General features: G+C 42.1%; 63 protein-coding genes and 1 tRNA gene (2 of these 64 cut by a window edge). 48 read left to right on the top strand and 16 right to left on the bottom strand.

Going from position 1 to position 57,671, the window contains the following annotated elements; all coding sequences use genetic code 11:
- On the bottom strand, positions 1–5 hold the beginning of the coding sequence (locus tag ABCM67_RS06725; RefSeq protein ID WP_342992671.1) for an ABC transporter ATP-binding protein. Its footprint begins 1,753 nt before the window's first position; only the first 5 of its 1,758 coding nucleotides appear in the window; its start codon is at positions 3–5; the stop codon falls past the left edge of the window.
- Positions 2–1,768 carry an ABC transporter ATP-binding protein gene (locus ABCM67_RS06720; RefSeq protein ID WP_227589137.1) on the bottom strand — a complete coding sequence of 589 codons (1,767 nt, stop codon included), beginning with the start codon at positions 1,766–1,768 and terminating at the stop codon, positions 2–4. The genes ABCM67_RS06725 and ABCM67_RS06720 overlap by 4 nt, the downstream gene beginning before the upstream one ends.
- 320 nt (positions 1,769–2,088) lie before the next feature.
- On the opposite strand from ABCM67_RS06720, the gene ABCM67_RS06715 reads away from it, so the two are divergent.
- Positions 2,089–2,964 carry a LysR family transcriptional regulator gene (locus ABCM67_RS06715; RefSeq protein WP_227589136.1) on the top strand — a complete coding sequence of 292 codons (876 nt, stop codon included), beginning with the start codon at positions 2,089–2,091 and terminating at the stop codon, positions 2,962–2,964.
- A gap of 32 nt (positions 2,965–2,996) precedes the next feature.
- Here ABCM67_RS06715 and ABCM67_RS06710 read toward each other — a convergent pair whose 3' ends face one another.
- On the bottom strand, positions 2,997–5,156 hold the full coding sequence (locus tag ABCM67_RS06710; RefSeq protein WP_227589135.1) for a SulP family inorganic anion transporter: 2,160 nt from the start codon (positions 5,154–5,156) through the stop codon (positions 2,997–2,999).
- Between the two features lie 205 nt (positions 5,157–5,361).
- Between ABCM67_RS06710 and mnmA the strand changes: the two genes are divergently transcribed.
- Together mnmA and ABCM67_RS06700 are read left to right on the top strand one after the other, a co-directional pair.
- Positions 5,362–6,450 carry a tRNA 2-thiouridine(34) synthase MnmA gene (gene mnmA, locus ABCM67_RS06705; RefSeq protein ID WP_147603924.1) on the top strand — a complete coding sequence of 363 codons (1,089 nt, stop codon included), beginning with the start codon at positions 5,362–5,364 and terminating at the stop codon, positions 6,448–6,450.
- Between the two features lie 261 nt (positions 6,451–6,711).
- Positions 6,712–8,019, top strand: coding sequence for an O-acetylhomoserine aminocarboxypropyltransferase/cysteine synthase family protein (locus ABCM67_RS06700; RefSeq protein ID WP_015526804.1), 1,308 nt, complete (start codon positions 6,712–6,714; stop codon positions 8,017–8,019).
- Between the two features lie 178 nt (positions 8,020–8,197).
- Here ABCM67_RS06700 and ABCM67_RS06695 read toward each other — a convergent pair whose 3' ends face one another.
- The 4 genes from ABCM67_RS06695 to ABCM67_RS06680 all read right to left on the bottom strand — a co-directional run bounded on the left by ABCM67_RS06695 (position 8,198) and on the right by ABCM67_RS06680 (position 12,076).
- Positions 8,198–9,055 (bottom strand): polysaccharide deacetylase family protein, encoded by an 858-nt coding sequence (locus ABCM67_RS06695; RefSeq protein ID WP_147603927.1) that lies wholly within the window; start codon positions 9,053–9,055, stop codon positions 8,198–8,200.
- Positions 9,056–9,603: 548 nt separating this feature from the next.
- A complete protein-coding gene (locus ABCM67_RS06690) occupies positions 9,604–10,422 on the bottom strand; it encodes an ATP-binding protein (protein WP_147603929.1) in 819 nt (272 codons plus the stop codon).
- Positions 10,419–11,351 carry a hypothetical protein gene (locus ABCM67_RS06685; protein ID WP_147603931.1) on the bottom strand — a complete coding sequence of 311 codons (933 nt, stop codon included), beginning with the start codon at positions 11,349–11,351 and terminating at the stop codon, positions 10,419–10,421. The genes ABCM67_RS06690 and ABCM67_RS06685 overlap by 4 nt, the downstream gene beginning before the upstream one ends.
- On the bottom strand, positions 11,351–12,076 hold the full coding sequence (locus ABCM67_RS06680) for a LytTR family DNA-binding domain-containing protein (RefSeq protein WP_147603933.1): 726 nt from the start codon (positions 12,074–12,076) through the stop codon (positions 11,351–11,353). Before ABCM67_RS06680 ends, ABCM67_RS06685 begins: the two co-directional genes overlap by 1 nt.
- A 345-nt stretch (positions 12,077–12,421) precedes the next feature.
- On the opposite strand from ABCM67_RS06680, the gene ABCM67_RS06675 reads away from it, so the two are divergent.
- The 3 genes from ABCM67_RS06675 to ABCM67_RS06665 all read left to right on the top strand — a co-directional run bounded on the left by ABCM67_RS06675 (position 12,422) and on the right by ABCM67_RS06665 (position 15,034).
- Positions 12,422–13,177, top strand: a complete 756-nt coding sequence (locus ABCM67_RS06675) for a hypothetical protein (RefSeq protein WP_147603935.1) — start codon at positions 12,422–12,424, stop codon at positions 13,175–13,177.
- A gap of 186 nt (positions 13,178–13,363) precedes the next feature.
- The gene (locus ABCM67_RS06670; RefSeq protein ID WP_147603938.1) at positions 13,364–14,191 is read left to right on the top strand and encodes a leucine-rich repeat domain-containing protein; all 828 of its coding nucleotides are present in this window, start codon (positions 13,364–13,366) and stop codon (positions 14,189–14,191) included.
- 216 nt (positions 14,192–14,407) lie between these two features.
- On the top strand, positions 14,408–15,034 hold the full coding sequence (locus ABCM67_RS06665) for a hypothetical protein (protein WP_147603941.1): 627 nt from the start codon (positions 14,408–14,410) through the stop codon (positions 15,032–15,034).
- Positions 15,035–15,152: 118 nt separating this feature from the next.
- On the opposite strand, the gene ABCM67_RS06660 is transcribed toward ABCM67_RS06665, so the two are convergent.
- Complete coding sequence (locus tag ABCM67_RS06660; RefSeq protein WP_342992678.1) at positions 15,153–15,539, bottom strand: ATP-binding protein; 387 nt, start codon at positions 15,537–15,539, stop codon at positions 15,153–15,155.
- Between the two features lie 604 nt (positions 15,540–16,143).
- Here ABCM67_RS06660 and ABCM67_RS06655 point away from each other — a divergent pair.
- The 18 genes from ABCM67_RS06655 to ABCM67_RS06570 all read left to right on the top strand — a co-directional run bounded on the left by ABCM67_RS06655 (position 16,144) and on the right by ABCM67_RS06570 (position 34,522).
- Positions 16,144–17,457: a hypothetical protein gene (locus ABCM67_RS06655; RefSeq protein ID WP_147603948.1), complete on the top strand. Its 1,314-nt coding sequence runs from the start codon at positions 16,144–16,146 to the stop codon at positions 17,455–17,457.
- Positions 17,458–17,492: 35 nt separating this feature from the next.
- On the top strand, positions 17,493–18,866 hold the full coding sequence (locus ABCM67_RS06650; RefSeq protein WP_147603951.1) for a hypothetical protein: 1,374 nt from the start codon (positions 17,493–17,495) through the stop codon (positions 18,864–18,866).
- Position 18,867: 1 nt separating this feature from the next.
- Entirely contained in the window at positions 18,868–19,224 is a 357-nt protein-coding gene (locus ABCM67_RS06645; protein WP_147603953.1) for a hypothetical protein, read from the top strand.
- A 15-nt stretch (positions 19,225–19,239) separates the two neighbouring features.
- A complete protein-coding gene (locus ABCM67_RS06640; RefSeq protein WP_147603955.1) occupies positions 19,240–20,841 on the top strand; it encodes a WG repeat-containing protein in 1,602 nt (533 codons plus the stop codon).
- 350 nt (positions 20,842–21,191) lie between these two features.
- The gene (gene eno, locus ABCM67_RS06635; RefSeq protein ID WP_118753201.1) at positions 21,192–22,541 is read left to right on the top strand and encodes a phosphopyruvate hydratase; all 1,350 of its coding nucleotides are present in this window, start codon (positions 21,192–21,194) and stop codon (positions 22,539–22,541) included.
- 70 nt (positions 22,542–22,611) lie between these two features.
- Positions 22,612–22,845 carry a preprotein translocase subunit SecG gene (gene secG / locus ABCM67_RS06630; RefSeq protein ID WP_021652956.1) on the top strand — a complete coding sequence of 78 codons (234 nt, stop codon included), beginning with the start codon at positions 22,612–22,614 and terminating at the stop codon, positions 22,843–22,845.
- A 154-nt stretch (positions 22,846–22,999) separates the two neighbouring features.
- On the top strand, positions 23,000–25,291 hold the full coding sequence (gene rnr, locus ABCM67_RS06625) for a ribonuclease R (protein WP_129975349.1): 2,292 nt from the start codon (positions 23,000–23,002) through the stop codon (positions 25,289–25,291).
- 11 nt (positions 25,292–25,302) lie between these two features.
- Positions 25,303–25,773, top strand: a complete 471-nt coding sequence (gene smpB, locus ABCM67_RS06620) for an SsrA-binding protein SmpB (protein WP_021652954.1) — start codon at positions 25,303–25,305, stop codon at positions 25,771–25,773.
- A 54-nt stretch (positions 25,774–25,827) separates the two neighbouring features.
- The gene (locus ABCM67_RS06615) at positions 25,828–26,319 is read left to right on the top strand and encodes an acyl-CoA thioesterase (protein WP_342992666.1); all 492 of its coding nucleotides are present in this window, start codon (positions 25,828–25,830) and stop codon (positions 26,317–26,319) included.
- A 150-nt stretch (positions 26,320–26,469) separates the two neighbouring features.
- Complete coding sequence (locus tag ABCM67_RS06610) at positions 26,470–27,498, top strand: hypothetical protein (protein ID WP_147603958.1); 1,029 nt, start codon at positions 26,470–26,472, stop codon at positions 27,496–27,498.
- A 14-nt stretch (positions 27,499–27,512) separates the two neighbouring features.
- Complete coding sequence (gene pyrH, locus ABCM67_RS06605) at positions 27,513–28,208, top strand: UMP kinase (RefSeq protein ID WP_021976283.1); 696 nt, start codon at positions 27,513–27,515, stop codon at positions 28,206–28,208.
- A gap of 44 nt (positions 28,209–28,252) precedes the next feature.
- Positions 28,253–28,804 (top strand): ribosome recycling factor, encoded by a 552-nt coding sequence (gene frr / locus ABCM67_RS06600; RefSeq protein ID WP_015526785.1) that lies wholly within the window; start codon positions 28,253–28,255, stop codon positions 28,802–28,804.
- Positions 28,805–28,870: 66 nt separating this feature from the next.
- Positions 28,871–29,578, top strand: coding sequence for an isoprenyl transferase (locus ABCM67_RS06595; RefSeq protein ID WP_015526784.1), 708 nt, complete (start codon positions 28,871–28,873; stop codon positions 29,576–29,578).
- A 3-nt stretch (positions 29,579–29,581) separates the two neighbouring features.
- Complete coding sequence (locus tag ABCM67_RS06590; protein ID WP_015526783.1) at positions 29,582–30,376, top strand: phosphatidate cytidylyltransferase; 795 nt, start codon at positions 29,582–29,584, stop codon at positions 30,374–30,376.
- A gap of 11 nt (positions 30,377–30,387) precedes the next feature.
- Positions 30,388–31,530: a 1-deoxy-D-xylulose-5-phosphate reductoisomerase gene (dxr, locus tag ABCM67_RS06585; RefSeq protein ID WP_015526782.1), complete on the top strand. Its 1,143-nt coding sequence runs from the start codon at positions 30,388–30,390 to the stop codon at positions 31,528–31,530.
- A 10-nt stretch (positions 31,531–31,540) separates the two neighbouring features.
- Positions 31,541–32,818 (top strand): RIP metalloprotease RseP, encoded by a 1,278-nt coding sequence (gene rseP, locus ABCM67_RS06580; RefSeq protein WP_021652947.1) that lies wholly within the window; start codon positions 31,541–31,543, stop codon positions 32,816–32,818.
- Positions 32,819–32,975: 157 nt separating this feature from the next.
- Positions 32,976–33,800 carry a hypothetical protein gene (locus tag ABCM67_RS06575; RefSeq protein ID WP_147603962.1) on the top strand — a complete coding sequence of 275 codons (825 nt, stop codon included), beginning with the start codon at positions 32,976–32,978 and terminating at the stop codon, positions 33,798–33,800.
- A gap of 80 nt (positions 33,801–33,880) precedes the next feature.
- Positions 33,881–34,522 (top strand): carboxypeptidase-like regulatory domain-containing protein, encoded by a 642-nt coding sequence (locus ABCM67_RS06570; protein ID WP_330605146.1) that lies wholly within the window; start codon positions 33,881–33,883, stop codon positions 34,520–34,522.
- A gap of 21 nt (positions 34,523–34,543) precedes the next feature.
- On the opposite strand, the gene ABCM67_RS06565 is transcribed toward ABCM67_RS06570, so the two are convergent.
- The 5 genes from ABCM67_RS06565 to ABCM67_RS06545 form a co-directional block, all read right to left on the bottom strand.
- A complete protein-coding gene (locus ABCM67_RS06565) occupies positions 34,544–36,112 on the bottom strand; it encodes a recombinase family protein (protein WP_342992656.1) in 1,569 nt (522 codons plus the stop codon).
- A gap of 171 nt (positions 36,113–36,283) precedes the next feature.
- Positions 36,284–37,243: an Ig-like domain-containing protein gene (locus ABCM67_RS06560; RefSeq protein WP_278655278.1), complete on the bottom strand. Its 960-nt coding sequence runs from the start codon at positions 37,241–37,243 to the stop codon at positions 36,284–36,286.
- A 243-nt stretch (positions 37,244–37,486) separates the two neighbouring features.
- Positions 37,487–37,954: an ImmA/IrrE family metallo-endopeptidase gene (locus tag ABCM67_RS06555; protein WP_278655277.1), complete on the bottom strand. Its 468-nt coding sequence runs from the start codon at positions 37,952–37,954 to the stop codon at positions 37,487–37,489.
- A 19-nt stretch (positions 37,955–37,973) separates the two neighbouring features.
- Positions 37,974–38,246 carry a DUF2442 domain-containing protein gene (locus tag ABCM67_RS06550; RefSeq protein WP_227588761.1) on the bottom strand — a complete coding sequence of 91 codons (273 nt, stop codon included), beginning with the start codon at positions 38,244–38,246 and terminating at the stop codon, positions 37,974–37,976.
- Positions 38,247–38,610: 364 nt separating this feature from the next.
- Complete coding sequence (locus tag ABCM67_RS06545; protein WP_227588762.1) at positions 38,611–39,078, bottom strand: helix-turn-helix domain-containing protein; 468 nt, start codon at positions 39,076–39,078, stop codon at positions 38,611–38,613.
- Positions 39,079–39,253: 175 nt separating this feature from the next.
- Here ABCM67_RS06545 and ABCM67_RS06540 point away from each other — a divergent pair, with 175 nt between their 5' ends.
- Entirely contained in the window at positions 39,254–39,487 is a 234-nt protein-coding gene (locus ABCM67_RS06540) for a DUF739 family protein (protein WP_092070867.1), read from the top strand.
- A 233-nt stretch (positions 39,488–39,720) separates the two neighbouring features.
- Here the strand turns inward: ABCM67_RS06540 and ABCM67_RS06535 are convergent, their stop codons facing one another.
- Positions 39,721–40,410, bottom strand: coding sequence for a hypothetical protein (locus tag ABCM67_RS06535; RefSeq protein WP_278655275.1), 690 nt, complete (start codon positions 40,408–40,410; stop codon positions 39,721–39,723).
- 640 nt (positions 40,411–41,050) lie between these two features.
- Complete coding sequence (locus ABCM67_RS06530) at positions 41,051–41,434, bottom strand: DUF2513 domain-containing protein (protein ID WP_144092863.1); 384 nt, start codon at positions 41,432–41,434, stop codon at positions 41,051–41,053.
- A 110-nt stretch (positions 41,435–41,544) separates the two neighbouring features.
- Here ABCM67_RS06530 and ABCM67_RS06525 point away from each other — a divergent pair, with 110 nt between their 5' ends.
- The gene (locus tag ABCM67_RS06525; protein WP_342992653.1) at positions 41,545–41,874 is read left to right on the top strand and encodes a hypothetical protein; all 330 of its coding nucleotides are present in this window, start codon (positions 41,545–41,547) and stop codon (positions 41,872–41,874) included.
- Here ABCM67_RS06525 and ABCM67_RS06520 read toward each other — a convergent pair.
- A complete protein-coding gene (locus ABCM67_RS06520; protein ID WP_173739687.1) occupies positions 41,860–42,045 on the bottom strand; it encodes a hypothetical protein in 186 nt (61 codons plus the stop codon). The two genes, ABCM67_RS06525 and ABCM67_RS06520, sit on opposite strands and share 15 nt — an antisense overlap.
- A 126-nt stretch (positions 42,046–42,171) precedes the next feature.
- On the opposite strand from ABCM67_RS06520, the gene ABCM67_RS06515 reads away from it, so the two are divergent.
- From ABCM67_RS06515 to ABCM67_RS06410, 22 genes are all read left to right on the top strand, one after another.
- Positions 42,172–42,369: a hypothetical protein gene (locus tag ABCM67_RS06515; RefSeq protein ID WP_342992652.1), complete on the top strand. Its 198-nt coding sequence runs from the start codon at positions 42,172–42,174 to the stop codon at positions 42,367–42,369.
- 369 nt (positions 42,370–42,738) lie between these two features.
- Positions 42,739–42,894, top strand: a complete 156-nt coding sequence (locus ABCM67_RS06510) for a hypothetical protein (protein WP_173739689.1) — start codon at positions 42,739–42,741, stop codon at positions 42,892–42,894.
- Positions 42,895–42,953: 59 nt separating this feature from the next.
- Positions 42,954–43,115 carry a hypothetical protein gene (locus ABCM67_RS06505; RefSeq protein ID WP_342992651.1) on the top strand — a complete coding sequence of 54 codons (162 nt, stop codon included), beginning with the start codon at positions 42,954–42,956 and terminating at the stop codon, positions 43,113–43,115.
- A 185-nt stretch (positions 43,116–43,300) separates the two neighbouring features.
- On the top strand, positions 43,301–44,059 hold the full coding sequence (locus tag ABCM67_RS06500; RefSeq protein ID WP_342992650.1) for a hypothetical protein: 759 nt from the start codon (positions 43,301–43,303) through the stop codon (positions 44,057–44,059).
- 1 nt (position 44,060) lies between these two features.
- Positions 44,061–44,504: a hypothetical protein gene (locus ABCM67_RS06495; protein ID WP_342992649.1), complete on the top strand. Its 444-nt coding sequence runs from the start codon at positions 44,061–44,063 to the stop codon at positions 44,502–44,504.
- The gene (locus ABCM67_RS06490; RefSeq protein ID WP_342992648.1) at positions 44,497–44,991 is read left to right on the top strand and encodes a hypothetical protein; all 495 of its coding nucleotides are present in this window, start codon (positions 44,497–44,499) and stop codon (positions 44,989–44,991) included. The genes ABCM67_RS06495 and ABCM67_RS06490 overlap by 8 nt, the downstream gene beginning before the upstream one ends.
- Entirely contained in the window at positions 44,988–47,060 is a 2,073-nt protein-coding gene (locus ABCM67_RS06485; protein WP_342992647.1) for a PcfJ domain-containing protein, read from the top strand. The genes ABCM67_RS06490 and ABCM67_RS06485 overlap by 4 nt, the downstream gene beginning before the upstream one ends.
- Positions 47,061–47,070: 10 nt before the next feature.
- The gene (locus tag ABCM67_RS06480; RefSeq protein WP_342992646.1) at positions 47,071–48,330 is read left to right on the top strand and encodes a hypothetical protein; all 1,260 of its coding nucleotides are present in this window, start codon (positions 47,071–47,073) and stop codon (positions 48,328–48,330) included.
- A gap of 87 nt (positions 48,331–48,417) precedes the next feature.
- On the top strand, positions 48,418–48,819 hold the full coding sequence (locus ABCM67_RS06475) for a hypothetical protein (protein WP_342992645.1): 402 nt from the start codon (positions 48,418–48,420) through the stop codon (positions 48,817–48,819).
- A gap of 216 nt (positions 48,820–49,035) precedes the next feature.
- Entirely contained in the window at positions 49,036–49,455 is a 420-nt protein-coding gene (locus ABCM67_RS06470; protein ID WP_342992644.1) for a hypothetical protein, read from the top strand.
- Positions 49,448–49,786: a hypothetical protein gene (locus ABCM67_RS06465; protein ID WP_342992643.1), complete on the top strand. Its 339-nt coding sequence runs from the start codon at positions 49,448–49,450 to the stop codon at positions 49,784–49,786. Before ABCM67_RS06470 ends, ABCM67_RS06465 begins: the two co-directional genes overlap by 8 nt.
- Entirely contained in the window at positions 49,776–49,964 is a 189-nt protein-coding gene (locus ABCM67_RS06460; protein WP_342992642.1) for a hypothetical protein, read from the top strand. Before ABCM67_RS06465 ends, ABCM67_RS06460 begins: the two co-directional genes overlap by 11 nt.
- 5 nt (positions 49,965–49,969) lie before the next feature.
- On the top strand, positions 49,970–50,152 hold the full coding sequence (locus tag ABCM67_RS06455) for a hypothetical protein (protein ID WP_059085975.1): 183 nt from the start codon (positions 49,970–49,972) through the stop codon (positions 50,150–50,152).
- Positions 50,142–51,065: an SPFH domain-containing protein gene (locus tag ABCM67_RS06450; RefSeq protein WP_342992641.1), complete on the top strand. Its 924-nt coding sequence runs from the start codon at positions 50,142–50,144 to the stop codon at positions 51,063–51,065. Before ABCM67_RS06455 ends, ABCM67_RS06450 begins: the two co-directional genes overlap by 11 nt.
- Positions 51,066–51,132: 67 nt before the next feature.
- Positions 51,133–51,549, top strand: a complete 417-nt coding sequence (locus ABCM67_RS06445) for a hypothetical protein (protein ID WP_342992640.1) — start codon at positions 51,133–51,135, stop codon at positions 51,547–51,549.
- A 120-nt stretch (positions 51,550–51,669) separates the two neighbouring features.
- Positions 51,670–51,742, top strand: a tRNA-Met gene (locus ABCM67_RS06440).
- 96 nt (positions 51,743–51,838) lie between these two features.
- Entirely contained in the window at positions 51,839–52,141 is a 303-nt protein-coding gene (locus ABCM67_RS06435) for a hypothetical protein (RefSeq protein ID WP_342992639.1), read from the top strand.
- Positions 52,142–52,144: 3 nt separating this feature from the next.
- Positions 52,145–52,693, top strand: a complete 549-nt coding sequence (locus ABCM67_RS06430; RefSeq protein WP_342992638.1) for a hypothetical protein — start codon at positions 52,145–52,147, stop codon at positions 52,691–52,693.
- Between the two features lie 221 nt (positions 52,694–52,914).
- The gene (terS, locus tag ABCM67_RS06425; RefSeq protein WP_342992637.1) at positions 52,915–53,688 is read left to right on the top strand and encodes a phage terminase small subunit; all 774 of its coding nucleotides are present in this window, start codon (positions 52,915–52,917) and stop codon (positions 53,686–53,688) included.
- The gene (locus ABCM67_RS06420) at positions 53,675–55,096 is read left to right on the top strand and encodes a PBSX family phage terminase large subunit (RefSeq protein WP_342992636.1); all 1,422 of its coding nucleotides are present in this window, start codon (positions 53,675–53,677) and stop codon (positions 55,094–55,096) included. The genes terS and ABCM67_RS06420 overlap by 14 nt, the downstream gene beginning before the upstream one ends.
- Positions 55,093–56,508, top strand: a complete 1,416-nt coding sequence (locus tag ABCM67_RS06415) for a phage portal protein (RefSeq protein WP_342992635.1) — start codon at positions 55,093–55,095, stop codon at positions 56,506–56,508. The genes ABCM67_RS06420 and ABCM67_RS06415 overlap by 4 nt, the downstream gene beginning before the upstream one ends.
- A protein-coding gene (locus ABCM67_RS06410; protein ID WP_342992634.1) for a minor capsid protein crosses the window boundary here: on the top strand, positions 56,501–57,671 show its 5' portion. The gene runs 422 nt beyond the window's last position; only the first 1,171 of its 1,593 coding nucleotides appear in the window; its start codon is at positions 56,501–56,503; the stop codon falls past the right edge of the window. Before ABCM67_RS06415 ends, ABCM67_RS06410 begins: the two co-directional genes overlap by 8 nt.

Below are 57,671 nucleotides of genomic sequence, written 5' to 3'. Positions count from 1 at the left end.
CTCATGCCAGGACCTCCTTTCCAGTCGCTTTTTCATATTTGGTACGCTCTTCCGGGAACTGTGAGAAAAAGATCTCACGGTAGGTTTCGCAGGTAGAGATCAGTTCCTGATGGGTTCCTTTTCCGGAAAGCTGACCATCGTCCAGTACCAGGATCAGATCGGCCTGGCGAATGCTGGCTGCTCTCTGGGATACCAGGAAGGTGGTGGTGTTTCCACCAAGCTGGTGAAGGGATTTCCGAAGTGCCGCATCTGTGGCAAAGTCAAGAGCACTGGCACTGTCATCCAGGATCAGAATCTCTGGCTTTTTCACAAGGGCGCGGGCAATGGTAAGTCTCTGACGCTGGCCACCGGAAAGATTCCGCCCGTTCTGTTCCAGACGGAAATCCAGCTGACCGTCCTTTTTCTCTACGATTTCACGAGCCTGAGCGGTGGTAAGTGCTTCCCACATTTCTTCGTCCGTGGCATTTTCCCGTCCCCAGCTTAAGTTATCGCGGATGGTTCCCTGGAAAAGTGCTGCTTTTTGAGGAACTACGCCAATTTTTTCCCTGAGTTCCTGCCTGGAATAGGTCTGTACATTCTGACCGTCGAGGGTAATGACTCCGGAGGTTGCGTCGTAGAAACGGGCGATCAGATCCACAAGAGTGGATTTACCGCTTCCGGTACCGCCGATGATTCCGATCGTAGAGCCTTTTTTTGCGGAAAAAGTGATATCAGAAAGGCTAGGTGCGCCGGTTCCTGCATAGGAGAAACTCACATGGTCAAAGGCAACTGCATAGTCACTGTTTTCCGCAGTCGGTAAGGAAGCTTTGTCCGGGTAAGTCATGGTGGAATCGACCTTCAGGATTCCGGCAACGCGATCCGCACAGGCCATGGATTTGTTCAGGGTGATGATCAGGGACGCAAGCTTGATCAGTTCTACGATCATCTGTGCCATATAGTTGTAAAGAGCAACTATTTCACCCTGCTGCATGTTTCCGAGGTTTACCTGTACACCTGCAGTCCGGATCAGGATTACTGTTGCGATATTGATCAGTACATAAGTTGCAGGATTTAAAAGTGCAGAGATTTTTCCGACAAATTCGTTCAGTCTGGTAAGTGCAAGATTGCTTTCGTCAAACTCCGCAACGGCATTAGCTTCACGGCAAAATGCACGGATCACACGGACACCGGTCAGGTTTTCTCTGGTAAGACGGGTGACGGAATCCAGACGTCCCTGTACTTTTTTGAAAAGCGGGATACTTAAAAACATGATCACAAAGACAACCAGGAACAGTACCGGAATGGCAACAGCGAAGATCAGTGCACAGCGCACATTGATGGTAAAAGCCATTACCATAGAGCCTAGAACAATAAACGGGCTTCGAAGAAGAAGACGGAGTCCCATGTTTACTCCGTTCTGTACCTGATTGACATCGTCTGTAAGACGGGTGATCAGCGTGTCAGTGCCAAGGGTGTCCAGCTCCGTATAGGAAAGCTTCTGGATATGGTCAAATACAGCCTGACGCACTTCTGTGGCAAAGCCTACGCTGGCTTTTGCAGCAAAAAACTGTGCAGTAATGCTGACTGCAAGTCCTGCAGCAGCCATCAGTATCAGAATAAAAAACTTCTGAACGATATAGCCGTGGTCATTATTTGCAATTCCCACATCGATGATCTGGGCGATGACGACAGGCACCAGCAGATCAAATACAACTTCCAGAAACTTGAAAAAAGGAGCCAGAACGCTTTCTTTTTTGTAGTTTTGAAGATATTTTGCAAGTGTTCGCATTTCTTTTTCTTCCTCCGTTTCCTTATTTTTCTATAATAAACCTCTGTTATTATACTCCTATGGAGATAATACGTATAATATTGTTTTTAATGTATGATAATATAATTTTGCTATTGCCTGGGACGGAAATCTGTGGGATGATAGAAGTATGGTTTTTCGGATAATTGCGTGGGAAAGATATTCATAGTATTTACAAAGTATTGCAGATATAGTATTTCTTAACCGAATTAAGAAAGTACTCTGTGGGACAGCGAAAAGCAATAAGCAGTAGATGGGTTTTGCCTGTGTTATATACTAGATAAAGAAAGAAGGATTTATATATGGAAATCAGACAGCTGGAATATTTTCATGAGATCGCAGCAACAGGAAGCATCAATGAAGCCGCAAGGAGACTGAACATGTCCCAGCCGCCGCTGAGCTATCAGATCAAGCAGCTGGAAGCAGAGCTGAAGGTGAAGCTTTTTGAGCGGACCAGGGCAGGCGTGATACTGACAGAAGCCGGAAAGCTTCTTTATGACAGGACAGAGAACATTTTGAGCTACGTTCGTTCCACAGAACTGGAAGTATCCAAAGCAGGGAAAAAACAGGTTTTACGTATCGGGATCACGCCAACCACAGTGACCACCATTATGCCTTATATTTCCAGATTTTCCAGGGAAAATTGTGATGTAAACTTTGAGGTAAGGGATGCGATCACCTTTACACTTCTGAATTATCTGATGGATGGGATCATTGATGTTTCGGTAGTGCGTACACCTATCAAGCTGGAAGGTTTAAATTATCTGGAACTGGATGAGGAACCCATGATCGCGGTCCTTCCTCCGGAGATCCCGGAAAATGAGACAAAAAAAGAGGGCATCAGCCTTAAAGAGCTGACTGAATGCCCTCTCATTATTTACCGGCGGTACGAAGAATTTCTGATGAAAGCCTTTGGAGAAAAAAATCTCCAGCCGGATATTTTCTGTGTCTGCGATGATCCCAGAGACGCCATGCTCTGGGTGCAGGAAGGTCTTGCAACCGCCGTTTTTCCAAGATCCATGGAAGATCTCTGTACAGATCTTCCGATCCGCATCATTGAAGAAGAGAAGCTGAAGACCAGGATCCTTCTTGCCTGGAAAAAGGATCGCAGGCCTTCTGCCGTGATGCAGGATTTTATCAATATCTGTGAGAAATATGCAGGAAACCCTGCAATCTGATCATGGACCTGGAAAGGGGATGTATGCAGAAATCAGTCTTTGAGATGCTCTTCCTTCCAGTGCTTCCATTTCTGAACAGCTTCCGGATTCTGCTTTTCCAGCCGTTCTTCCAGCTTTTTCCGGCGCTTTTCCAGTCGTTCCAGGACTTCCGGATGCTCGGCAAGGATTTTTTCTTTCAGCTTGCCACGGCGCTTTTCCAGAAGCTGAAGGATCAGTTTCCGGTCGGAAGTTAATTCTTCAGGCAGCTCATCCATATGTAATTCAATTCTTCGAAGTAGTTCATCCTCATCCAGAACACCCAGCCCATGCCAGTTATCCAGAAGCTCTTCCAGACCTTCTTCGGAGAGACGTTGGATATCCGGGATCTGATGCAGCTGTTCAATAATGTGATGGACAGATTCTTCGATCTCTTTTACTGCATCATCACCAAAAGCCCAGGCGAACTCTTCCAGGGTATTTTCTTCCTCTGCCGGAAGAAAAGCGATACTGCGGCGCAGAAGCTTTGTCTCGTCTTCCTTTGGAACATCCAGTTCATAAGGGGCTTCGATCCCTGCGTCATGGAGAGCAGCAAGAATGGTACGGCGGACCATACCGTCCTTGATCATATGACCGATGCCGAACTGACGCAGCTGGTCATTGATCTGGGTGGAATGCTCTGTGAGGTAAAAACGGATCCCACGTTTTTTCAGGCTTGCGGAGATGGCATCCAGACGGTCTGCTGCTGTGACATCAATGCTGTTGATAGCACTGGCATCTACGATCACTACCCTGGTGTCTTTTTGGATGCTGTTCTCAATATCTTCCTGAAAAATCTTTATATTTGCAAAAAACAGGTTTTCACTGAAACGGTAGATCACAACGCCCTTAATAGGGTAGGCGAAACGGTTTTTGGACAGATCAAAATAAGCATCTCTTCCAGGGATCATACCACGGAAGGAGCGCGGCGGGTTGGTGGCCTTCAGGATCACAGCTACGAAAGAGAGCAGGATACCAATGATAACCCCATAAATGGTTCCAAGACAGAGCACACTGAAACCGGCAGCCATGAAGATGTAGAATTCTGTGCGGCTTACTTTGAAAAGACGTACAGCCAGATGGGTTTCCACCACATCCATCAGAGCAGAGATCACAATGGCTGTCAGTACAGGAACCGGAAGATATCCGATAAAACCGGTGCCGAAAAGAAGGATCAGAGCCATGGTGATCCCGGCAGTGATGGAAACCGCCTGAGATTTTCCACCGTACTGTTCATTGAGGGAGGTGCGGGAGATACTGCCGTTTACCGGGCAGCAGCCTACTGCGGCGGCAGCAATATTTCCGGCGGCACAGGCCAGGATTTCCTGACGGTCGTTCAGCTTATAATCATTGCGGAACGCAAAGGTATTCTCTGCAAGAAGAGTTTCTGCCATAATGACAACAGCAACCATAAGACCGCGGCCTGCCGCCTGGGTCAGATCAACATTTCCGAAATCCGGGATCACCAGGGAGGGAAGTCCACGTTCTACAGACTGCAGGAGGACTACGCCTTTTTCGTCCACATGAAAAACAACGGTGGAAAGAACACCCAGAGCCATAATAACGATAGCCATGGGGAATTTCGGCGCCAGCTTTTTAAATGTGCGGATCAGCACCAGAGCACCAAGCCCCATGAAGAGGGAAAGCCAGCTGATATTTTTGGCAGCAGCGAAGATATGCTCTGCCAGTTCCAGGAGCTCTCCGGATCCTGCAGGACTTCCCATAAGTTTCGGGATCTGCATCAGGATGATGGTAACTGCGATACCGCTGATAAAACCGCCCATAACAGGTGTGGAGATAAAGTCCACGATCTTATCTGCGTGAAGCAGAAAGAAGATAAACAGCCACAGACCTGCAAAAAGTGCGATGGCAGGAACATAATCCATGGCAGCTTCTGACTCTGCAGCAATGCCAAGAGTAGACAGTGCACCACCTACAATGGCAGCAGGTGCCGCATCAACTCCGAAGATAAACTGTCTTGAAGTGGAAAATAGAGCAAACAAAAGGATTGGCAGAACAGAACCGTATAGTCCGTATACCGCCGGGATCCCGGAAATCTGGGCATATCCCATGGAGATAGGGATGGAAACAGCTGCTATGATGATGCCGGAGAAAATATCTTTGGGAAGGTATTCCTTCCGATATCCTCGCAGCGTGGAAAACAGGGAAAGCTTCATATAGTCACATCCTTTTCTGAAAAATATTTTCTATTATATACCAAAGAGAGCCTGCAGGAAAGAAGCAAAGCAAAGGTTCCGGGTGAAAAATCGTGGACAAAGAATAACTGCCATATTATAATAAATGCGAAATTGCAGTAACCGTAAGAGAATACAGGCTGCAAAGCTGAGAAATCATCAATCATCAGGAAAGGTTAAGATATAAATGAAAAAAGCGATCATAGCAATGAGCGGCGGTGTAGACAGCTCCGTGGCAGCTCTTTTGACAAAGGAATCCGGTGACGAGTGCATCGGCGCTACCATGAAACTTTACAACAACGAAGATATCGGTGTCCACAGGGAAAAGACCTGCTGTTCCCTAGACGATGTTGAGGATGCCAGAAGCGTAGCCTATCAGATGGATATGCCTTACTACGTGTTTAATTTTACCGCAGATTTCCATACAGAGGTTATGGACAGGTTTGTAGATGCCTACGAAAATGGCTGCACCCCTAATCCATGTATCGACTGTAACCGATATCTGAAATTTGATAAAATGTTTCACCGCATGCAGGAGATCGGCTACGATTATATTGTAACCGGACATTATGCAAGAGTGGAGTACGATGAGAAACGGGACCGCTACCTTCTGAAAAAAGCAGTGGACGATACAAAGGATCAGTCATACGTTCTCTATATGCTGACCCAGGAACAGCTGGCACATGTAAAGCTTCCGCTTGGAGGTCTCCGGAAGGACCAGGTTCGTGTCATTGCCGAAAAACATGGCTTTATCAATGCCAGAAAGCATGACAGTCAGGATATCTGCTTTGTGCCGGACGGCGACTATGCGAAATTTATTGAGAAGTACACAGGCAAAAAAACACCGGAGGGTGATTTTGTAGATAAAGAGGGAAACTATATCGGACGCCATAAGGGAATCATCCATTACACGATCGGCCAGCGCCGCGGCCTTGGCATTCCGGCGGCCAGCCGTCTTTATGTCTGTGAGATCTCTCCGAAGACCAATACGGTAGTTCTCGGGGACAACGCAGATCTTTTCAGCAGTGAACTGGAGGCAGACAATGTAAATCTGATCTCTGTGGACAGCTTAGCTGAGCCGAAAAGAGTGACTGCCAAGATCCGTTACCGTCACAAAGAGCAGCCTGCCACTGCATGGCAGACACCGGATGGCATCCTTCATGTGAAATTTGATGAACCGCAGAGAGCCATCACAAAAGGCCAGGCTGTAGTGATGTATGACGGAGATGAGGTTGTAGGTGGTGGCGTTATAAATAAAATCTATAGCCAGTCATAAATAAAGGTGAGAACCTAAATAGATAAACCCCATTGACATACTAGGAAAAGGGTGATATGATTGCATCATCAAAAAACGGAGCACACAAAACAAGGTGAGCAACGTGATGATCAGGAGGAAATCATGAAGGTTTTACAGAAGTCAACAAGGGTGTTTATCGAAGAAAAGCGAATGTGTTGTTGTCGCTGATAAGCAGATGATCATAAGATAAGCAATTACTATTTTACCGAATATAAGAATAAAAGAAAAGAGGACAAACACATGAGCAAAATTACAAGAGATCAGAGAAAATTCAAATTTGAGACATTACAGCTTCACGTAGGACAGGAACAGCCGGATCCGGTTACAGATGCAAGAGCAGTACCAATCTACCAGACATCTTCCTATGTATTCCGCAACTGCGATCATGCAGCAGCACGTTTCGGACTTGCAGATGCCGGTAACATTTACGGACGTCTTACAAACCCGACAGAGGACGTATTCGAGAAGAGGATCGCAGCACTTGAGGGTGGTTCTGCAGCACTTGCAGTAGCATCCGGTGCAGCAGCTATCACATACACGATCGAGAATCTTGCACAGCAGGGAGATCACATTGTAGCAGCCAAAAATATTTACGGCGGTACAACAAACCTTCTGGAGCATACGCTTCCGGCATACGGAATCACAACAACATTTGTTGATGTATTCAATCTCGAGGAAGTGGAGAATGCGATCCAGGAGAACACAAAAGCTGTTTATATTGAGACTCTTGGAAACCCAAATTCTGATGTTGTAGATATTGAGGCTCTTGCAAAAATTGCTCACAAACATAAAATTCCGCTTGTTGTAGATAATACATTTGCAACACCATATCTCGTAAGACCGATCGAGTACGGCGCAGATATCGTTGTTCATTCCGCAACAAAATTCATCGGTGGCCACGGAACTACTATTGGTGGTGTGATCGTAGAGAGTGGTAAGTTCGACTGGGAGGCATCCGGCAAATTTGCATCTCTTACAGAGCCAAACCCAAGCTATCATGGCGTAAGCTTCACAAAAGCATGCGGACCGGCTGCATTTGTTACAAAGATCCGTGCGATCCTTCTTCGTGACACAGGAGCAACAATTTCTCCGGTGAGCTCCTTTATCTTCCTTCAGGGACTTGAGACACTGTCTCTCCGTGTAGAGCGTCATGTTGAGAACGCACTGAAGGTTGTACAGTATCTGAATGATCATCCGCAGGTAGAGAAGGTTCATCATCCGTCTGTATCCACAGATCCAAGCCAGCAGGAGCTTTATAAGAAATATTTCCCTAACGGCGGCGGTTCCATCTTTACATTTGAGATCAAGGGAGATGCACAGAAGGCAAAGGATTTCATTGATAACCTTGAGCTGTTCTCACTTCTTGCAAACGTTGCAGATGTGAAATCCCTTGTTATCCATCCGGCTACTACAACACACAGCCAGTGCACAGAGGAAGAACTTCTTGATCAGGGAATCAAGCCAAACACGATCCGTCTTTCTATCGGAACTGAGAATATCGATGATATCATCCAGGATCTTGATGAGGCATTCAAGGCTGTCCAGTAAATAAGACAATTAAATAAGAAGAACACCTTCTGAAATCAATAGCACAGAAAAATCTGCTCCGGAACATATGAGAACATAGTCCCGGGGCAGATTTTTTGTGTGCTTATCTGGAGAATCCAAAAAGCGGGAAGAACCGTGTTGATGGCACTGAGGATGCATGGATCATGTGCGATTTTTTTCAGGCGGATCCTGATGCTACGAGTTCTTCTAATGTTCCGAAGGTATATCCCATCTCTTCCCATTTTGTCAGCAGCTCATCCAGAATGGAAGCATTGGTGGAAGAGGTGCTATGCAACAGCACGATGGCACCCGGATGGATCCGTCCCAGAAGCTTTTCAAAAGCTTCTTCTTTCGAAGGCTGCTTATCCTGATACCAGTCCACATAAGCCAGACTCCAGAAAAAGGTGTGGTATCCCATCTCTTTTGCCATCTCTAAATTTTCCACGCTGTAAATGCCCTGGGGCGGGCGATAAAATTTTGTCATTTCTTTTCCGGTGGCTTCCTTATAAAGAACCTCCACATCCTCAAGCTGCTTCTGAAAGGCTTCCTTTGTGGAGATGCCGGACATATCCGGGTGTGTCATGGTGTGGTTGCCTATGGTATGGCCTGCATCTACGATCTCACGGATCAGTCCCGGTTTGTCACGGATCAGAGTCCCCACAACAAAAAATGTGGCATGTACCTGATGCTTATGTAAGGCATTCAGAATGGCAGGCATATTTCCATTGTCATAGCCTGCGTCAAAGGTAAGATAGATTTTTTTCTCATCGCTATCGGCTGCATACCAGGCATTGTATTTTTTTAATTCTTCCATAGAAGCATTTCCTGTGGGCCGTTTGCCTTCTTCCTGAAAACCGAGCCCCCAGTTTTCATTTTGGAATGTCATAGAAGCAGAAGAGGTCTGGCTGTTTTCGGCAGAATTCGGATCGGATCGTGGGTCGGAAGTAAAATGAGAATAGATCTTTCCTGCAAGACTGCCAAGAGCAAAAGCCATGACAAAGAAAAAAATAAGACGGTAGATGTGTTTTTGTTTCATGGGAACCTCAGAGAAAATGGAGTTATTAATATGTTTATGAACACAAAGAAGAAGATATGAAAGCAGAAGATCATGAGGCTATGTTTGTAAGAAAGGGATAAAAATAAGTAAAAAATAAGAGCCATCAGCGATTGATTTCTTCTGCCGATGACTCTTTTAATTTTCATTATCCAATGGAATATACCTCTCATTTCTTAGATTTAAAACTTATACGGAATTAAAATTTACGTTCTCGGTGGTCCGTACCTCCTTGTTTTAATTATAATGGAAAATCGTTAAATCTTCTGGTGGACTGTACCTCTCTTTCTTAGATTATGGGAAGTAAGTTATGTTTTCGGTGGGTTCACGCTCCTTTTTGATTTAATTTTTTGTTTTCCGTTTGTTTTATTTGATGATTAAACTATAACAGATAAAATAGAAAATGTCAATACTAAATTTGAAAAATAATAAAAATAAATTAAAAGAGAAATATAATAACAGCCATACATGCAAAATAATCAGATAATATTAAAGCGTCAACAATACAGGAAAAATAAATAGGTGTTTTATTAATAGCGCAAAAGAATGACAGATTCAAAAGTATTTCCATAGTCATGCCATTGCCAGCTTCCGTCATACTTGTGGCAGATATCTTCAATAATAGAAAGTCCTAATCCGTGATTAAAAGAATCTTTTTTTGTAGTAGTATGATCAAATACTGTTTGCGGATTTTTACTATTTTTAACCAGGATAGAAATAAATCCTTTAGAGGTTGTCAAGGACAGGGAAAGATATGGTTCCGCAGATTCAGAAGAACGGCATGCTTCAATAGCATTATCTAATATGTTAAATAAAACACTGCATAAATCTGAGGACTGAATATTTGATTTTTCAGGAAGAAAAATCTTGTAGTCTGTATGGATACCTAAATGCTGAGCAAACAGTCGTTTGGATTCCAGAATGGCAAGAATAAGATTATCTTCGCAATAAGGATGAAAGCGGTCACGCTGGAAAGCTTCAAGGACCTCGTAAACGAGTTTCTGAGCATTTTCGCAATCATTTTCATGCAGAAGTTTTTGTATTGAATGGAGATTTTCTGAAAATTGTTTCTGGGCTTTAAGTGAGGTGGCTTCCTGTTGATTCATTAATAACAGATGTTCAGAGTTTAAAAGTTGTTGCTTTTTTAACAGATTAAGCTCTGCTTCTACTTTTTCGCTTGTAAAAAGCTGCATTAAAAGCTGATATAAATTGTAACATAAGATAGCTGCAGTCAGGCAGGTCAGTAAAAAAAATGAATTCAAATATTGTCCGGTATAATTCGACAGAAGATAAAATATCTGAAAAAAAGCTAAAGATATAATAAAAATTATTTTTTGTTTAAAAGTCATAATATCGAATCCTCCTGATTGAGTGATTTACAGACTGATGTATGATTATTATGGTCTATGTTATTGCTTAACACAGAATTACAATATTTTTCTGCTGCATCTGTTTTTTTCATATCTATAAGATAAGCTAACGAAAACAGATGGTTTTCTATATCATGATTCCATTTGCGGATTTTAATGTATTCTTGTTTCATTTCTTCTGATACTTCCATTTGTTTTTTCAGTAATTCCATTTTATGGAGATTCTGTTTGAAATTTATCTGCTCTTGTTCTAAGGATTTAAGACCATGTATAAATAACAGAAAACTTATACAGCAGCAAGTGATATGTAAAATAACAGGAATAAACTGGTTGCTGAATTTATAATGCTGTAGGAATTCTGTTGCAATCATGGGCAGGAAAATAGGAAGAATAATAAACAGCAGTAAAGTAAACTTCAGATAATTTATACATTCCCGTAAAAGAGAGAAAACATTTTTATAAAATAGATAAGCAAAAGAAAAAATGAGCAATTGTATGATCAGTTTTTCATGGAAAGTGCATAGAGAATAAATATTTATTGCAGTATATGTATGCTGGTGAATAAACCGGTTGTAAATTTGTATGTAAATATTCAGTGCCAGAAGTTCAGTTAATATACTGGTAAAAAGAATGATAAAGTAAGCTATCAGCTTTTTTTTAATGGAGCCTCTGAATAAAGAAAAAAGATTCAGAAACATGACTATTTGTGTTAACATCGTCATTTCGTTATTGTGCCCATATATTTTGATCATATGAAAAGAAGACAGTAAAACAAAACAAACTAAAATATGGACAAAAGCTTTCGCTTTTGAACTTATTCGTCTGGGAAAAAGCTGCATGAAACAATATACAGGCATAGTTGAATGATATGCAGCAATAAGCATTGCAAATAACAGGTTTTTTAACATTACAGAACCTCACTTGAATTTCGGAGTAACAATTGTGCAAAGGCATCTTTAGTTGCCTGGTAATAGTTTCGGCTTACAGGAATATGGGTTCCATCAGAAAGTTCAATGCCAGCATGGCTGAAAGTATGTATGGTATTTATGTTGACCGCAAAACTTTTATGACATATACAAAAATCAGGTTTTAATTGTTCGATAAGAATCGGAATTTTTTCACGACAATAGTAAATCTGCGATTTGGTATGTATTTCAGTATTTCGTAGTTTTCGCTCCATATAAAAAATATCGGATCGAAGGAGACGGTAATCTCGGGACTGATAATTAAAACAAAAATACTGTTGACGGAGTTTATTCAGTTTGTGGCAGGAAGCAGAAAGTGCTTTAGGAAGATATTCTTCCATTTGCTGTTTATAAACAAAATAAATATGATCTGTTTCATAAACAGAAGATGCATATTGCAGATATTGGCTGATAAAAATTATCTGTGTATTCGGATTTAATAAATTGATTTTCTGAGCAAGTTTGATTCCAGACACAGATTCAGATCCAAGTTCAATATCCATGAGAATAATATGATAAGGACATTGCTCATTGGAAATTTGATTGAGAAAATCAGTGGCCGAAGAAAAGGTATCAATTTCGACTGGAATTTCAAGAGAAGAACAGGATAATGTATGAATTTGTCTGCATTGAATGTCATTATCTTCACATATTGCGAGTTTCAGCATAGAAATCTCTCCTTGAAATAAGTGATTTTGAAAGTATTATAACACAATTTTTCAATTGATAGTAAAAATTCAAGTAAAAAATCTATGACAAATGAAAAATTTAAAAAACTGATGCTTGTAGAAATAGTAAATGGTTAATTATGTACTTTACTATGTCTGTTTATGCAAATGACTAAAAAAAGGAAAAAAGTATGGTAAAATTAAAGTTACAAAAATTCATCATAACAGGGGGGGGAAGAGAAAATGGATAAAATAAAAAGATGTTTGCAATGTGGAAGAGAGGTGTCTCAGATTCTGTGGACAATGTGGTAAGAGAGTAAATTGAGAAAAGGGAGGAGCGATTTTATGTATTCAAGGATGAAAAGAAAAAGTAGTTTTATAGTATTAGTAGTAATGGTAGTTAGTCTACTTATGGTTTCTGGAACGCCAGTACATGCTGATGATTATGGCTGGATGGAGAGTGCAAAGAAGGTAAAGATCAATAGTACGATCAAAGGAGTGGCACGGAATAATCAGCCCCCGACTCTCATGGATCCATGGGATAGCTATGAAGAATACTTTTATTTTAAGGCTCCGGTAAAAATGAATATCACTATTACAGTAACTATGAAAGGAACACAGGGTGTTTCAGTGTCGTTATATAATAGCCGGGGAAATTATCTGATGGATAGTAACGATTGGTTATATAACAGATCTAAAAATCAGAATAGTACAATTCTGCGGAGTACTTGTAATGCAGGAGAATATTATATTCGTCTAATGGAACTTTATAATTCTAATTCAGAAAAACATCCGTATTCATTAACAGTCCAGGGAAAACTTTTAAATTCTACAAAGATAACTAAAATACAAAAAGTTTCTTCTACAAAAGCTAAAATAATATGGAAAAATTTTGGAAATGTTACGGGATATGAGTTATTAAGAAAAAATTATGGAGGCAGTTATAAGAAGGTTGCAACAATAACGAGAAGAAGGAATTATTACATAGATAAAGGATTAAAACGCAGAAAGAATTATTATTATGTTGTTCGTGCTTACAAAACAATTGATGGTAAAAAGGTATACAGCAATAATTCTGCAGTAATAAGGATCAAAATGTAGATACTTTAACCGAATCAAGTAAGTCTTCTGCTTCAATTGCGAAAAGAAATAAGCAGTGGGCGGAGATTTGTTTGTATCAGGAGGAGGGCAGACTCCTTCTGATAAACTGCGAAGCAGTTATCCGGTTATGAACAAGTAGCGAAGCGGATTGCTAATATTCGCTTGACTAGAAATGAGAGAGAAAATATGAGAAAAATCAAGAGCTTTTGTTGGATGCTCTTTTTACTTTCAATAGTTATTTCAACAAATAAGACAGAAGCAGCAGTACAGGATATTAATGAAGGTACATTGAATGTTCAATGGGAAGATGAAAACTTTGGTGAGTCAATTTGCAATGCTTTGAAAAAAGAAGAAGTAACATATGCAGATATTGAAGGAATAACAGGCATCAGTATCGATTCGCAGTATGTAGTGAAGTTGGATTGGAAAGATAAGACAGAAGAATACGTTTACAATTCAGGGAATGATATGTGTGAAATACTTGGATTGCAGGAATTTTCTACATTAGAGGATTTAAAGAAATTTCCTTATCTTCGTGAATTATGTCTGAATGAATGCATAGTTGATGATAATACTGCATTAGGAGAATTGACTGAATTAGAAAATTTGAAATTAGATAAATATTCCATAGATTCCCTTGATCTTTTGAAAAATCTGACTGCATTAAAAAGTCTGATCATTCAGGGGGCGGAGTTCGAAGATTTACAGGCACTAAAAGAACTGACTAATATGGAAGAACTAAGGCTGCCTAATAATGATATCAAAAACATTGATGCCTTGAAGGAAATGACAAACCTGGAAGAACTCATATTATACGGGAATCAAATAAAGAATATATCTGCACTCAGTAAACTCTGCAAACTTAGGGTGTTAAAACTGGAAGGGAATCTGATAGAAGACGTAGAACCATTACTGAATTTAAAAAATCTTGAAAAATTAAGCTTAGGGGATAATCCAGTTAAAAATGTACAATTTTTTGAAAATCTTACGGAAACGGATATAGATTTGGAGTGAATGTAGAAAAAGAAGTAGATTATGTGGATTTGAGTACAGATAAAACACCACACTATGGAGTTGTAACAAGAGTAATTGATTCGAATAGTTTTGAAACCATAGAGTGTAATATATTTGGAGTTCCTTGCAAAATTATTGCAATGACACGCCGGAAATCCGATGAGAGAGGTATAGTTCGTTCTACGAAAGCAAGATGATGATTAAGGGAGGGATATGATGAGAAAGATTAAAAAGTATTTTATTATAATATTACTAAGTATATTCACTTTAACAACTGTAGAAACTTCATCACTGAATTTTAGTGCATATATCGTTCAGGCAAAGGCTTCTTCTTCGACGAAGAGAAAAGCTCAAGAGGCATATCGAAAATTTCTGACGCAAAGGAGATACAGATATTTTACATTATGGGATATTGATAAAGATGGCTTGAAAGAACTTCTTGTTACCGATGGAAGAGAGCGAGTTGGAAATTCACCGACCAAAGCATATGCATATACTTATACACGGGGAAAACTGAGATATGCAGGTGAGATTGGGAGTCCTATGTCAGGGATAAGCTATAATTGTATAACAAAGCGTTTGCATGCATCTTGGGGTGGATGTGGAAATGTTGAATATTGGTATTATACCTTGACAAAGAATAAAAAAGTAAAACAGGTAATATGCGGTGCGTATGTAAATGGAGTAAAAAATGGAAATGTACAATACAAATGTTTATATAACAAGAAAAAAATTTCATTAAAAAAATGGAAACAGATAACTAATAGATGGATTAAACAAACAAGCACTTTGAAATATTATAGAAATACTACAAGTAACAGAAAAAAACATATGAAAATGTAAAAGTAATAATCACAGTAAAATAGGGAAGAGGTGCAAATTACGCTCAAACGGAATGCCAGTTCCGCTACTGCGGAACGGCTATTCCATTTTTAATGGTACGAAGTACCGCTAGATGATATCATTCTGTTTCACGCATATTTATACCGTTCATCTCCAGACGATATGTATGATGTTTATCTGTGATTCGTGTAAGGCACGCATCAGCGTAGGTATTATCAGCAAACATATCAAACCATGTACTGACTGGAAACTGTGAGATGACTACAGTTGATTTTCTTCCATCCTTGGTGTCAAGGACTTCAAAAAGATCCCGGCATTTATCAAGATCGAGATCCATAAGGTCAAAATCATCGATCACAAGAAGATCCAGCATGGTCAGCTTATTCAGGTAATTCAGATTTGTGGATTTGATACGTGCCTGTTCCATTTCGCTCATAAGAGTGTTCGCTTTTATATACTTTACACTCTTAGACTGCTTCATTGCAGTTACACAAAAAGTATTGATTGAAACAATTTCAAACCCTCAGCAGAGCTGGGGAGACTCGTGGACGCAAGGAGCGATAAATGTAATATCAAATTGAAAACCTCCGTTGTACAATGAATGTGGGTCTAGCAAACCACATAAAAGACAACAGAGGTATCCATGGATAATCAAAGTTTAGCACATAGTAGGTATAATTTGTACGTACCATATAAGAAGTGATGTCTTTATTGTCAGTAGAAGTAATACAGGCAACTACAAAAGTCTTGTGGACATCAATGCCACAGCAGATTTTGTACACGATTTTTAAAGCCATAGGGATTCCTTTCGGAACAGTGAGGTTTAGAGAATTATAGGGAATAACGGCATTGACTGAACGCCTAAGCCATAAACGAGATTGTTTATACAAAGATAAGATTACGTGTTCAAAGTCACACTTATTTGTGCTTAAAAAGGCGGACTATACATATAAAAATACGGTCATCCGGCAAGCCGGACAGCCCACTCACCTCCCCGTGATTTGTAGTATACCGAGATTCCTATAAGAAGAATTATAAAGAAAAAAGGCTCAGGAAAACATTTTCATAACGTTTTGTGCCTGAGCGAAGCGAAAGGAATGGATATAAATATGAAAAGAATAGTACAAATATGTTTGATAATGACAGGAATTTTTTTGGGAGTTTTTAATGTTTATGGATCTTCGACGTATCAGATTCTAAAAGATCAACAAATCGAATTTACGGATATTCTGGTAGAGGGAGATAGTTTAGTTCTGGTAAGAAATGAAAAAAATGGTTTTTCATCAGAAGGAATATATTTAGGTGTGTATAACTGTGTTGAGAGAATGTGGACTGTAGAATATCAGGCCTATGATGAATATTTGGAATCATCCTATTATGCAGGAGATGGAATATTTGCTTTGTCGGATGGAGAGACCACTACGTTATTAAATACTAAGACGCAGGAATTTTTGAAATTGGATATAAATGTTAATTTTAATAACCTTTATTTTTATAATGGATGTGCGGTGAGCGGAGCCAGAGAATCCTATGGAGATCAATTGTATGGAATTTATGAAATCGACGAAGATGGAAATTACCAAAATACCGGTATTACTGATTATATTACCGAGGATAAAATATTGAGACCTGATGATTTTGAGTTTGTATATGCGGATGGAAAGCAGGCTGTTTATATTTATGATGGGGAAGAGTTTTATATATATGATGTTGCTGCTGCAGAAGTTTACGACATTTACAATCCGGATTATGCTGATAAGTTCTGGCATGGGTGGACTGATACATTAAAAGTAAGTATATGTGGAGAAAAATATCTTGTTCTTTTAAATATGGAAGGTACTGACGGACAAAATTATTATGCGGTTATGGATTTTTATGGAAGTGTGATTACGGAGGCAACGAAATGTGATTTGGCAATAGCAACGGAAAAAGGAAACATTGTAGTAAAAAACGGTGATGGATTAAATGAGATTGAGCTTGCTAAATTGGAAACACCAGAAGAACAGTCATTAAATTTGATGCCTTTATTGGAAACAAACCGTTCTTGGAGAAATGAGCAAACGGCTGGAATGGATATTCAGGGAAATACTTATGCAAATGCAATAGAGTATTCTTTTGTCACTGATCCGTTTGGTACAGAAGAATACAGTACGTGTGATGCGTGGTATTTAGGAAAAAATTATTCAAGACTTACAGGATCTTGGTATTTTCCAGCAGATCAGATTCAAGATGGATTTGCACATATAAGATTAATAGGCGATGGAAATGTAATATATGATAATTCAGAGCTAAATGCAGATAATTGTCGGATTGATTTTGATATAGATGTAAGTGGAGTCAGAGAACTTAACTTTGAATATAATGGGATTTGTGATATAACAGATATTTTGTTTGGAATGTCTGATGCCAAATTACATAGTTGAGAGATTTTTAAATAAATGATAAAGGAGAAGTGAAAATGACAAAAGTTAAAAGGTGTTCACAATGTGGAAAAGAAGTGTCCCAAGGTGGTTCGTTTTGCCCGTTCTGTGGAAATATTATAAATGAGACTGTGAAGAGTGAAAGTAGAGAATCAGCTATAGATGGGTTAGATAATGATATCCAAAAGAAATATCAAAATGATATAAATAAAAAATTACAAAAACAAAAACAACTGGAATATCAAAAAGAAAATTTATTAAAAAAGAAAAATAGTTTGGGACTGAAAATTTATAATTATAGCAAGATTATACAAAAAGAGATTCCGTGTTGTGAACGAAATAAAACGGCACCGAATATGCCAGTTATAAAAACTGAGAATTCTAAAATGGACGTCAAATGGTATATAGCAGCATGTATTGCTGTTTTGGAATTTATTTCAGGATTCATACCATGGGTGAGTTTATATTATGCGGATCTGTTTCAAGGTCAAACAATAAGTTGTGCAGGTATTTTTGACCTATTGAACGATATTTCAAAATTTGAAGATTGGACGAACTCAACACCAGAAGTGTTAGGAGGATTTGTATTTATTATTATGTTTGGTTTTGTAATGTTGTTTATTAATGGCTATTTTATAGCACAGGTCTTACAAAAAAAGGAATCTGAGGTAAGTGGAACGATAGCAGGTATCAGCGGAATTGTAGTATCAGTGGCTATCTTATTGTATAAATGGAATCTCGATATTAGTATGGAAGAAGATAACTGGAGATGGATTTCAATTAATACGCAGGTTGGCGTTTGGCTGATGTTGCTTGCAGGAATCGCTTTGATTTGTGTAATTGTATTTTATAAAAGTGATACAGAAGCAGAGACAAAGAACAAACCAAACCTCGAATTTGAAGTGATGAATTATGATCCAGTTTTGCCGATTCGAATGAAAACTCTTAAAATCAGGAAAGAAAATGGTAAATTAATACTTGAATTAACATATGCGGAATTTGAATGGGCAAGTATTGAGGAGTTTATAGTAGATATTCAGTTAGTAAGATACGATGGCACTGTTAATACGTTTGCCCAAAATGCACTATTTGAGAAAAAAGGACAAAATTTCGCAAGATTCCAATTGCAGGATGCAGGATATGATTTGGATAGCATTGCAAGTGCAAGAGTAAACATTTTAGGTTATAACATATATAAAAGTCTGAAGAAATATGAGGAAAAAGGAAGTGGTTTTTCAGCATATAGTGATTATTCTGTTGATGAACTTCGTAGCGCAAGATTCGCTAATTCGAATATGGTGATGTGTATGGAAAAAAATATCGGGGAAAACCATCAGTGCTGCTGTGGACAGGTGTATTCCAATAAAAATAATAAATGCCCGCTTTGCGGAAAGGAAAGAAGAGGTAAATAGTATGACTGATACAGAATATAGGGAAAGATGCAGAGAGTTAGAAGAAAATATACATATGTTAGAATCCGAAGTTAATGTATTAAACAATGAATGTGAAAGGTTGTCGAATTTAAAAGAAAAGAGCCGAAACAGTCTGCAGATGTCTTCTTTGGAAAATAATCCGATATTTGTGGAAAAAGCACAGGTTGATATGGAGAAAGAACTTCCAACAATAGGTAAATCTCAAGATAAAAAAACTGAAGATAAACCTGAAATTTCACAGGGTACAAGAGCACAGATAAATCAATTTTGTCCGTATTGCGGGGCAGTAGTAAAGGGAATGCGATTCTGTGGACAATGTGGAAAAAGAGTAAACTGAAATAGAGAGGTGCGTATGAAGAAATGTCCGAAGTGTGGGAAAGAAAATATAGATGAGGCAAAATTTTGTACATGGTGCAGAGCAGAGTTACCGGTGATATTAGAGAAAAAGAAAAATGATCCGGGAAAAATAATAGCAATTGTAATACTTATACTAGCTATTTGTGCATGTCTGGCCGGAGTATTTATGCTTTTTAAAGATAAAAACTCTGGGAATGATCAAGGTGAAGCAATAGCACAGAAAGAAGAAAATAGACAAGTGGATAAAGACATATCTGCTGAAAAGAAGAGTTCTGGCGTATATGTGGCTCCTTTTATGAATAATGAAGGAAAGTGGGGCTATATAAACACAGATGGAGATGTAGTTATTGAATGTAAATATGATTCAGCATATGAATTTGATCAGGATGGATATGCGGTAGTTGGAATGCAGACAGACTCAGATGCAAGTGAATATTATACAATTTATGGATTGGTAAATACAGAGGGAGAAGAGATTATTCCTTTAGACTATAGCTATATTAACAGTTCAATTGGTTCTACTTGTGATAATTATGGATATAGAACTATAACCAGACTTCCGTATCCATTTGATTATGATGAGCAATATTCAGGAGTTATGGATAAGAATGGAAACATTATGATGTCTCCAGAGTATAGCAGTATATATAATATAGGTGATTCTGGATATTTTATTGCTTGTGAGTCTGAAACGGGAATGTATGGAATTATAGATGAAAATTACGAGTGGATTTGTGAAGCGGAATATTCAGGTATTTATAAAGTGTGGGAGGATTCTACTGATAATTTGGTGAAAGTAAATGGAGAGTATCTGCTGATAGCAGAGTATGATTTTCAGGAAGGGCATGGTGCTAAGATTATAAATGAATATGGCGAAACTATTGTGCCAATGGAATATTATGATATAAATTCACAATGTGGAATGAATCGTTTAGTTGTTGAAAATTCTGAAGGATATTATGGCGCTATAGATTTGGAAGGTAATCTGGAAGTACCATGTCAATATGATAAATTAGGGGATTTTTTGTATGATGATGAGACCTATGCAATGAAAGATGATGCGGTTTTTATAGTAGACATTTATGGAAATGAGAGCTTTCTTACAAATGCAGATGAGTGTTGGCAGATGGATTCAAATCTTTATGAAGTAGGGATTAATGAGAACTGGAATGTTGTTAATTCAAATGGTGAATATCTGTTTTCAGAAACTCATGATAATCATGAAGTAAATGAGAAGTATATTGCTGGCAATAACGAAGAGAAAAAACATGGTATGTTGATCTTAAAGTCAGGCGAGGTAGTTAACACAGAATATCAGAAATATATGCTTTCATATACAGTGCCGGATATAGTGGGAGTTTATGATGGAACAAATTACGGGATGCTTGGTGCGAATGGTGAATTAATAGTCCCATGTAGCTATGATAGTTGTGAAATATCTGAAGATGGTGCATATATTACTGCTGACAGACAGAGGGATGAGTATGGAAATTATACAGAATGTACTTTGTTTGATAGCAATGGTAATAAAATAGAAACTTTTGATACGGGAATTTATAATGTAGGTGTTTTTCGGAAAATTTCAAACGCTGCATAAGTGAGTTAATAGAAATAAGAGAAGAAGTTTGAAACAAATAGGTAGAGGACAGCCAAAGAATAAAGGGCATGACAAATAAACCATCGTAAGAGGTAGTTTTGAAAAGTAAATATGGACACAACAACCTAAGTCAGTACCACCAGCAGAGCTGGTGGTACTGACTTTGTCCCGTGCTTTTTATAGTAAGCATTTACCATATACGTAAATTAGTGTAATATCCTCGCCCTTATCAACAGAACACGTATAGACCCAACCCTTTTCGGACAAGCTACCCTCATAAACATAAGAAAAAAATCAGAAAGTGCAGGAGATCATAAACAGTATTATTATTTTCAAGGAGGGAAAAACTTATGCTACGTTATCTGCCTGTTCGAAAAGTTCATGCAAGACAGGTCCTTGATTCCAGGGGGAATCCTACAGTGGAAGCGGAAGTGACGGTAGGTGAAGGAATTGTGGGGATTAATGGATACACAGGAAGAGCCATGGTGCCGTCCGGAGCATCCACAGGTAAATTTGAGGCTGTGGAGCTGCGGGACGGAAACCGGGAGGAATATCTGGGACAGAGTGTGAAAAAAGCAGTGGAAAATATCAATACACGTCTGGCAGATGCCATTATCGGAGAGAATGCCCTGAACCAGGCATGGATCGATCATCTTCTAATCGAAACCGACGGAACGGAGAACAAAAGCAGCGCAGGAGCCAATGCCACGCTGGCAGTATCTCTGGCAGCAGCCCGTGCAGCAGCCGGGGCCCTTCGGCTTCCTCTTTATCAGTATCTGGGCGGCTGTCATACCCTGCAGCTCCCTGTGCCGATGATGAATATTTTAAACGGGGGAAAGCATGCGGACAATACGGTAGATCTTCAGGAGTTTATGATCATGCCAACAGGAGCTTGCTGTCTGGAAAAGGGTATCCGCATGTGTGCGGAAGTCTACCAGCACTTAAAGCTTCTTCTCCGGGAAAAAGGACTCTCCACAGCGGTTGGAGATGAAGGCGGCTTTGCTCCGGATCTTTCAGATTCGGAGGAAGTGCTTACCCTGATCGTTCATGCCATAGAAAAAGCAGGATATAAACCAGGAGAAGAGATCACCATTGCCATTGATGCAGCCTCCAGCGAGCTTTATGATGAGGAAAAGGGCGTGTACTTTTTCCCTGGGGAGAGTCGCATGAAAGGAGAAAAGATCTACCGGGATGCCGGTGAGATGACAGAGTATTATGAAAAACTGGTGGAAAAATTTCCCATTGTTTCCATTGAAGACGGTCTCTGGGAGGATGACTGGGAAGGCTGGAAATATCTGACGGAACACCTGGGAAAAAAGATCCAGCTGGTAGGCGACGATCTGTTTGTCACCAATATCAAACGGCTGCACTGTGGCATCGAACTTGATGTTGCCAATGCTATCCTTATTAAAGTAAACCAGATCGGAACTCTCACGGAAACTCTGGATGCGGTGGAGATGGCTCAGCATGCCGGGTATCGTGCAGTGATCTCTCACAGATCCGGGGAAACAGAGGATTCCTTTATCGCAGATCTGGCAGTTGCCTGTGGGGCGGGACAGATCAAAACAGGCGCACCCTGCCGTTCGGACCGGAACGCCAAGTATAACCAGCTTCTGCGGATCCACGAACAGCTCGGAGCTCTTGGAAGATATAAAGATCCTTTTGCAAAAAAATCTCAGAAAAAGCCCTGCATAAAATAAACGGAAAATGGTTGAAATCCCGGTTTAGCTATGGTAAAATAACCTCTAGTTGATTAGGAGGTGTAACCGCGTGAACATTTTAAAAATTATTCTGACTGTAATTTATGCAATAGATTGTATTGCTCTGACTGTTGTCGTACTGATGCAGGAGGGCAAGCAGCAGGGTCTTGGCTCTATCGCCGGAGTAGCTGATACTTACTGGGGTAAGAATAAGGGCCGTTCCATGGAAGGTGGTCTTGTAAGAGGTACCATTATCATGGGAGTTATTTTCTTTGTACTGTCAATCGTACTGAACATTATCTGATCTGCCAGGGGCAGAACAGAAGTTGGTAACACTCTTGCTGCGTTAGCATGCAGAAGAAACTCGGATGGGGACTTCTTTTGTTAATCAGCAGGAGTGTTTTTGCGTTGATACAGGGGCACGGGTGAGCCTTCCTCCGGAATGATAACAGGGTAAAATGAAATATAAATATGAAACAGGAGAAAATGTGAAAAGATCGAAAAATTTTGAAAAAAGAAAAAAGTTTATAATGGAGCTTCTGGGAGATCCGCTGTATAAGCCCATGCGCCTGCGTGAGATCGCATCTCTTCTTCAGCTGGATAAGAGTGAGAAAAAAGAGCTTTTTGACGTGCTGGACGAGCTTTGCGCCCAGGGCAAAGCTGAAGTAGATAATAAAGGAAGATACAGCAAGGTTTCCGGCAAGCGCAGAGACAGACGAAAGAATAAAGAAGCTCTGAAGGCAGAAAAGTCGGAGCGTGGCCGTAAGGGAAGAGAACGCAGAGAGAAGGATCATGAGGAACATCATTTCTCTGAGAAGGACGGAACCCTCATGGAAGGAACTTTTATTGGCCATTACAAAGGTTTTGGCTTTGTGGAAGTGGAGGGTCAGGAACAGGATATTTTTATTCCGGAAAATGACACGGGAAGCGCCATGCATCAGGATAAGGTGCAGATTCTTGTACGGAACGGACATAAAGAGGGAAAACGTCAGGAAGGCGTTGTGCTGAAGGTTCTGGAAAGGGGAATGCCTTCGATCGTGGGAACATACCAGAGCAGCCGTGATTATGGCTTTGTGATCAGTGATAACCCCAAATTTTCCAAAGATATCTTTATTTCCAGAAAAAACTCCATGGGAGCAAAGGACGGAGACAAGGTAGTTGCAGAGATCACAGATTACGGATCCAGAAACCGGAAGCCGGAAGGAAAGATCACAGAGGTGCTGGGAAACTTACGTTCACCTGGAACAGATATCCTTGCTATTGTGAAGAGCTTTAATATACCAAGTGTATTTCCTGACAAAGTACTTCGTCAGGCTGACCGTGTGCCGGATCATGTACAGGAAGCGGATCTGGATGGAAGACTGGATCTCAGAAATCTTGTTACAGTTACCATTGACGGTGAGGATGCAAAGGACCTGGATGATGCCATTTCCCTGACAAAGGAGGATGGAATCTACCATCTGGGTGTGCACATCGCAGACGTGAGCAACTATGTTCAGGGCGGCAGTGCCCTTGACAGAGAGGCACTGAAGCGCGGAACCTCCGTCTATCTTGCAGACCGTGTCATTCCCATGCTCCCGGAGCGGCTTTCCAACGGTATCTGTTCTCTGAACCAGGGACAGGACCGTCTGACCTTAAGCTGTCTGATGGATGTTAATGAAAAAGGAAAGGTGATTTCTCATAAGATCGCAGAAACCGTGATCCGTGTAGATGAGCGTATGTGTTACACAGATGTGAAAAATATTCTGGAAGATACTGATGAGGTGGCGAAGAAACGCTATGAAGCTCTGATCCCCATGTTTTTCTTGATGAAAGAGCTTTCCGGGATCCTGCGCAGCCGCCGTCATACAAGAGGTTCCATTGATTTTGATTTTCCGGAAAGTAAGATCATCCTGAATGCGGCAGGAAGAGCTATTGATGTGCAGCCTTATGAAGCCAATGTGGCAACCAGGATCATTGAAGATTTTATGCTTCTTGCCAATGAAACCGTGGCACAGGAATACTGCACCGGAGATTATCCCTTTGTATACAGAACGCATGAAAATCCGGATCCGGAAAAGATTGAAAGTCTTCTGATGCTTCTTCATAATGAAGGAGTCAACATACAGAAATCCGGACAGGAGATCACGCCTGGTGAGATCCAGGAGATCCTGGAAAGTATTGAGGGAATGCCCAATGAGGCACAGATCAGCCGCCTGACCTTGCGTACCATGAAACAGGCAAAATATACTACGGAATGCAGCGGACATTTCGGACTTGCAGCGAAGTATTACTGCCACTTTACTTCTCCAATCCGAAGATATCCGGATCTTCAGATCCATAGGATCATCCATGACCGTCTGAGAGGCAGACTGGTAAGGGAAGGACGTACCGAGCATTACAAGGAGATCCTGGATGAAGTAGCACGCCAGTCCAGTGTGTGCGAACGGCGCGCAGACGAAGCAGAAAGAGAATCCGATAAGCTGAAGAAAGCAGAGTATATGTCCTATCATCTCGGAGAGGAGTATGAGGGGATCATCTCCGGCGTTACAGGATGGGGACTTTATGTGGAGCTTCCGAATACCGTAGAAGGACTGATCCATATCAATACATTACGAGATGACTATTATGTATTTGACCAGGATGCATATGAACTGCGGGGCGACATGACAGGAAAGATCTTCCGTCTTGGGCAGAAGGTCCGTGTCCGTGTGGCAGATGCGGATAAAATGCTGAAAACCGTGGATTTTGTCCTGGCTGAGGAAGACTGAGGGAGCGCGAAATGGCAAAAAAAACAGGAATGAAACTGATCGCAAATAATAAAAAGGCTTTTCATGATTATTTTATCGAGGATACTTATGAGGCCGGGATCGCACTTGCAGGAACCGAGGTGAAATCCTTACGTTCCGGTAAATGCAGCATCAAGGAGGCCTTTGTCCGTGTGGAAAACGGAGAAGTTTATGTATATGGAATGCATATCACTCCTTATGAGAAAGGAAACATTTTTAACAAAGATCCTCTTCGTGTGCGTAAGCTTTTGCTGCATCGCTACGAGATCAATAAGATCGAAGCCAAATTAAAGGAAAAAGGATTGACTTTGGTACCACTGAAGGTTTATTTCAAGGACAGCCTGGTAAAAATAGAGATTGGCATGGCACGTGGTAAAAAGCTTTATGACAAGCGCCAGGATATTGCAAAGAAGGATCAGAGAAGAGAAGCGGAGCGAGACTTTAAAGTAAAAAATCTTTATTGATCGGCTGGTTTCAACTGAAAAAGTAAAAGTATGATAAAATGCGGGGAATGAGAAATGACAGAGGTACAGGAAAGACGTAAAAAAACGGTAGAAGCATCGATGACGGAGCAGGTTCATCTGATCATGCAGCAGCATCTGAACGGAGGCGGAAGACTTTTTGGCGGAGCACTGATGCAGTGGCTGGATGAGGTTGCCGGAGTGGTAGCTATGCGTCATGCGGAGACATATCGGGTGGTAACTGCGGCAGTGGACAATCTTCAGTTCAAGCATGCAATCTATGAGGGAGAGATCGTAGTACTTAAGGGATATGTGACTTATGTGGGAAGAACTTCCATGGAGGTCGAGATCGATACGTATGTGGAACAGCCGGATGGCATGCGTCATACTGTAAACCGGGCATTTTTTGTGATGGTGGCTGTAGATGAAGACCAGAAACCAATCCAGGTGCCGGAACTGATCGTTACCACAGAAGCGGAAAAAGCTCGGAATGAAGCTGCGAAAATGCGCCGTGATATGCGCAGACAGCGAAGGGAAAACGGGTTCTGACCTCAGCTGTTCCAATTTTTGACATAGTTTAAAATATCTAAAGATTCTGTGAAATTCAGAACGGTCAGGTTGACAAGAAAGTGATACTCTGTAATAATAGAAAAGGAAAACCTGACAGCGAATAGGACCATTTTATATGGAGGAGATATAATGAAAAAACGTTATTTGATTCTTGCCGGAATTCTTGCAGCGAGCATGCTTGCAGCCGGTTGCGGAAAGAAGAACTCTGTGGCACCGGAGCAGAAGGTGGAGGCAACGGCAACCCCGACGGTAACGGAAGCTGCGAAAACGGATGTGGTGGAGATGCAGACCTCTACGGATGAAACAGCAAATATCAAGAACGTAATGGGAACCAAGAGTGAGACCACTACCAGTATTGTATTTACCAATAAGATGAACTCCACGATTTCTGCAATTTATGTCCGTCCTACCAGAGATGATGGCGATGACAGTGATGAGACCTGGGGAAGCGATCTTGTAAATAGTAAATTCACACTGGCTTCCAACGACAAGGCTGTTTATTATATGGAGAAGAGCCAGAAGGACGATAACGGAGATACAGCAACAAGCTTTGATGTAAGGATCACATTTTCTGACGAAGAGCAGAATGAATGTTTCTTCCGCCAGCTGCCGCTTCTGACGATCTCACAGCTGAGTCTTTGTATGGATGGTGAGGGTGAAGACGGAATTCCATATGCTACATATCTGGCGAGCGGAAGCACCAAGGAGGTGTCTACCCTGAAGGATGTAAAGGCAAGGCTTGGCATTGAGGATGACAGTGAAAGTGACAGTGACAGTACAGATTCTTCAGACAGTACGGCTGTGACTCCGACTCCGGAGAGTTCTGATGATAATGGAGACAGTACAGACAGCAGTTCGTCCGGCAGTTCGGACTCCGCATCCACACCGGATCCAACATCTGCACCAGCTTCCTCTGATTCTTCCGATGCACCGGATCCTACGGAAGCACCATCCGGCGAGGATGATCCGGCATCTGTAGCAGCAAGATATATCGGTCAGTCCATGTCTGAGCTTGAGAATGCATGCGGCAGCCCAAATGGCAGTGATTATGAGGACGAACCGGAGTCCGGTAAGACAGGTTATTATTATTATGATACGTTTACGGTATCCACAACTTTTGACAATGACGGCAATGAAGTTGTATCCGGCGTATGGTAAAGGAGAATAAACATATGAAAAGAGTGTTACTGAAATTAAGCGGAGAGGCTCTTGCAGGAGAGCAGAAGAGAGGCTTTGATGAAGCAACTGTTACAGAGGTTGCCAAACAGATCAAGACGATCGTGGATGAAGGACTTCAGGTTGGTATCGTGATCGGAGGTGGAAACTTCTGGAGAGGACGTACCAGCGGAGCCATGGACAGAAGCAAGGCGGATCAGATCGGCATGCTTGCTACTATCATGAACTGTATCTATGTGTCTGACATCTGCAGATATGTGGGACTTAAGACAGAGGTGTTTACCCCGTTTGTATGTGGTGCATTTACCACACTTTATTCCAAGGATGCTGTAGAAGAGAGCTTCGCAGAAGGAAAGGTTGTATTCTTTGCAGGTGGTACCGGCCATCCGTATTTCTCTACAGATACAGCTACTGTACTTCGTGCTGTTGAGATCGGCGCAGATGCCATTCTTCTTGCCAAGGCTGTTGACGGAATCTATGACAGTGATCCGAAGGTAAATCCGGATGCCAAGAAGTATGATGAGATTTCCATCGATGAAGTAGTTGCAAAGAAGCTGGCAGCTATGGATCTTACCGCTTCCATCATGTGTATGGAGCAGAAGATGCCGATGCTGGTATTCGGTCTTGATGAAAAGGACAGCATCGTCAATACCGTACATGGCAAGTTCTCCGGAACAAAGGTAACCGTGTGATCAAAAGGGAATAATAAAAAAAACCATACAGGGAGATATGTGAAATGGATGAGAGAATTCAGGTATACGAAACAAAAATGGGAAAAACACTGAATGCTTTGGAGAGTGAGCTGACAACCATCAGAGCCGGCCGTGCAAACCCGCATATTCTTGACAAACTTACCGTAGATTATTATGGAGCACCGACTCCGCTCCAGCAGGTTGCAAACATTTCTGTACCGGAGGCACGTATGATCCAGATCCAGCCGTGGGAATCCAGCATGATCAAAGCAATCGAGAAAGCGATCCTTTGCTCTGATCTGGGATTAAACCCGAGCAACGATGGAAAAATGATCCGTCTTGTTTTCCCGGAGCTTACCGAGGAGCGTCGTAAAGAGCTGGTGAAGGACGTTAAGAAAAAAGGCGAGGGTGCCAAGGTTGCAGTAAGAAATATCCGTCGTGATGCCAACGATGCATTTAAGAAACTTGCAAAACAGGATGTTTCTGAGGATGAGATCAAAGAGCTTGAGGATCAGATCCAGAAACTTACAGATAAGTACATCAAGGAAGTTGACAAGGCGATCGAGAACAAGTCTAAAGAGATTCTGACTGTATAATTGTAAGAAATACGAGGATAGAGAGGGCTTCTTTGAAGAAGCTCTCTTTCTGTATGGAGGAGATTTATGAACGTACCAAATCATATCGCGATCATTCTGGACGGAAACGGACGTTGGGCAAAAGAACGAGGAATGCCGAGAACCTACGGACATGTAAAGGGATGCGCCAATCTTGAAAACATTTGTTATGATATCAAAGACCTTGGGGTGAAATATCTTACGGTTTACGCTTTTTCCACAGAAAACTGGAAACGCTCCAGAGAAGAAGTGGAAGCACTGATGAAACTGTTCCGCGGTTATCTTAAGAAATGTATCAAGATTTCCAAGAAAAATAATATGAAGATGAAAGTCATCGGAGATGTTACTGCCTTTGCACCGGATATCCAGCAGAGTGTCCGGGAACTGGAGGAATATTCCAAAGATTTTGACGGTATTTATTTTCAGCTGGCATTAAATTACGGAAGCCGTGATGAGATCCGCCGTGGAATGCAGAAGATGGCACAGGATGTAAAAGACGGAAAAGTTGAGCCGGATGGCATTACAGAAGATACGATTGAGAGCTATCTGGATACTGCAGGTGTACCGGATCCGGATCTTTTGATCCGCACAAGCGGTGAGCAGCGGCTTTCCAATTTCCTGCTTTGGCAGCTTGCCTATTCCGAGTTTTATTTTACACCGGTTGCATGGCCGGATTTCAATAAAGAAGAGCTGATCAAAGCCATCGAGAAATACAATCAGAGAGACAGACGCTACGGTGGCGTCAAGGAGGAGTAGATCATGTTTAAGACAAGACTGATAAGTGGTATCGTCCTTGTCATTATTGCCCTGGCAACTATCATTTCCGGAAGCTGGATCTTATTTTTTACACTTCTGGCTGTTTCACTGATCGGAATGAGAGAGCTTTACAAGGTAATGAAGGTAAGCGATGAGCATGTTACCGTGCTGGAACTTGTAGGATATCTTGGAGCAGTGCTTTATTATATTGCCATGAAAGCTGATTTTGGAAATTACGGAACAATGGCGATCATCATCAGTATGATCCTGATCCTGTTTGTTTATGTATTCGGTTATCCGAAATACCATGCAGAACAGGTGATGGCAGCATTTTTTGGAGTTGTATATGTTGCTGTGATGCTTTCCTTTATCTATCTTACCAGAAGCCTTCCGGACGGAAAATTCCTGGTATGGCTGATATTCCTGTGCTCCTGGGGATGTGACACCTGTGCTTACTGTGTGGGAATGCTTATCGGAAAGCATAAAATGGCGCCGGTTTTAAGCCCGAAGAAATCCATCGAGGGAGCTGTAGGAGGCGTTGCGGGAGCGGCGCTTCTTGGAGTGATTTATGCAGCAGCAACACAGGGAAAAATGGCTGAGTATGCCTTGATCTGCGCAGTTGGAGCTCTGATCTCCATGGTGGGTGATCTGGCTGCATCTGCGATCAAAAGAAACCAGAACATCAAGGACTATGGAAAGCTGATCCCGGGCCATGGAGGAATCCTGGACCGTTTTGACAGTGTGATCATCACAGCCCCTGTTATTTACTATCTTGCAAAAATGATTCTTGGAATTTAGGAGACATTAAAATGAAGAATATTGCAATCTTAGGTTCTACCGGCTCCATCGGGACCCAGACACTGGATGTGGCAAGAAAAAACGAAGACCTTCGGGTTGTTGCAGTCAGTGCAGGCAAAAGTGTGGAGAAGCTGGAAGAGCAGATCCGTGAGTTTCATCCGCTTCTGGCAGCAGTCTGGGATGAAGAAGCAGCCCGGGATCTGAAAACGCGTATTGCGGACACAGATACAAAGGTAGTCAGCGGAATGGAGGGACTTCTGGAACTTGCGTCCATGCCGGAATCAGAAATTCTTGTCACTGCGATCGTGGGAATGATCGGGATCCGTCCTACTATGGAGGGAATCCGTGCCGGAAAGGACATTGCCCTGGCAAATAAGGAAACCCTTGTCACAGCCGGTCATCTGATCATGCCCATGGCAAAGAAATATGGCGTATCTATCCTTCCGGTAGACAGTGAACACAGCGCTATTTTCCAGGCTATCCACGGAGAAGAAAACAAAGAGATCCACAAGCTTCTGATCACGGCATCCGGTGGTCCCTTCCGCGGACGTACCACAGAAGAGCTGCGAAGGGTCACTGTTGCAGATACTCTGAAGCATCCAAACTGGGTAATGGGACGAAAGATCACCGTAGATTCCGCAACCCTGGTAAACAAAGGGCTGGAAGTTATGGAAGCCAAATGGCTGTTTGACATGGATCTGGATCATATTCAGGTGGTGGTGCAGCCGCAGAGTATCATCCATTCCATGGTGGAGTTTAAGGATGGTGCGATCATGGCACAGCTTGGAACTCCGGATATGAGACTTCCGATCCAGTACGCTCTGTACTATCCGCACAGACGATATCTGGATGGAGACCGCCTTGATTTCACGAAGCTTCATGAGATCACATTTGAGGTTCCGGATATGGAGACATTCCGGGGACTTCCTATGGCGATCCAGGCATCCCGGGAGGGCGGAAGTATGCCGACTGTCTTTAATGCAGCCAATGAGCTTGCAGTAAAGAAATTCCTGGAGGAAAAGATCGGCTTTCTGGATATTTATGAGATTATTGCACAGTCTATGGAAAGACATAAAAAAATCGCACATCCGGATCTGGATGAGATCCTTTCTGTAGAGCAGGATACTTATCAGTGGATCGAAAGCAGGTGGTAAATTGAAATTTGTGATTGCTGTAATTATTTTCAGTGTTGTGATACTGATCCATGAGCTGGGACATTTTCTTCTGGCAAAAAAGAACCATATCGAGGTATTGGAATTTTCTCTTGGTATGGGACCCAGGATCATAAGTACGGTAAAGGGCGGCACACGTTATTCCGTGAAACTGTTTCCTCTTGGAGGTTCCTGCGCCATGGCCGGAGAGGATGCGGAAGATGACAGTCCGGGAACCTTTAATTCGGCTCCTGTGTGGGGCAGGATCGCAGTGGTTGCTGCCGGTCCGATATTTAATTTTCTGCTGGCATTTGTTTTGTCTGTGATCATTGTAGGCTGTATGGGCTATGATCCGGCAACCGTATTAGAAGTAACCCAAAATTCTGCTGCGGAAAAGGCCGGATTGAAAAAGGGCGATGTGATCACGGAATATCAGGGCTACCATATTGATCTGGGGAAAGATCTTTATGTATATTCGTATCTCAACGAACTGAAAGAGGGAGATACCATCCGGCTGAAAGTAAAACGTGATGGAAAGGAACAGGAGATTTCCTATAAACCAGATGTAAATGTGCGGTATCTTCTTGGCTTTAACCGTTCCGATGTAAATTCCATGACAGTGGAATCACTGATCAAGGGAATGCCACTGGAAGAGGCAGGTCTGGAAGCAGGCGATGTGATCACGAAGATCAACGGTGTGGAGGTTCCGGACGGAAATGCATATGAAAAATACATCGAGGAGCATCCGTTATCCAAGGAACCTGTGACGCTCACCTATGAGCGTAACGGACTGGAATATGAGGCAGAGATAACACCAAGGGAATACAGAACACCAATTTCCGGTTTCGGATATAACACATACAGTGAAAAGACTTCCGGCTTTAATGTTCTGAAATATGGTGCTGTGGAAGTGAAATACATGATCCGTACTACGATCTTAAGCCTGAAAGAGCTTGTGACCGGTCACCTTGGAATGAAAGACTTAAGTGGTCCTGTGGGTATTGCGGATGCCATTGGCGACACTTACGAACAGTCCAAGAGTGAGGGAACGCTGATGATCTGGATGAATTTGCTGAATATGGCAGTTCTTCTTTCTGCAAACCTGGGAGTGATGAACCTTCTTCCTCTTCCTGCGCTGGATGGCGGAAGGCTGGTATTTCTGGTGGCAGAAGCGATCCGGAGAAAACCGGTAAACCGTCAGGTAGAAGGCATGATCCATTTTGCGGGGCTGATGCTTTTGATGGCGTTGATGGTTATCGTTATGTATAATGATATTCTGAAGATATTCTGATATCTGGCGGAAGAAGGTAAATATCAAGTGTTACTGAGAACGGAGTGAACAATAACTAGCAAGTGCTGTATGATCTGTGAGGAGATGATACAGCACTTTTTTTGTGCAGATATTTATTATATAATAAAGGCATCAGAGTAAAGGGAGATATATAAATTTGAAAAAGGATATTTTAATACTGGCGGCATTGATAGCAGTTGTTATAGCAGTTCCTTTTCTGGCTACAAAGGCAGAAGAGGCAATTCAGATTAAAAATGAGGAATTTAAGGAAAAACAGAACAGGGAATGTTATGAAAAAGCGGAAGAATGTATGGATGCAGGCAAATATGATGAGGCGATAGAGCTGCTGGAAAAACTTCCGGGATATTATGAGGATGTAGAATATATTATCCAATATGCAAAGTTTTGCGATGCTGTTCAGAATGGAGAAGGAATTGAGGAACTGTATAAGCTTATATGGTATGTTCCAAAGGGAGATGAGTACAGTAGCAAATATATAGAAGAATTGAGGAAGGCCCAGAAAGATACAGAAGAACAATACAAAAAATATATGGCACAGAAGGAAAAAGAAGAGGAAGAAAAAATGAGAAAGGAGGATGAGCCATATAAGGGAATGAAAGAAAAATACATAAACATTACGCTTATGGGAAGGGCAAAAGAGAAAAGAACAGAACATTACTGGCGGGACACACCGGGAAAAAGGACACAGGACATTCAGTACAGATATATGTGGTATAACAGCAATGGAGCAAAAAAATTCATGGCAGTCTGCAGAAACGGACGGGTCAGCAGTGTAGTGGAATTTGTTTCATCCACAACATCCGGGAAAAAAACTTACCGTGGAAATACCAGCAGGAATAATGACAGAAAAGATATGTACGATGTGCAGGATTATGATGATCCGGAAGATTTTTATTATGATCATGCAGATGAGTTTGATGATATCCAGGATGCGGAAGATTACTGGGAGGAAGCACAGTAGGAGATATGGCATTTTGAGATTCTGTACATATACTAGCAGAGAACCAGTGTGCTTTCAGGCACAAAAAGGAGCCTCTGTTTATGAAAAATCATTCTTATATTTCCATGCAGCAGGATATGCCGGATCAGGGACAGCTGCAGGTGACGGTGCTGGACAGTGCCAGTAACCGTCCTGTGGAAAATGCTACAGTGCGGATCTCGTACACAGGAGTCCCGGATAATGTGATCGAAGAAATCCGTACGGATTCCTCCGGAAAAACGCCCATGCTGGAGCTGGCAGCTCCTCCACTGGAATACAGCATGAAACCGGTGGAGCAGCAGCCTTATGCAGAATATACAGTTCGGATCAGTGCAGAGGGTTTTACACCAAAAGAAGTTGCCGGGACAGAAGTTCTTCCCCATTCCATTGCCAGGCAGGGAGCATCCCTTAGCAGACAGCAGGGTAGTGGAGAGGACTATCAGCGGATCGTCATCGGACCCCATACGCTTTTTGGGGAATATCCTCCCAAAAATCCGGAAGCAGAGATCAAGCCGATAAATGAAACCGGAGAGATCGTATTAAACAAAGTGGTGATCCCGGAGTATATCGTAGTCCACGACGGGCCAATAGGGGATACCTCTGCACAGGATTATTATGTAAGATATAAGGATTATATCAAAAACGTGGCCAGCAGTGAGATCTACGCAACTTGGCCGGAGGACACGATACGTGCCAATGTGTAGGTACATAAAGGCTACCCACACTTACTTTTGCTGGATTTTCGGATAAATATCTAAAGTAAAAGAGATGTCATCGCCATTTTTCCATGTATTTTTTACGTTTTTAGTATAAACAGCCTTTTCTATCAATTCACGGAGAAATCGGTTCTTTATAGAGGTATCCCACGTCCAGTAATTTGCGAGAAGATCCTCGCACTTGGGAATAAAAGAGGAACGTTGAAACTGAAGTTCCTGTTCATGTTCAATTTCTTGCTTCAGAGAAAGAATTACTGCATCGCAGGCAGACAGCTCGGCAGCAGTAGCACGGGAGCGTTCAAGAAATTCTTCCGTGGAGTAAATTCCCTGTTCAAGAAGATCGTACTGCCTTTGTTTTCTTTTCTTTAAAATATCAATTTCTTTTAATTTTCCTTGAATCATTTTTTCTCTTTCAGAAATAGAAAGAGAATACTCCTGATCGGAAACGCTGTTATTTAGTCTGTAGCCATCTACAAGCTCTTGGATTCCGTCAAGAAGAGCTTTTTCAACAAGAGGAAGCTTGCTGCTTATATTGCTACAAGAACTGTATGGGCACCGGATCAGATCACCCTGTCTTCCGTTAGGGGATTTTCGAGTCATAACATGATCACATTTTCCACAACGAACAATACCGGCAAGAGGGTTACGAAGAACATGCAAAGAGTTAAGCGGCCGTGCAGGATTTTTGTTTACGATATCTTGAGCTTGCTGAAAGAGTTCCCTTGATACAATAGCAGGATGCCTGCCTTTGACAAGAATATAATCCTGAGCGAAAGGACGGGAGATAGTTATTTGCCCATCCTTTATATGCTTTACTGCTTTCCGACTGTTCCATCGTATCATTCCTTCATATACTGGATTTCTGAGGATTGCCTGCACACGAGAAATGGTCCATAGGCCACCATCCATGGTCTTGATTCCGGAATCATTTAATTTACGGCAGATCTTAGCCATTCCAATTCGTTCGCCGGATACTCCATGGACATATAAATTGAATATAAGCTTGACAATCTCTGCCTGGTCAGGAACAGGCTGCAGTGTCCAGCCTTTTTCACCAACAAGTTTTATACGGGAATATCCATAAGGCGGTTTACTGCCACAATATTTTCCTTCTTTTGCGGAAGATTCGCGACCTGCAGTGAGACGGCGGCGAATGGTCTTGTATTCACGCCGGGACATAAAAAGTCCGAATTCAAAATACTCTTCGTCGTATTCGTTGTTTGGATCGTAAGTTTTAAGTGGAGTAATGATTAATGTGTTGGAGTATTGGAAAGATCTGGCAACAACACCCTGGTCAATGGTATCACCTCTGGCCAGACGTTCCACTTCAACAACAAGGACGCCATCCCACATACCGGATTCAACTTCACGAAGAAGTTGTTGCATAACAGGCCTTGCAGAAATCGTCTCACCGGAAACGATCTCTTTATAGATTGCCCCTACATTATAGCCACGCTTTTTTGCAAGATCCAACAGGATTCGCTCATGGCGTGCAAGAGTTTCACCTTCGCCCCTGGCTTCAGCCTCCCGATCAGCACGGGACTTACGCAGGTAGATACATACATTTAAAAGTTCCATAATATCACCTCGGTTTAAAATATGTAAAAATGGGTACAAAAATAACGACCACACAAATGTTCTGATTGTGCAGCCGCTCCGAAGATGATACAATATTTTTGCGAAATGAGGTATCTCTTCGGAGATCCACCACCGTCCCGGTATTGGCGTACTGGGGCGGTTTTTATATGTTTAATTGATCTTTATATTAAAAATTGCGGAATATTTTTTGTATGTTGTGTTGGTATATTGATCAACATAAATCTTGAAGTTTCCGGCATGATCAACACCAATGATTCCCTGAGCGTGACACTTGGCACCAACAGGAAGTTCCTGAGGATAATATGCCTGATCGTTTGGATAAGAATATCCAGTATAGCCTTTTGCGTCTACAATTCTTTGAAGATCCATTGAAATATATAGTCCATCACCATATCCAAGATTTTCATAAGTATAATCAATGAGATATACAGCGTCCGGATAAACATCCGAATATGGATTACGTTCGTCCATTTCTGTGACGGAATTGATTCTTAAACTCCACTGACCAGGAACTTTCCAGGTCTGTCCTATATTATACGTTTTTACAACAGTGGGTTTCGGATTGACATTTACATAAGATTCAAAATGATAAGTTCCGAAAGTTGCTGTTATTGTTACATATCCAGAACGTTTTGCGGTAGTCTTTCCTTTGGAATTAATAGAAACCACAGAGTTATTTGAAGATTTCCAGGCGATTTTCTGTTTTGTTCCATAAATAGAGTACTGATAGGTTTTTCCGACAGTCATTGTAGATACGGCTTTTCCTGCTCTGGGTGATTCTGTTATAAGTTTACACCTATATACATTCTTTCCCTTTTTTGCTGTAATGATTGTAGAACCATTTTTTTTATATGTTGCTACACCGCGGGAAATAGTAGCGCATTTTTTATTCGAACTACTCCATTTGTAACCACTTCCGGGAACATTGAATCCCATACGCTCTGAGCGTGCAAGATAAGCCGTAACAGTTTTGCCTTTTTTTAAGGTGATAGGTTTTCGATAACCACCGCCACATGAATAATTCCAACCACTTGCAGCTTGAACAGGGATGCTACAGAAGAGCAGGCATAAAGCCAGCAACAACGAGATACACCAGGTTTTCTTTTTCATAAGAAACGCCTCCTTTAAATTATAATATCCACAAACAATACGATATTCATCATAGAAAATCGCTTATTTGTATTTTTTATTATAGAACGAAAAAAGGTGTTGCCATAACGACAACACCTTTAAGATAATCCAAGTAACAAGATGGGCGGCGTATCCATCATCTCAGGTACTCTTGCGAGTGTGTCGGGAGCCTTTCCGACCTTTGCTACTTGGTTATTACTCTATGCCATCATTATGCATTTATTATAAAACATCAATTCTCATCACGGCCAGCTGGGGAACAAAATAGATCATATAATTATCCACAGCAACATACTGCCCATATTTGGAACGGTAGCAGTCGATCACTTCAATGAGATAATCCTCCGGTACATCCAGATACTCAGCCATCTCATGAAGATTCCGACAGCGGGCTTCGTAAGCCTTAATGATCCCGATCAGGCCAACACGGAGATTGTAGCCGTAAAGCCTAGCGCGGTATTCCTGCTTTCGGTTCATTACATCAGTTGACTGTTCCAGGATGTTTCCGGTGGTGGTGTAGTGGTGACCAAGTTCTTCAGCCAGCACACAGGATTTTTCTGCCTGAGTGTCAATACTTTTTCGAATAGCGATACGATTGCCGCGGATCAGCCCATCATGATTTTGAAGTGGACGTTCTTTTACCGTAAGACCGGCCTGATCGGCAGTAGTTAAAAGTTGTTCGTAGGTCAAATAAATCAGTCCTTTTAATTCAAATTACGGATTTTAAAGACAGATACGCATAACTATGCTCGTACATATACTCAGGAGCACAGTCAATATCTTCGTTCATCCAGGTGACGACTCCATCTACGATTTTGCAGTCTTTGAATATTTTTTCATCAGTTAATGGAGCGAAAGCAGGGCCATTTAATAAGGAAGCATCAAAAAGTCGCTGTTCACCATTTGAAAAAGTGAGAAGCATCATCATATCATCCAATGCTTTTGCTGCAATAACCTGTACATTTTCCGAAGCATTAAACACAAAAATCCCTCTTTACTGTAATAGTTTTAAGGTAAAATATGGTTTGACAAATATTTTAACACTTTGTATAATATACTTAACAAGAGAACCGTTGGTCAGCGTACACCTGACCGCCGGCAAGAGTAATTGCTAAAAATAGCGCCTTATCTTACCAGGACGAGGGCGCTATTTTTTATGCATAAAAGTGATAACAAGAGTTATGACTGCACAAAGCATAATTACAAAAGTAAATAAATCATTGTATGTAACCATCAGCACCAGCCTCCTTTCACAGAAGTGTCCGGCGGCTGACATAACGCCCCAACAGTTCCCTGGGTAAGTATATTATATTGTCAAAGTATCTGTCAGTCCGATCGGATATGTTCTATTCCCATTGAGAATCATCGTTCATAATATCCAGATCATGCTGAACACCTTCAGGTGTTTGTTCTACATCAGTTCTAACGTGAGCAGCGAGAAGATCTTCCTCCATCTGTTGGGTGGAGAGAAGGTTCTTTGAATATGTGAAAACTTTTCTCTGGTTGTGTGGCGTAAGCTGTTCGCATACTTCAATGATTTCCTTGCATTGAGCAGACTTTGGAGCTGTCTGAAAGGATTTCACCTTATCTGAAACTCTCTCCATAGGAACATCAAATCCCATAAGCCAGGCCTCATTAACATTTAATGCAGCAGCGAGAGCATCTATATTATTTTGACGTGGTTTATATTTCCCAGATATATAAGAACTTAATTGACCTTTATCAATGTTTGCTTTTGAAGCAAGCTGACTCTGAGTTATTTCACGAAGCTCCAGCCCCTGCTTTATTCGCTCTTTTATTTCAACTTTATTCAAGGCGTTATGATCCTCCTTAAAGATTTCTTTAATAGCATTATAAAACAGGGTTGAGAAAATATCAATAATTATTTAAAAGAATTGAGAAAAACTTAAAAAATACATTGACACGAGCGTAAGGCAATGCTATTATAAATACAGTTGAGAAAAACTCAACGCAAGGAGGTGAAAGAACATGCCTTATGATTACAGGAAACTGAGAGGCCGTATAAAAGAAAAGTTTGGAACACAAGCGGAGTTTTCAAAGAATATAGGACTGTCAGAGGTTTCGGTAAGCAATAAGTTAAATAATGTCGTGGACTGGGGGCAAGACGAAATGGAAAATGCGATACACGCATTGGAAATTCCGTTTTCAGATATACACGCTTATTTTTTTACTCATAAAGTTGAGAATATCTCAACTAAATAAAACTGCATAGGAATAAACACAACTATAGAAAAGAAGGTGAAGAGAGATAGAAGGATATTACACAAAAAAAACTGAAGTAGGAACAGGGAGACTTCATATAGAAGTTATGAATTTGCCGGAGTTCAAAAAGTTGATAAAACAGGCAAAAAAAGAAGCCGATCAATTGCGGGAGACAATCAATCGGCTGGAAAATTTTGAACTGGCAATAGATTTTAAAACTCTTGATGAATAAGCTATTTTGGCGAGATAGCTGATGCTTTTTCAACAACAAGGTCCATCGAAATGAAATATTGAGTAGCTTCTATAAAGTTTTTCATATCGGTGAAATTAAACTCCTCGTGTTTACGGACATAATGAGTTTCGTCATTTCCAATCCAAGCGGAACGTTTTGCAAGTGTAACGATTGAATCTGCGGATATATATTTCTCGATACATTTAGCTAATGGTGTGTTCTTTATTTCTTCACTTGAATCAGGATTTTTATGAATGGCGTAATCTTTTATAAGAAACTCCAAAGCTTTACGGTATCCAATTCCACATATTTCGGTTAAACCAGTAGTTTCTGCCAGTTCTGCTTGATTATAGATTTTAACAAACTGCGGAGAAAGTTGCTTTATTTGTTCGGAAAAGTCTGTAGTTCGTAAAGATCTTGGAAATATGTGCTCTATGTGTCCAGCATCTATAAAGCTAGGGGAGGCGGAAAAAGTAGAGTATTTTACCATAAAACATTGCTGACAATGCGGGCAAAAGAAAATCGAGTATAAAAAGCTCCCAGAGTAATCGGAGATATAAAAACTTGACTTTGGAAATTCTCCATAGGCTGTATCACATATTGGACATTGACTTGGTAGTTCGATTTCAAAGCTTTTTTTAGGACAATCTGGGGAAAGAGGAGTTGCGTTAATACGTTTTTGTAAATTCATGAGCAGAATTCCTTTCATTTGTATGTATTAGGAAATGCCAGTACCTATATCACAAGAATATGAAAGAAAGCAGGGAAAGTCAATGAGTACACCAAATAATTTTAATCATTTTACCGGGAAAAAGAAAATTAAAGTAAAACATCAACACAGAAACAAATACCAGAAGGGAGGAGTCTGAGATAGAAGAAAAGGTAATTATTTCAAAGAAAGTGTGGATATCACTACTTTCATCTATGCTGACGTTAGCTGTTTTTTCGGCGTGCTGGTGGTTTCATAAAATGTTTTTTCTTATTTTAGTTTGTACATTTTACTCTACAAAAAAGCTTATCGGGGAAGTAATTGGAAACATAAAATTTGAAGATGAGAAAGCTGATTAGCATTTTATGAAAGATATTACAACAGTATTACAGGAAAGAAGGCTTGTAGGATAACCATTGAGGCCCGCAAGGCCGGATAGGAGGTGAGAGAAGTGATAACAGCAGTTTTTGTTATATCAACAGCGATATGCGCCGTAGGGTGGCTGACTCGAAGCATTTCTTGTGCAGCACTTATCTATTATATCGAAAAAAGCGGATACAAACTTCCGGATAATCAGGATCTGGAAGAATGCACCCACTTCGCAGCAAAAAAGCTTTTTAAATTATAAGTTCAGTTTTTTTAAGACGAGGGATGTTATGACGCTATTTGCTACATTGGATATTACATCCAAAGACATGGAACCGATGGTTGTAAAAACAGGTTTTAATTTTTGATCCCATACGGTTTCTGACCGGATTTTTTCAAGAAACTCATGTCCTTGAAAAGTCATATCATAAACTCGAAATGTAATCAACTGGCCAGTAGGTGATCGTTCGTATTGAGCGTTGATATAGCCACCCTCAAACAATTTAATGAGGGTATACAAAACTTGTTCACGATCATGTGATGATATAGAGTTTTGAAATTCATCAGCTTTGTACGCACCCATATGAAATGTTTCAAGTTCAAGTAAAACATCACGTATACAGTCAGGTGTTAATTGCATGATATTTTCTCCTTTTTGAGATACTCGGGCATGCCAGTGCCCTGTAAGAAAAGAATAGGAGAGAAACAGTAGAAAGTCAATATTTATGTCAGACCAAGAGGAGAATTAGGATGGAAAACATAAGAAAACCACAAATATTAATTCAGACAGATGGAATTACAAACACAAAAATTTTCATTGACGGAAAAGAGCTTCCGGGAGTTGCAGGAGTGAGATTTTCACAGAGTTACAAAGAAAACAAAGGACTTCCTGTGTTACAGATCGAACTGAAAGCAACGAATGTTACGTTAGACGCAAAAATGCTCCCTGCATTGCCGGAACCATATAAAGGACAATACATATCAATCAGTAAACTGCTTGCATCGGGTGTAATTCCTAAAGATAAAATAGTAGAGCTTTGCAGGGAGAATGGAATAGAACTGGTTTTAGATACTCCTTAATTCATCTGGAGCAGAAGCGAGAATAGGACATTCGTCTTTACACGGAGATGAACAAGGGAGTTCACTAATGCCTTTTTCCCATACATTAGTGTTGAAGACATAAGTGGCTGATACCTTGATATCCTTATTTGCTTTTGGACAAAAACCAGTTACAGAATACTTTCTTTCCATAAAGATCCTCCTTTCTTTGATACTCGGCATGGCAGTGCCTGTATTTACAGGATAGGAGCATACAGCTCGACAGTCAATGAAAGACGTTCGACAATTTGCTTAAATTTTTATAAAGAGGTGGAAAAAATGAACAGATTTGATCTCTTAAAACAGACAAATACAGATCTTGCAGCTCGCGTAATTATAGAATTTGGAAAAAGATTCCACGATAATCCAGAAGCTTTAGCAGAACATCTGGAAAGCAAGATAACAGAAGAAGACCTGCGCCGGATTAATGATGCAGGTCGTAAGGAAGGGTTAAGACCGATCGTCTTTATCCCGTAGGCAATAGTAACAGCCATTTCCGTTTGGGCATCCCATCATTTTTGCATAAATCAAACAAGACATATAAGAATTATCCATCCTAATGTGTTCTGGCTTAATTTTATCAATTTTGCATTCTGCTGTTTCATTATCCAAGTCGTGAATTTCGCCGGTATTGATATTAAGCAGAAAACGTTTGCCATTAAACGGTGTCTGAGATCTTCGCATAATCAACCCTCCTTCCATATGTACTCGGGTGTGTCAGCACCCTGTATATATAGAATAGGAACGTACTGTCGAAAACACAAGAAAAAGCGTTCGATAAAGTAGTAAAAATTCTATAAACACAATAAACACAATCTCCATACGATAAAACAGGAGGTGAACTAGATGGCAGTTATCAAAGAAATCAAAAACGGATCCGGAGGAGTAATCCGGATCCACGACGACTACTGCAAGAACAATACTCCGGAAGACAACCAGAAGATTATAGATAACGTATCCCGGATAGTGAATGATTATTACATAAGAAAATCCGTGGGGTAGAAGGAACTTGCAGAGCTCCACCCTCTGGTGGATGAGGAACATAAGAAAAGAGGCAAGAAATGAAACGAGATGCGATCATATCCCTGTGTATAGCCCTCCCGGTGGCAAATCTGCCGTTCTGGCAGTGGAGAAGCCCGGCAGAGATGATCCTGATGGCAGGGCTGTTCTGGCAGGTGGCGTTTGTTGCCGTGGTCGGGACGGGATATAAGAAACGAAGATAAAAAATGCCAGCACATAGCAGTGTGCTGGCAAAGGGAAAAATCCCAGATGTAAACGTTCAACATCATCATAGCATCTGGGAGGAGAACAGTCAAGCGGCACGGGTGAAAAGCCCGTATTTATTTTTGGGGTACGAGTCCCCTTGCAGGCTTGATTAAACGTATTAGAGATAGGACAAGGATTGCTTATGAGGTGTGGATATATAAGATGGATCTGGGACTGTGGAAACACCAGGGAAGTTGAAGAAAAGCATACGGGCAGATATGGAGCCAGGGGACAGAAAAGACAGAAGAGGAGAAAAGCCACTCCGGAAGAGATCGCTAAACAGAACCAATGGAAAAAGGAACGGGATGTCCGTCGTCTGATCAAATGGAATTTCGGAATAGGAGATTACTGGTTCACACTGACATACAAGAAAGGATCACGCCCACCTTGGAAACAGATGCAGAAAGATATGTCAAAGTTTATCCGGAAGCTTCGGGACAGGTATAAAAAATATGGATGGGAGTTGAAGTACATATACCGCCTGGAGATTGGAAAGCAGGGCGGACCCCACGTACATATCCTGGTCAACCGGAAATCAAACAATGAGACAGATACAGGGCTTCTAGTGGAAATGTTATGGAACCATGGCCATGCACAGACAAAGAGAGTGTATGACGTAGATTCCGGAGAACTGGCAGAATACATAACCAAGCCGTTGAAAGAACATGAGCCAGAGGACCTGAAACGGTACCACCCATCCAGAAACCTGATCCGCAAGGATCCGGAGAAAGAAGAGATAAAAAAACGGAGCTTGGTGGACAGGCAGGGGATACCGAGAGATCCGAAACCACCAAAGGGATGGGCGATTGTTCCTGGTTCAGTAAAACATGGGAAAAACAAGGTGACAGGCTACGCATACCGGCATTACATACTGGTCAGAACAGGGAATAGAAGGGATTGACATGTGGAAAGTAGACATATATCTGGAGGCAGACAGCAAGGCCCAGAAGAATACAGAGAGAAAATGTGCATATATCCTGGAAACGATTTGCGCCGGCGCAATTAAAACAGCAGAAGGGTTCCAATGTATTTCTGGAACATACCACAGTGCAACCCTTCAAAACCTGGCGGCAGCATTATCGCGGATCAGAAAGACAAGCAATGTCTGCGTCCATACAGAAGATGTTTATGTGGTATCCCGTATCCGGAAACTTCCGGAAATGGCAGCAGCCAATTGGGAAGATGCCAGAGGCACCAGGATTGGGAATGCAGAACTCTGGAAAAGGATCTGGGAGCTGATAGAAGAGCATCACTTAACATTAACAGCAAAAGCCGGGAAGCACAGTTACTCAAACTGGCTTCAGGAAGCTATGAAAAAAATGAAGGGAGAAGATGTAAATGTTTGAAAAATTTGGAGAGATGAGCAGCTGCAGGGAGATCAACGAGCTTGCAGAGAATCTGCTGAATGAAGGAGATATCCAGAGCCTGAAAGTGATGGCGCAGGAGAACGGCATCCCGGAAGACTATGTTGAGATGTATCAGTCCGGCGATATCCCGTATCTTTGTGACGCTGTGACGGCCGCCATGGGGAAACTGGATGTGGAATGCGGATCTCTGAAACTGGCCGGTCTGATGAATGACTGGGTGGAGTATATCCGGGGGCTCTGTATGGAGGATGAGATGGTCGCACACCAGGTCCGCAAGAAAGGAAAGAGCCTAAAGCAGTGCATCGCAGAGATCTTGAAGTATGCCTTTAAGAACCAGGTACCTTTGGACAAGGAGATCATAAAGGCTGCAGGAGTCAACGCCAGAAAAGTGACCTTCGGAGATCCGGACATGGGTACCGCAAAAAAACTGATCCGTGATTACTATCTGGGAGGCAGCAGGAAATGAAGAAAAAGGAGATAGAAAAGATCCCTTTCCGGGGCGGTGTCAGGGCAGACAAACAGTATCGTAACACAGCAGTTGTATTTTTGCAGGATATCCGTGGAGAGAGTCATCTGTTTGTTGAAGTTTACGAAAACAAAAAACGGGAGCTGCAGACCCCGTGGATCCGGATGGTGTTTACCCAGAAGGACTGGGGCTTGTATTATCCGGATGCAGGGGTCTGGTCGGCAGCAGGTCTGGATGAAGAAAGGGAAAAGATTGGCAGTAACTGCAAAAAAAGAGACAACAAGTGTTATATGGCTAGGTCCCAGGGAGATATGGTGTGGAAGTTTACTGGAGATACGTGGGAACGGAAATACACCACCTGGGTAGGTGCCCTGCAGAGCCTGATCTATAACATCAAAGCGCAAAGAGTCCAGAAAAGGGAAGACAAACGTGCGGACAGGCTTAAAGAACGGGAACAGAACACCCCGCCGCTTCCGAAAGGACTGGAAGACTGGGCGAAAAAAACAGGCATCGGAACAGAACACTTCCTGTACTACAAGCGTCATGGAAGATATGCGGATATAACCTGCTCTGCATGCGGACAGGTGACGGAGGCAGCGGTCAGAAGAAAAGACACCTACGAGGGACAGTTTGAAAAGATAATCCCGGTCCCGCAACATGATTCGGTGGGAACGTGCCCTCATTGTGGTGCTGCAGGGGTGTATAAAGCCCAGGGAAAGGTCAAAGGAGTATGGGGGCATGGGATGAACTGCTTTATTGCACAGAGATATAAGGACGACGGAGCAGTGATCAGATACGTGGAGATAGAAAAAATATACAGACTGGATACTTTCCTGGATGAAAAAGAGATCATGATAGGCGCAGGCGAAAAGATGATCATAACTGAGATCGCAAGGACTTACCTGGAAAAAGGAAAAAGGCCACAGACAGATTATCATAAATTTAGTTCTTACTCCGGAGAATTCTGGGATGACTGCAATTTGTGCGGAATGAACAACATTTCGATCAAAGCAGCAAAGATATATCCGGAAAGCTACAAAGAACTCCGGACCACATTCCTGAGATATTCGGCAGCAGAGATGTATGGAAAACATAAGACCATGTACAACCTGAAAGAATACCTCGAAAGATATATCCAATGGCCGCAGATAGAGATGTTTGTGAAAATGGGATTACATCATATAGCGGAATCCATAGTAGAGGGCTACTGCGGGATCATAGCAGACAAGGATGCCATAAAGCCGGAATGTTTTCTTGGAATCTATAAAAGAAGGCTCAGGGACCTGAAGACCTTGCAGGGAAACCCTGACTATCTGAAAGTGTGGCAGATGGAGAAACGGATGGGACTTCACGTGACAGTACAGGAAAGCATATTCCTTGCGGAAAGCCAGGTACGGCAGAGCGATCTGAAAGAAATATTGAAATATACCACAGTAGCAAAGTTCATGCACAGGATAGAGCAGTATTCCGGATGCGGGATCCCGGATACTATGCAGGAACCCATGTGTGGAAGGGCAGCAGGTGCTGTAAGCGGCGTAACCCGCACTTATGTGGATTATCTGCATATGCGGATACAGAGGGGGTATGACCTGCATAACCAGATTTTCCTTTTTCCGAGAGACCTGAGGCTTGCCCATGACCAGATGGTCATTGAGACAAATGCGGAAGAAATCCGCAAGAGAGAACAGGCAGTTAGCGAAAAATATCCGGACATCCGAAAGAACTACAGGGGTCTGAGAAATCAATATTTTTACGAAGACGAGGATTATCTGATACGGCCGGCAAGATCAGCAGAAGAGATCGTTGCAGAAGGAAGGATCCTCCATCATTGCGTCGGCGGGGACAGCTATCTGAATAAGCATAATACCGGCCGGAGCACGATCCTTTTCCTGCGTTCAAAGTCAGCGCCGGAAACACCGTATATCACAATAGAGATCTGCGGGACAAAGATCCTGCAGTGGTATGGGATCCGGGATACAAAGCCAGATGAAATCAGGATAGAAAGGCATCTGAGAAGATACATAAAAGCATTAAAGGAAAAAGATCAGATAAAGTCAGTGACCGCATGAGGAGGAAAGCATGGAATATGTACAGCTGAGTATGGATGAATACATCCAGAGTAAAAACGACATCAAAAATAATCTTGGGGGTATCGTAAAGAGTTTTGTCCGGATCGGATGGCAGCTGACCAGGATCGACCGGTCAGGTGCTTATAAAAATGACAGATACAGCAGCATAGCCGAATTTGCGGCAGCAGAATATGGGATGAACAGGACCGGTGTCAGCCGTTTTATGACCGTATATGAAACATATTCTGCAGACGGGGATACACCGGAACTGAAAGAACAGTACCGGGAATTTAAGTTCTCGCAGCTGACCGAACTCCTGCAGGTCCAGGAAGCAGACCGGCAGATGTTCACGCCGGAAGTAAAAAGGGAGGATATCAGAGAATTCCAGAGGTTTGAAAAAGAAAATGAAGCAGATCCGGCCCGGCTGTTTGACTGGAAGGGTGCCAAAAGCCCGGAAGAAAAGCTGAAAGCAACGATACAGGAGTTTTGCAGGGAGAATAAAGACATCCTCAACGCAGTGTACAGCTCGATCACGGAACCAAAAGACCTGGCAGAGATGATCAGCCCGTCCGGCAGCAGGAGTTACCGGAAAGGCACTGTGTATCTGATGTTTTATGATGAATCAAAAGGGATCATGGTCAAAGTGTTCGGAGAGATGCCGGTGGATATTACGTATCGATATTTCCTTGATGTGGTGCACAGCCTGTTCGATGAGTACGATGCAGGGGCGCATACCTGGGAGAAATGCTTCGGGGTACTGCCAGGCGAGGGAACAACAGCCCAGAAACAGAAAGAACCTGTGGAACCGAAGATGCCAGAGTATAGCGGTGAAATCACCGGAAAGGTACAGGAGGATATTTCAGCCGAGAAGGTGATTGAAAAACCAGAGATTGCGCCGGCGCAACCGGAAGAACAGATCCCCGGACAGGACAGTATCGATCAGCATCCGGAATATATGCCGGAACCGGTGCAAGGACCAGATATCTCGAAAAAGAAACCAGAAGATTCTGCACCGGAGATCCATAAAGAAGAACAGAAGTCCGACCCAGTACCGGAAAACAATGAAACTATTCCGGAAGCTATTCCGGAAAAAGCAATAACCCGGAAAGAATATCTTGAAACGCTCACATTATACGGCTGGGCGGATTACGTGGCAGCAGCAATGCGGACCTTTGGAAGTATACCATTCTCCAGGTTACGAGAGATCAGCTTCTGGGAAGAATGGCTGTGTGGAAAAGTGGACAAAAAAGGACGTCCATGGATTGAGTAAAGGGTGTTTTCTGAAAATCAGATTCACATAAATTATGACATCCTGCCGCACGAGCCTGTCAGACTGCGGCAGGGGAAAGGAGAAGGAATGTTATTCCCGAAAACAAAAGAAAAGAAAAAGAGAATGCGCCATCCGGCCAGCATCCTGCATGACAAGAGCAGCCGGACCTGCTATCTCTGTGTTGCGCTTCACGATAACTGGAATGAACACAGGATCCTTGATGAGCATCATGTGTTCGGAGGACCAAACCGGAAGAACTCTGAGGAATATGGTCTGAAAGTATACCTGTGCAATGATCATCACATCTACGGCCCGGAGGCTGTACACAACAACGCCCGGATCCGGCACGAGATGCAGCGCATGGCACAGAGAGAATTTGAAAAGAGATATGGTCACGCAAAATTTATGGAAGTGTTCGGACGAAACTTTTTAGGTCCGTCAGGAGAGAATGATGAAGAAATGGTCAGAGCTGACAGAAAGAGAGATTAATCATAACAAAAAGAAACATTGCGAGAAATGCCTGTATTTTTCCAGAGGCGGAGACACAAACACGACTGGTTCCAGGTTCTGCGAATATCTTTTGATCACAGGTCACTCAAGGGGCTGCAGTCCGATGGAATGTAAAGAAAAAGAGATTTTCACACCCAGGCCAAAAGGCCAGCGCCGGGTAAACAGAGCAATCAGGATATCGTAAGGAGGAAAGATATGAAGACATGCAAAAACTGTATCGATAACGACGATGGTCTTTGTGATCGTAAAGGAATCCTTGTAGAAGACGGAGACCACTGTGACCGGTATCGGGAGGCAGAGAAACCCAGAATCAAGAAACATGAAAAGAAGTTGGACATTACTCCAGAGCTGGCACTGGCAGCATACAACACACTAATCCAGTTCTGTAGAAGCCAGCCGGCCAGTGAAGATGGAACCTGCAGTAACTGTATCCTGTATCAGAACTGCCCAGGTGCATCAGATCTTCTTCCAGAAAACTGGAAAGAGATACACTATCCATACCTGGAAGGAAACACACTGCATTACATAAAAGCCGGCAAGGTCAAGCAGATTGTATTTGCCAGACGTGAAGATGCAGAGGAAAGACTCAGTGAAATGGAGGAAAAACGTGGATAAAAAAGAAGCAATAAAAGAGTTGAAATTTGAAAAAAATATTTCTGCAGGTGTTATGGAACAGCTTGGTACCACGAAAGCACTTAGAGAAATTGTTGCCATACAACAGAAAAAGAGAGCTCAGACATATGATACAGCTATTGAAGCGTTGGAAAAGCAGATTCCTATAAAAATGAAGGATATGAGGGCGGTTAATGATTTTTCAGGAAGATATTACACGTGCATAGGCACATGTCCTATATGTGGAGAAGAAAATATTTATCGAAATAGTAATTATTGCCATAAATGCGGTCAAGCACTTGATTGGGAGGAGGTGAACAACAATGAGTTATAAAAACAACGAAGGTTACCCAGCACCAACAGAAGGAGAAGCAATCCGGAGGGCCAACCGGATGCCGACACACGTCTATAACGACTATTGCTTACTCAACAATATAGCTGGTCGTTTAGGATTAGAGGTGGCAGTGATAAGAGAAAAGAAAACAGGAAAAGAATGGCCGCAGAGGAGATGAGAACAATGTGGGTAATATTTCTTGGTTCCGGCATGGTGTTCGGAATCGCAGCTCTGGTGCTGGCCTGGATAGGAAGCAGAGTGATCCTGTCGATCAGGCGGCAGCAGAAGAAATTCGAGATTGAAGATGAAACATACAACAAAGTAAAAGAAGCTATCAAAGAAAAGGAGAACAAAAATGAAAAGTAAGATTATTATCGGAATCGTGGTAGCAGTAGCAGTTCTTGGCGGAGGATACACTGTATCAAGAATGGATCTTATCGGCACAGGTAAAGTTGGTATCGTCTACAATTACAAAGATGGAGTACAGGATACAGTACTCACCCCGGGAATGCATTTTATCGCACCGATGAACAAAGTAAAGGAATTCAGTACCAGTAACGAAATCCTCGTTCTCACAAAGGACAAAAGGGACGGCAGTAAAGAGGATGATTCTTTTAAAGTGGCCACATCAGACGATGCCAGCATTGCAGTATCTTTCCAGATGAGTTACCGATATGATCCGGACACGGTGATTGATACATACAAACGTTTCAAAGGAATGGATGGAGAAGATATCATTGAAAATCGTGTAAAAACTGTTCTGAAATCAAAAATCTCGGAGATTACAACGAATTATTCCATGATGGATATCTATTCCGGAAATAGATCCGAACTGAACAATGCCATCACGGAATATCTTAATAAGGATTTTCACAAAAAATATGGCATTGAAGTCCTGGATGCCTCTATCGTAGATGTTCATCCGGATAAAAAGCTGAAACAGGCTATTGATAACAGAGTGACAGCTTTACAGGAAAAACAGCAGGCTCAGGCAGAACAGGAAAAGGTTAAAGTCCAGAAAGAAACAGAAAAGCTCCAGGCTGAAGCGGATGCCCAGATTGAACTGACCAAGGCAGAGGCAGACGCAAAGAAAGCTAAGGTTAAAGCAGCAGCTGAAGCAGAAAACACAAAAACCAAGGCAAAAGCACAGGCAGAGGCTAATAAAGAACTCAGTGCATCCATTACAGATGAATTGATCAAAATGAAGGAAGCAGAAGCGCATTACAAAAATGGCTGGGTTACAGTCCAGGGAGCGGATGCCGTGATCGCGGATAAATAAAAGAAATGCAGAGAAAGCCGGGAGCATACGCGTTCCCGGCTAAAAGCATCGAAAGGGGAGGATACCAGTGGGCGAGATCAAGATCACCAGGAAGCTCCTGGACAATTATAGAAAGTTAAAGAGGGAAATACCGGTCCTCAGCATGGAACTGGCTGAAATGGAACAGGGGGAGGCAGGGCTAGGGAACAGCACAATATTTGATTACAGCACAGGTTTTGCACGGCCACAGAGTGTAGTTGGATTTGATCAGGAGAGATATGATAGAAGAAAGAGAACATATGAGCATAAAAATGAGCAGGTGGCAGCAGTGGACAACTGGATTCAGAACATTGAAGATGGCCAGACAAGATATGTGTTTAAGGCATTTTACCAGCAGGGAATGACATGGGAGAAGATAGCAGAAAAGACAGGATATTCCCAGAGTCCGGACTATCCGAGACTTTACATCAGGGATACATATTTGAAAAAATGTGAGATTAAGTAAAAAATATCGTTTATATCGGAAATATCGTTATACAATACAATAGAAGCCAAAGGCGCAGAGACGACGAGGCTCCTTCTTGCAACAAGCTGCCAGAGCCAGCCTACACTCTGGCAGCAGTTTTGGAATATAGTTCAGTGGTAGAACAGCTGACTCATGAATCAGCATAGAGGTGGTTCGAATCCATCTGTTCTGATTTCTCTATATAGGGGAATTTTTAACAACATACATTTTTTTCAAAACGTCCTGCAGAAATGTAGGGCGTTTTACTTAAAGAAAGGCTGGTAAAAATATGAGCAAAGTGATAAAATACATAAAAATGTATGTTGGGAGAAGAATGATGATTAAACCAAATGGACAAAATATAATTGATCATATTAATACACATTGGACAAATCAAGTATGTCCAATGTGCGGAGGAAGAGCCTGGAATGTATCTGATAAGGTTTTTGAATTACGAGAATTTAATGATGGTAATTTTGTGCTTGGAGGACCAAATTCGTCTATTGTGCCAGTAATTCCTGTTACTTGTGATAATTGTGGAAATACAATTTTTATAAATGCGTTATCAACTAATTTGATAAAAAAGGAGTAACGCATGCAGAAAAAAATAAATGATAAGAATGGAAAAGGAATTTCTGCCGTTAAAAACGAGAATTTAACTTATGAAATATCGACAGCAGGTAAATTTGTTCTTTCTGACAAAGGGTCTATTCCAAATGAAACAGAACAAATGAAAAAAGAGTACCACAAGCAAAGATTGTGGCAATCTAAAATGGCATTTTGGTTAAGTTTTGGCGGAAGTATAGCGGGATTCTTAGTTATTATAGTTAGTGTTGGATATGGAATGCATACAAATAATAATCAGTGGCCAGGCATTGTATCTGGTATAGTAGTAGAAGCTGTTTCTGCATTATTTTACACATTATCAAATAAGGCGAATGAGAAAATATCTGAGTTTTTTAAAGAATTGACAGAGGATTCTAAAATAAAAAATGCATTGGAACTAGCACGAGAAATTGAAGGGGCGGATACCGTTAAAAATCAATTATATGTAAAATTATCATTGCATTTGTCAGGATTAGATGAAGAGAAAATATGTAAAAGTACGTTTGAATCTTGCAATTCGAAAAAAGATCATACATAAATATTATAGATGATAGAAAGGCACCCTTCGGGGTGCTTTTCTAATGCAATTTTTCCTACAGCGTGCACGGCACCAGCACATACATACTTTACGCATGGATTCACTGTATGTAAGTGTTAACACACCTCCTTTCGGCGTGGCGGCAATCGGCTGTCACTATGGTGCCGGCAGGACTGTAATTTACAAATATCAAAAACGAAACGAATGAGAGGTGGTGAGGCTTGCCAAGAGCACCAGATCAGAGAGTAGAAGAGGCCAGAAAGCTATATGCTTCTGGAGCGAAATTAATTGAAGTTTCTCAGAAGCTCAGAATCCCGGTAGGGACGATTCGAAGCTGGAAAAATAGATACAAATGGGATAATGCAACGTTGCAAAAGAATAAACGCAACGTTGCGAAAAAGAAGGGCGGACAGCCCGGAAATAAAAATGCGGAGGGGCATGGAGGAACCGGCCCGCCGGGAAATAAGAATGCAGTCAGGACAGGAGAGTTTGAAACTCTCTTTTTTGATACCCTGGAACCAGAAGAAAGAACATTGGCAGAGATGATCAGGCCAGACAAAGAGCAGCTGCTTCTCAGAGAAATCCAGCTTCTTGCAGTCAGGGAACGCCGGATGCTGAAAAGAATCCAGTCTCTCCGTGAACTGGAAGCTCAGACAGGATCAGAAGAAGATTCGGTACCATGCGGAATGTCTGTAACAGAATATACTTCCGGTACCGAAAAAGGAAAACAAACAGAACTTCGAAAGTACGAAGGCATCCTTGGCCAGATCCAGGCCATAGAGGATGCTCTGACCAGAGTGCAGGCCCGGCAGCAGAAAGCTATCGAGATGCTGCATAAGTTTGGCTATGACGATGCAAAGCTGGAACTTGCAACCATGCAGCTTGAATTTGAGATGCTGAAGCAGGATAACCAGGTAGAAGAAATCACAGATGATGGTTTCCTGGAGGCAATGAATGCAACAGCGCAGGATGTCTGGGGTGATGAGAATGTATGAAAAACTCAAAACTCTGAAAGATAAGCTGCAGAAGATGAAAACCAACAGAGCCAACAGGCAGATAGGCCAGACGTTTCATTTTTCTCCGTTCTCAAGAAAACAGAAACAGGTCCTGACCTGGTGGTGCAAAGAATCTCCAGTTCATGATATGGACGGAGTTATCGCTGATGGAGCAATCCGATCAGGAAAAACAATCAGCATGTCTTTATCATTCGTTATGTGGGCCATGAGTACCTTCACTGGACAGAACTTTGCCATGTGCGGAAAGACCATAGGATCCTTCCGGCGAAACGTTCTGTTCTGGTTGAAACTGATGTTATTGTCAAGAGGATATTCCATCGCAGACCACAGGGCAGACAATCTTTTGACCATCCGAAAAGATGGGAAAGAGAACTACTTCTACATCTTTGGCGGCAAGGATGAAAGATCTCAGGATCTTATCCAGGGAATCACTTTAGCCGGCGTGTTCTTTGATGAAGTTGCCCTGATGCCGGAATCTTTTGTGAACCAGGCAACAGGCCGATGCTCTGTAAAAGGTTCAAAGTTCTGGTTTAATTGCAACCCCGATGGCCCGTATCACTGGTTCAAACAGAACTGGATAGATAAATCCACCGGATATCTGGGAAAAGAAGAAACTGCCCGGAGGATGCAGCAGGCGGCAGCAGAGGGGAAAGATCCCGGTCTGAAAGATATTCTGTATCTCCACTTCACTATGGACGATAACCTGTCCCTGGATGAAGAAATCAAGGCCAGATACAGGAGCATGTACGTTGGAGTATTCTTTAAACGTTACATTATGGGACTGTGGGCGGCAGCAGAGGGAATTATCTACGACATGTTCGACGAGAACAAACATGTCCAGGACATCAAAGATTTCTATCAGCTGCTGGTCAACGGGAACAGGTACGTTTCCTGTGATTACGGTACACAGAACGCCACAGTATTCCTGCTGTGGAATAAAGGAACCAACGGGAAATGGTACTGCATCCGGGAGTATTACTATTCCGGAAGAGACAAAGGTAAACAGAAAACAGATTCAGAATATGCAGACGACCTGAAAGAGTGGCTGGATGGAACCAGGATCAAAGCGATCATCGTGGATCCATCGGCTGCTTCTTTTATTGCAGAACTCCGGAAACGGGGATATAAGGTCCTGAAAGCCAACAATGATGTTCTGGATGGAATCCGGCTGGTTGGAATGCTTCTGAACCTGGAGAAGATTGTCTTTGCTTCTTCCTGTAAAGAAACCATAAAAGAATTTGCTTCTTACATCTGGGATGAGAAAGCCCTGGAAAGAGGAGAAGACAAACCGGTGAAACAATTCGATCATTGTTGTGACGCTGTGAGGTACCTATGCAGCACCATAATCGGCAGAAAAGCAGCACGTTTCCGAGAGATAAGGAGGTGAGAAAAATATACACATTTACAATACCGAGAGAAAGTTTCGATGAGTTAAATCCGGATAAGCAGGTGATCCGCCAGCTGATCAGCAAACACATCAGTAAGGTGGACCGGCTGAAGAAGAATATGTCCTACTATGAAGGAAAGCACAAGATCCTGGATGAAACCAAACGGGAAAACCGCCTGGTGTGCAATCATGCAAAAGACATCTCTGATACAGCCAGCAGCTATTTCATCGGCAATCCGGTGACGTACAAATCAGAGGGAGACATCAAGGCCCTCACAGACGCACTGGAGGTGGCCGGAGCGGACGAGACAGATGGAGACAACGGCCTGGAGGCATCTATCTACGGCCTGGCCTATGAATATGTCTATGTGAAGGAAAACGAGAATAACCTGCAGACCAAGAACCTGTCCTCTGAGAATACCTTCATGGTAAAAGACGACAGCATAGAGGAAAACGAACTCTTTGCTGTCTATTATTATATCCGGAAAGATGATTCCGGGGAGCTTCCGGATCACTATATGGCCACAGTAGTGACCACAAACTATAAGTACGAGCTGGACATTGAGAACAGCAATACGATCCAGGCAACCACAGAGCCGGCGGTGCCCCATTATCTTGGTGAGATCCCGATCATTGAATACCTGAACAATAAACTGGCCATCGGAGATTTTGAACTGCAGATCCCACTGATCGATGCATACAATGCGCTGATGAGCGATCGTGTGACCGATAAGGAGCAGTTTATTGATGCGATCCTGGCCATCTATGGAACATTGCTGACCGATGAGGACGAACCGAACACTGAGGATGGAGACGAGAGCATCCGAAAGGCCAAAGCCCGTCTTAAAAAGTACAAGGTTCTTGAGATGCCGGACACAGCCAAAGCAGAATATCTGACCAGGACTTTTGATGAAAGCGGTGTGGAGATTCTTAAGAAAGCCATTGAGCAGGATATCCATAAGTTTTCCCACATTCCCTGTATGTCAGATGAAAGCTTCGGAGGGAACGTCAGTGGTGTGGCTATGGAATTTAAGCTCCTGGGCATGGAAAATATCACAAAGATCAAGACCAGATATTATAAAAAAGGTCTGAGAAAAAGAGTTCGGATATTCTGTAACTATCTGGCTTTGCACGGAACCAGCATCGATCCATCCGGAATCACGATGACATTCACCAGAGCACTGCCGAAAAATCTCCTGGAGATATCCCAGATTGTGGCAAATCTGTGGGGAAAAGTAAGCCGGAAGACCTTGCTTTCACAGGTTCCGTTTGTGGAGGATGTGGACGAGGAATTGAAAGCCTTGGAAACAGAGGAAGAAGAGAATCTGAAGCGGCAGCAGGAAGTGTTTGGCATGCAGGATAACACACCACCAGAACAGAATCCGGATGATAAGGAAAAGGTAAATGAGTAGGAAATACTGGGAACAGAGATCTGCCTGGGATATGTATCAGTTTATGGAGGATGCAGAAGAAACAGCAGATCTCATTGCCAGAGTATACCGGAAAGCCTCTCTCCAGCTGGAATATGCCGCAAGAGATATCTTTGAAAAGTTCATGACAAAATATGGTCTGTCAGAAACAGAAGCCTGGCAGATCATAAATTCCATCCAGGATAAAAACTCCATTGATCAGCTGAAACAGGAACTCCAGAACCGGAAAAAGGACAGTGAGATTCTGAAACAGCTGGAAGCTCCGGCGTACCGTGCAAGAATGGAACGCCTGCAGGATCTCATGTCGCAGGTAGATACGGTGATGCAGCAGGTATACCAGCAGGAGAAGCAGTTCGATACCAAACTTCTGGAACAGCTTGGAGAAAAAGCCTATTATCATTCCATTTACAACATGCAGAAAGAAATCGGTCTGGCATTCAGCTTCTCTCATGTGAGCAGGAAACAAATCGACCAGGTTCTGCAGATGAAATGGTCCGGAAAACATTTTTCAGACCGTATCTGGCAGAACACACGGCAGCTTGCAGATTCCTTGAAGGATGAATTACTGATCAGCCTCCTTACCGGCCGGACAGACCGGGAAACAGCGGAATCCATCCAGGCCCAGTGCGGAGGGGGAGCAAAGCAGGCCAGGCGATTGGTAAGAACAGAATCCTGTTACATGGCAGGAGAATTGACTGCACAGAGTTATATTGACTGCGGGATCAAGAATTATCGCTATGTGGCAGTGCTGGATCTTCGTACCAGTGAGATCTGTCGGGAACTGGATGGAAAGGTTTTTTCAGTGAAAGACCGGAAAGCCGGAGTGAACTATCCTCCCATGCATCCATATTGCCGCTCTACAACGATTTCTGTCATAGATGATAAAATCCTCAGGAACATGAAAAGAAGTGCTTACAACCCGGAAACAGGGCGTACAGAGATGGTTCCTGCGGATATGACCTATGAACAGTGGTATGAGAAATACGTCAAAGGAAATCTAAAAGCAGAAGCCCAGGAGAAAGCAGTCAAGAACGCTTCGTCAGACCGGAAGCAGTATGAGCGGTATCGGGAACTTCTTGGAAAAGATATGCCGAAACATTTTGCAGACTTCCAGGAAATGAAGTATAATGAACCTGAGAAGTGGG

This window comes from Blautia sp. 2227st1_G12_2227SCRN_220401 (genome assembly GCF_039062885.1).
GTDB lineage: Bacteria > Bacillota > Clostridia > Lachnospirales > Lachnospiraceae > Blautia_A > Blautia_A fusiformis.
This window is presented reverse-complemented; position numbering and strand designations above follow the sequence as displayed.

Bases quoted from the DNA above. Each gene is read 5' to 3' on its own strand.
- ABCM67_RS06640 (WP_147603955.1), top strand. From the start codon at position 19,240: ATGAAGAAATGTCCGAAGTGTGGGAAAGAAAATATAGATGAGGCAAAA.
- ABCM67_RS06480 (WP_342992646.1), top strand. From the start codon at position 47,071: ATGGAATATGTACAGCTGAGTATGGATGAATACATCCAGAGTAAAAAC.
- ABCM67_RS06485 (WP_342992647.1), top strand. From the start codon at position 44,988: ATGAAGAAAAAGGAGATAGAAAAGATCCCTTTCCGGGGCGGTGTCAGG.
- ABCM67_RS06530 (WP_144092863.1), bottom strand. From the start codon at position 41,434: ATGCAATTAACACCTGACTGTATACGTGATGTTTTACTTGAACTTGAA.
- ABCM67_RS06430 (WP_342992638.1), top strand. From the start codon at position 52,145: ATGCAGAAAAAAATAAATGATAAGAATGGAAAAGGAATTTCTGCCGTT.
- ABCM67_RS06675 (WP_147603935.1), top strand. From the start codon at position 12,422: ATGTATTCAAGGATGAAAAGAAAAAGTAGTTTTATAGTATTAGTAGTA.
- ABCM67_RS06565 (WP_342992656.1), bottom strand. From the start codon at position 36,112: ATGGAACTTTTAAATGTATGTATCTACCTGCGTAAGTCCCGTGCTGAT.
- ABCM67_RS06680 (WP_147603933.1), bottom strand. From the start codon at position 12,076: ATGCTGAAACTCGCAATATGTGAAGATAATGACATTCAATGCAGACAA.
- rnr (WP_129975349.1), top strand. From the start codon at position 23,000: ATGAAATATAAATATGAAACAGGAGAAAATGTGAAAAGATCGAAAAAT.
- dxr (WP_015526782.1), top strand. From the start codon at position 30,388: ATGAAGAATATTGCAATCTTAGGTTCTACCGGCTCCATCGGGACCCAG.
- ABCM67_RS06700 (WP_015526804.1), top strand. From the start codon at position 6,712: ATGAGCAAAATTACAAGAGATCAGAGAAAATTCAAATTTGAGACATTA.
- ABCM67_RS06595 (WP_015526784.1), top strand. From the start codon at position 28,871: ATGAACGTACCAAATCATATCGCGATCATTCTGGACGGAAACGGACGT.
- ABCM67_RS06665 (WP_147603941.1), top strand. From the start codon at position 14,408: ATGAGAAAGATTAAAAAGTATTTTATTATAATATTACTAAGTATATTC.
- ABCM67_RS06475 (WP_342992645.1), top strand. From the start codon at position 48,418: ATGTTATTCCCGAAAACAAAAGAAAAGAAAAAGAGAATGCGCCATCCG.
- ABCM67_RS06570 (WP_330605146.1), top strand. From the start codon at position 33,881: ATGAAAAATCATTCTTATATTTCCATGCAGCAGGATATGCCGGATCAG.
- ABCM67_RS06435 (WP_342992639.1), top strand. From the start codon at position 51,839: ATGAGCAAAGTGATAAAATACATAAAAATGTATGTTGGGAGAAGAATG.
- ABCM67_RS06590 (WP_015526783.1), top strand. From the start codon at position 29,582: ATGTTTAAGACAAGACTGATAAGTGGTATCGTCCTTGTCATTATTGCC.
- ABCM67_RS06420 (WP_342992636.1), top strand. From the start codon at position 53,675: ATGAGAATGTATGAAAAACTCAAAACTCTGAAAGATAAGCTGCAGAAG.
- ABCM67_RS06650 (WP_147603951.1), top strand. From the start codon at position 17,493: ATGACAAAAGTTAAAAGGTGTTCACAATGTGGAAAAGAAGTGTCCCAA.
- ABCM67_RS06560 (WP_278655278.1), bottom strand. From the start codon at position 37,243: ATGAAAAAGAAAACCTGGTGTATCTCGTTGTTGCTGGCTTTATGCCTG.
- ABCM67_RS06535 (WP_278655275.1), bottom strand. From the start codon at position 40,410: ATGAATTTACAAAAACGTATTAACGCAACTCCTCTTTCCCCAGATTGT.
- ABCM67_RS06685 (WP_147603931.1), bottom strand. From the start codon at position 11,351: ATGTTAAAAAACCTGTTATTTGCAATGCTTATTGCTGCATATCATTCA.
- ABCM67_RS06490 (WP_342992648.1), top strand. From the start codon at position 44,497: ATGTTTGAAAAATTTGGAGAGATGAGCAGCTGCAGGGAGATCAACGAG.
- ABCM67_RS06715 (WP_227589136.1), top strand. From the start codon at position 2,089: ATGGAAATCAGACAGCTGGAATATTTTCATGAGATCGCAGCAACAGGA.
- ABCM67_RS06615 (WP_342992666.1), top strand. From the start codon at position 25,828: ATGACAGAGGTACAGGAAAGACGTAAAAAAACGGTAGAAGCATCGATG.
- ABCM67_RS06655 (WP_147603948.1), top strand. From the start codon at position 16,144: ATGAAAAGAATAGTACAAATATGTTTGATAATGACAGGAATTTTTTTG.
- frr (WP_015526785.1), top strand. From the start codon at position 28,253: ATGGATGAGAGAATTCAGGTATACGAAACAAAAATGGGAAAAACACTG.
- ABCM67_RS06500 (WP_342992650.1), top strand. From the start codon at position 43,301: ATGAGGTGTGGATATATAAGATGGATCTGGGACTGTGGAAACACCAGG.
- ABCM67_RS06540 (WP_092070867.1), top strand. From the start codon at position 39,254: ATGCCTTATGATTACAGGAAACTGAGAGGCCGTATAAAAGAAAAGTTT.
- ABCM67_RS06495 (WP_342992649.1), top strand. From the start codon at position 44,061: ATGTGGAAAGTAGACATATATCTGGAGGCAGACAGCAAGGCCCAGAAG.
- eno (WP_118753201.1), top strand. From the start codon at position 21,192: ATGCTACGTTATCTGCCTGTTCGAAAAGTTCATGCAAGACAGGTCCTT.
- ABCM67_RS06610 (WP_147603958.1), top strand. From the start codon at position 26,470: ATGAAAAAACGTTATTTGATTCTTGCCGGAATTCTTGCAGCGAGCATG.
- ABCM67_RS06455 (WP_059085975.1), top strand. From the start codon at position 49,970: ATGTGGGTAATATTTCTTGGTTCCGGCATGGTGTTCGGAATCGCAGCT.
- ABCM67_RS06460 (WP_342992642.1), top strand. From the start codon at position 49,776: ATGAGTTATAAAAACAACGAAGGTTACCCAGCACCAACAGAAGGAGAA.
- ABCM67_RS06645 (WP_147603953.1), top strand. From the start codon at position 18,868: ATGACTGATACAGAATATAGGGAAAGATGCAGAGAGTTAGAAGAAAAT.
- ABCM67_RS06695 (WP_147603927.1), bottom strand. From the start codon at position 9,055: ATGAAACAAAAACACATCTACCGTCTTATTTTTTTCTTTGTCATGGCT.
- ABCM67_RS06515 (WP_342992652.1), top strand. From the start codon at position 42,172: ATGAACAGATTTGATCTCTTAAAACAGACAAATACAGATCTTGCAGCT.
- ABCM67_RS06720 (WP_227589137.1), bottom strand. From the start codon at position 1,768: ATGCGAACACTTGCAAAATATCTTCAAAACTACAAAAAAGAAAGCGTT.
- ABCM67_RS06670 (WP_147603938.1), top strand. From the start codon at position 13,364: ATGAGAAAAATCAAGAGCTTTTGTTGGATGCTCTTTTTACTTTCAATA.
- ABCM67_RS06525 (WP_342992653.1), top strand. From the start codon at position 41,545: ATGGAAAACATAAGAAAACCACAAATATTAATTCAGACAGATGGAATT.
- ABCM67_RS06710 (WP_227589135.1), bottom strand. From the start codon at position 5,156: ATGAAGCTTTCCCTGTTTTCCACGCTGCGAGGATATCGGAAGGAATAC.
- ABCM67_RS06505 (WP_342992651.1), top strand. From the start codon at position 42,954: ATGAAACGAGATGCGATCATATCCCTGTGTATAGCCCTCCCGGTGGCA.
- smpB (WP_021652954.1), top strand. From the start codon at position 25,303: ATGGCAAAAAAAACAGGAATGAAACTGATCGCAAATAATAAAAAGGCT.
- ABCM67_RS06510 (WP_173739689.1), top strand. From the start codon at position 42,739: ATGGCAGTTATCAAAGAAATCAAAAACGGATCCGGAGGAGTAATCCGG.
- ABCM67_RS06690 (WP_147603929.1), bottom strand. From the start codon at position 10,422: ATGACTTTTAAACAAAAAATAATTTTTATTATATCTTTAGCTTTTTTT.
- pyrH (WP_021976283.1), top strand. From the start codon at position 27,513: ATGAAAAGAGTGTTACTGAAATTAAGCGGAGAGGCTCTTGCAGGAGAG.
- ABCM67_RS06520 (WP_173739687.1), bottom strand. From the start codon at position 42,045: ATGGAAAGAAAGTATTCTGTAACTGGTTTTTGTCCAAAAGCAAATAAG.
- ABCM67_RS06450 (WP_342992641.1), top strand. From the start codon at position 50,142: ATGAAAAGTAAGATTATTATCGGAATCGTGGTAGCAGTAGCAGTTCTT.
- mnmA (WP_147603924.1), top strand. From the start codon at position 5,362: ATGAAAAAAGCGATCATAGCAATGAGCGGCGGTGTAGACAGCTCCGTG.
- ABCM67_RS06470 (WP_342992644.1), top strand. From the start codon at position 49,036: ATGAAGACATGCAAAAACTGTATCGATAACGACGATGGTCTTTGTGAT.